At 64.0% G+C, this 57025-nt stretch carries 53 protein-coding genes and 1 tRNA gene (1 of these 54 cut by a window edge); 39 read left to right on the top strand and 15 right to left on the bottom strand.

Features of this window, described 5'->3' with window-relative positions; all coding sequences use genetic code 11:
- A protein-coding gene (locus HWY30_RS30000; protein WP_090801983.1) for a molybdopterin-containing oxidoreductase family protein crosses the window boundary here: on the top strand, positions 1-48 show its 3' end. It extends 2031 nt beyond the left edge of the window; 48 of the gene's 2079 nt are visible here — the last part of the coding sequence; its start codon lies beyond the left edge, outside the window; it ends in the stop codon at positions 46-48.
- A 147-nt stretch (positions 49-195) separates the two neighbouring features.
- Entirely contained in the window at positions 196-1869 is a 1674-nt protein-coding gene (locus tag HWY30_RS29995) for a long-chain fatty acid--CoA ligase (protein ID WP_090801981.1), read from the top strand.
- Between the two features lie 126 nt (positions 1870-1995).
- On the opposite strand, the gene HWY30_RS29990 is transcribed toward HWY30_RS29995, so the two are convergent.
- The gene (locus HWY30_RS29990; RefSeq protein WP_090801980.1) at positions 1996-3192 is read right to left on the bottom strand and encodes a porin; all 1197 of its coding nucleotides are present in this window, start codon (positions 3190-3192) and stop codon (positions 1996-1998) included.
- 303 nt (positions 3193-3495) lie between these two features.
- On the opposite strand from HWY30_RS29990, the gene coq7 reads away from it, so the two are divergent.
- The 18 genes from coq7 to lpxC all read left to right on the top strand — a co-directional run bounded on the left by coq7 (position 3496) and on the right by lpxC (position 23972).
- Positions 3496-4134, top strand: a complete 639-nt coding sequence (gene coq7 / locus HWY30_RS29985) for a 2-polyprenyl-3-methyl-6-methoxy-1,4-benzoquinone monooxygenase (protein ID WP_090801978.1) — start codon at positions 3496-3498, stop codon at positions 4132-4134.
- Positions 4135-4592: 458 nt separating this feature from the next.
- On the top strand, positions 4593-5021 hold the full coding sequence (gene mraZ, locus HWY30_RS29980; protein WP_013090620.1) for a division/cell wall cluster transcriptional repressor MraZ: 429 nt from the start codon (positions 4593-4595) through the stop codon (positions 5019-5021).
- Positions 5022-5036: 15 nt separating this feature from the next.
- Positions 5037-5990, top strand: a complete 954-nt coding sequence (gene rsmH / locus HWY30_RS29975; protein ID WP_090801977.1) for a 16S rRNA (cytosine(1402)-N(4))-methyltransferase RsmH — start codon at positions 5037-5039, stop codon at positions 5988-5990.
- Positions 5987-6337, top strand: coding sequence for a cell division protein FtsL (gene ftsL, locus HWY30_RS29970; protein ID WP_090801975.1), 351 nt, complete (start codon positions 5987-5989; stop codon positions 6335-6337). Before rsmH ends, ftsL begins: the two co-directional genes overlap by 4 nt.
- Positions 6334-8199, top strand: coding sequence for a peptidoglycan D,D-transpeptidase FtsI family protein (locus HWY30_RS29965; protein ID WP_090801973.1), 1866 nt, complete (start codon positions 6334-6336; stop codon positions 8197-8199). Before ftsL ends, HWY30_RS29965 begins: the two co-directional genes overlap by 4 nt.
- Complete coding sequence (locus HWY30_RS29960; RefSeq protein ID WP_090801972.1) at positions 8196-9758, top strand: UDP-N-acetylmuramoyl-L-alanyl-D-glutamate--2,6-diaminopimelate ligase; 1563 nt, start codon at positions 8196-8198, stop codon at positions 9756-9758. The genes HWY30_RS29965 and HWY30_RS29960 overlap by 4 nt, the downstream gene beginning before the upstream one ends.
- A complete protein-coding gene (locus tag HWY30_RS29955) occupies positions 9755-11167 on the top strand; it encodes a UDP-N-acetylmuramoyl-tripeptide--D-alanyl-D-alanine ligase (RefSeq protein WP_090801970.1) in 1413 nt (470 codons plus the stop codon). Before HWY30_RS29960 ends, HWY30_RS29955 begins: the two co-directional genes overlap by 4 nt.
- A 17-nt stretch (positions 11168-11184) precedes the next feature.
- Entirely contained in the window at positions 11185-12354 is a 1170-nt protein-coding gene (mraY, locus tag HWY30_RS29950; protein WP_090801969.1) for a phospho-N-acetylmuramoyl-pentapeptide-transferase, read from the top strand.
- Between the two features lie 25 nt (positions 12355-12379).
- The gene (gene murD / locus HWY30_RS29945) at positions 12380-13918 is read left to right on the top strand and encodes a UDP-N-acetylmuramoyl-L-alanine--D-glutamate ligase (RefSeq protein ID WP_090801968.1); all 1539 of its coding nucleotides are present in this window, start codon (positions 12380-12382) and stop codon (positions 13916-13918) included.
- On the top strand, positions 13915-15180 hold the full coding sequence (gene ftsW / locus HWY30_RS29940) for a putative lipid II flippase FtsW (RefSeq protein ID WP_090801966.1): 1266 nt from the start codon (positions 13915-13917) through the stop codon (positions 15178-15180). Before murD ends, ftsW begins: the two co-directional genes overlap by 4 nt.
- Positions 15177-16301, top strand: a complete 1125-nt coding sequence (murG, locus tag HWY30_RS29935) for an undecaprenyldiphospho-muramoylpentapeptide beta-N-acetylglucosaminyltransferase (protein ID WP_090801965.1) — start codon at positions 15177-15179, stop codon at positions 16299-16301. The genes ftsW and murG overlap by 4 nt, the downstream gene beginning before the upstream one ends.
- The gene (gene murC / locus HWY30_RS29930) at positions 16298-17701 is read left to right on the top strand and encodes a UDP-N-acetylmuramate--L-alanine ligase (protein WP_090801963.1); all 1404 of its coding nucleotides are present in this window, start codon (positions 16298-16300) and stop codon (positions 17699-17701) included. Before murG ends, murC begins: the two co-directional genes overlap by 4 nt.
- 1 nt (position 17702) lies before the next feature.
- Complete coding sequence (locus HWY30_RS29925; RefSeq protein WP_090801962.1) at positions 17703-18644, top strand: D-alanine--D-alanine ligase; 942 nt, start codon at positions 17703-17705, stop codon at positions 18642-18644.
- A gap of 23 nt (positions 18645-18667) precedes the next feature.
- Entirely contained in the window at positions 18668-19420 is a 753-nt protein-coding gene (locus HWY30_RS29920; protein ID WP_090801961.1) for a cell division protein FtsQ/DivIB, read from the top strand.
- 27 nt (positions 19421-19447) lie between these two features.
- A complete protein-coding gene (ftsA, locus tag HWY30_RS29915; protein ID WP_008921172.1) occupies positions 19448-20680 on the top strand; it encodes a cell division protein FtsA in 1233 nt (410 codons plus the stop codon).
- Positions 20681-20796: 116 nt separating this feature from the next.
- Positions 20797-21999: a cell division protein FtsZ gene (ftsZ, locus tag HWY30_RS29910; protein ID WP_090801959.1), complete on the top strand. Its 1203-nt coding sequence runs from the start codon at positions 20797-20799 to the stop codon at positions 21997-21999.
- A 265-nt stretch (positions 22000-22264) separates the two neighbouring features.
- Positions 22265-22768 (top strand): peroxiredoxin, encoded by a 504-nt coding sequence (locus HWY30_RS29905; RefSeq protein WP_090801956.1) that lies wholly within the window; start codon positions 22265-22267, stop codon positions 22766-22768.
- A gap of 286 nt (positions 22769-23054) precedes the next feature.
- Positions 23055-23972 (top strand): UDP-3-O-acyl-N-acetylglucosamine deacetylase, encoded by a 918-nt coding sequence (gene lpxC, locus HWY30_RS29900; RefSeq protein WP_090801955.1) that lies wholly within the window; start codon positions 23055-23057, stop codon positions 23970-23972.
- Positions 23973-24036: 64 nt separating this feature from the next.
- Here lpxC and HWY30_RS29895 read toward each other — a convergent pair whose 3' ends face one another.
- Complete coding sequence (locus HWY30_RS29895; protein WP_090801953.1) at positions 24037-24519, bottom strand: DciA family protein; 483 nt, start codon at positions 24517-24519, stop codon at positions 24037-24039.
- 285 nt (positions 24520-24804) lie between these two features.
- Between HWY30_RS29895 and secA the strand changes: the two genes are divergently transcribed.
- The 4 genes from secA to HWY30_RS29875 all read left to right on the top strand — a co-directional run bounded on the left by secA (position 24805) and on the right by HWY30_RS29875 (position 30402).
- Positions 24805-27621 carry a preprotein translocase subunit SecA gene (secA, locus tag HWY30_RS29890; RefSeq protein WP_090801952.1) on the top strand — a complete coding sequence of 939 codons (2817 nt, stop codon included), beginning with the start codon at positions 24805-24807 and terminating at the stop codon, positions 27619-27621.
- Positions 27622-27774: 153 nt separating this feature from the next.
- Positions 27775-29016, top strand: a complete 1242-nt coding sequence (argJ, locus tag HWY30_RS29885) for a bifunctional glutamate N-acetyltransferase/amino-acid acetyltransferase ArgJ (RefSeq protein ID WP_090801950.1) — start codon at positions 27775-27777, stop codon at positions 29014-29016.
- A 37-nt stretch (positions 29017-29053) separates the two neighbouring features.
- Positions 29054-29923 (top strand): ATP-binding protein, encoded by an 870-nt coding sequence (locus HWY30_RS29880; RefSeq protein ID WP_090801949.1) that lies wholly within the window; start codon positions 29054-29056, stop codon positions 29921-29923.
- The gene (locus tag HWY30_RS29875; RefSeq protein ID WP_244145065.1) at positions 29920-30402 is read left to right on the top strand and encodes an NUDIX domain-containing protein; all 483 of its coding nucleotides are present in this window, start codon (positions 29920-29922) and stop codon (positions 30400-30402) included. Before HWY30_RS29880 ends, HWY30_RS29875 begins: the two co-directional genes overlap by 4 nt.
- Before the next feature lie 87 nt (positions 30403-30489).
- Here HWY30_RS29875 and yacG read toward each other — a convergent pair whose 3' ends face one another.
- The 7 genes from yacG to HWY30_RS29840 all read right to left on the bottom strand — a co-directional run bounded on the left by yacG (position 30490) and on the right by HWY30_RS29840 (position 37285).
- A complete protein-coding gene (yacG, locus tag HWY30_RS29870) occupies positions 30490-30693 on the bottom strand; it encodes a DNA gyrase inhibitor YacG (protein ID WP_090801947.1) in 204 nt (67 codons plus the stop codon).
- 123 nt (positions 30694-30816) lie between these two features.
- Positions 30817-31572, bottom strand: coding sequence for a cell division protein ZapD (zapD, locus tag HWY30_RS29865; RefSeq protein WP_008921182.1), 756 nt, complete (start codon positions 31570-31572; stop codon positions 30817-30819).
- A 188-nt stretch (positions 31573-31760) separates the two neighbouring features.
- Positions 31761-32375 carry a dephospho-CoA kinase gene (coaE, locus tag HWY30_RS29860; RefSeq protein WP_090801945.1) on the bottom strand — a complete coding sequence of 205 codons (615 nt, stop codon included), beginning with the start codon at positions 32373-32375 and terminating at the stop codon, positions 31761-31763.
- 3 nt (positions 32376-32378) lie between these two features.
- Positions 32379-33320, bottom strand: coding sequence for a prepilin peptidase (locus tag HWY30_RS29855; protein WP_090801944.1), 942 nt, complete (start codon positions 33318-33320; stop codon positions 32379-32381).
- A gap of 27 nt (positions 33321-33347) precedes the next feature.
- Complete coding sequence (locus tag HWY30_RS29850; protein WP_090801942.1) at positions 33348-34586, bottom strand: type II secretion system F family protein; 1239 nt, start codon at positions 34584-34586, stop codon at positions 33348-33350.
- Positions 34583-35839, bottom strand: coding sequence for a GspE/PulE family protein (locus HWY30_RS29845; protein ID WP_090801940.1), 1257 nt, complete (start codon positions 35837-35839; stop codon positions 34583-34585). The genes HWY30_RS29850 and HWY30_RS29845 overlap by 4 nt, the downstream gene beginning before the upstream one ends.
- Before the next feature lie 147 nt (positions 35840-35986).
- Positions 35987-37285 (bottom strand): HlyC/CorC family transporter, encoded by a 1299-nt coding sequence (locus HWY30_RS29840; protein WP_090801938.1) that lies wholly within the window; start codon positions 37283-37285, stop codon positions 35987-35989.
- 112 nt (positions 37286-37397) lie between these two features.
- On the opposite strand from HWY30_RS29840, the gene HWY30_RS43110 reads away from it, so the two are divergent.
- A complete protein-coding gene (locus HWY30_RS43110) occupies positions 37398-37511 on the top strand; it encodes a hypothetical protein (protein WP_425199411.1) in 114 nt (37 codons plus the stop codon).
- A 16-nt stretch (positions 37512-37527) separates the two neighbouring features.
- Here HWY30_RS43110 and HWY30_RS29835 read toward each other — a convergent pair.
- Positions 37528-37604, bottom strand: a tRNA-Pro gene (locus HWY30_RS29835).
- Positions 37605-37653: 49 nt separating this feature from the next.
- Positions 37654-38646 (bottom strand): polyprenyl synthetase family protein, encoded by a 993-nt coding sequence (locus HWY30_RS29830; protein ID WP_090801937.1) that lies wholly within the window; start codon positions 38644-38646, stop codon positions 37654-37656.
- Between the two features lie 285 nt (positions 38647-38931).
- On the opposite strand from HWY30_RS29830, the gene rplU reads away from it, so the two are divergent.
- From rplU to proB, 4 genes are all read left to right on the top strand, one after another.
- Positions 38932-39243 (top strand): 50S ribosomal protein L21, encoded by a 312-nt coding sequence (rplU, locus tag HWY30_RS29825; protein WP_090801935.1) that lies wholly within the window; start codon positions 38932-38934, stop codon positions 39241-39243.
- A gap of 25 nt (positions 39244-39268) precedes the next feature.
- A complete protein-coding gene (gene rpmA, locus HWY30_RS29820) occupies positions 39269-39529 on the top strand; it encodes a 50S ribosomal protein L27 (RefSeq protein ID WP_008923994.1) in 261 nt (86 codons plus the stop codon).
- A gap of 237 nt (positions 39530-39766) precedes the next feature.
- Positions 39767-40888, top strand: coding sequence for an Obg family GTPase CgtA (gene cgtA / locus HWY30_RS29815; protein WP_090801933.1), 1122 nt, complete (start codon positions 39767-39769; stop codon positions 40886-40888).
- 69 nt (positions 40889-40957) lie between these two features.
- The gene (gene proB / locus HWY30_RS29810; RefSeq protein ID WP_090801931.1) at positions 40958-42076 is read left to right on the top strand and encodes a glutamate 5-kinase; all 1119 of its coding nucleotides are present in this window, start codon (positions 40958-40960) and stop codon (positions 42074-42076) included.
- 133 nt (positions 42077-42209) lie between these two features.
- On the opposite strand, the gene HWY30_RS29805 is transcribed toward proB, so the two are convergent.
- Positions 42210-42767 carry a CNP1-like family protein gene (locus HWY30_RS29805; protein ID WP_090801929.1) on the bottom strand — a complete coding sequence of 186 codons (558 nt, stop codon included), beginning with the start codon at positions 42765-42767 and terminating at the stop codon, positions 42210-42212.
- Between the two features lie 76 nt (positions 42768-42843).
- The gene (locus tag HWY30_RS29800) at positions 42844-43593 is read right to left on the bottom strand and encodes an RNA pyrophosphohydrolase (protein ID WP_090801927.1); all 750 of its coding nucleotides are present in this window, start codon (positions 43591-43593) and stop codon (positions 42844-42846) included.
- A 300-nt stretch (positions 43594-43893) separates the two neighbouring features.
- Between HWY30_RS29800 and HWY30_RS29795 the strand changes: the two genes are divergently transcribed.
- Both HWY30_RS29795 and HWY30_RS29790 read left to right on the top strand, forming a co-directional pair.
- Complete coding sequence (locus HWY30_RS29795; protein WP_090801925.1) at positions 43894-45630, top strand: proline--tRNA ligase; 1737 nt, start codon at positions 43894-43896, stop codon at positions 45628-45630.
- 12 nt (positions 45631-45642) lie between these two features.
- A complete protein-coding gene (locus HWY30_RS29790) occupies positions 45643-46242 on the top strand; it encodes a MarC family protein (RefSeq protein WP_090801923.1) in 600 nt (199 codons plus the stop codon).
- Between the two features lie 100 nt (positions 46243-46342).
- On the opposite strand, the gene HWY30_RS29785 is transcribed toward HWY30_RS29790, so the two are convergent.
- Positions 46343-46894 carry a hypoxanthine-guanine phosphoribosyltransferase gene (locus HWY30_RS29785; RefSeq protein ID WP_008923084.1) on the bottom strand — a complete coding sequence of 184 codons (552 nt, stop codon included), beginning with the start codon at positions 46892-46894 and terminating at the stop codon, positions 46343-46345.
- Positions 46895-47051: 157 nt separating this feature from the next.
- Positions 47052-48419 carry a signal recognition particle protein gene (gene ffh, locus HWY30_RS29780; RefSeq protein ID WP_090801921.1) on the bottom strand — a complete coding sequence of 456 codons (1368 nt, stop codon included), beginning with the start codon at positions 48417-48419 and terminating at the stop codon, positions 47052-47054.
- An 81-nt stretch (positions 48420-48500) separates the two neighbouring features.
- On the opposite strand from ffh, the gene HWY30_RS29775 reads away from it, so the two are divergent.
- The 8 genes from HWY30_RS29775 (at position 48501) to HWY30_RS29745 (ending at position 56796) form a co-directional block, all read left to right on the top strand.
- Positions 48501-49424, top strand: coding sequence for a cytochrome C assembly family protein (locus tag HWY30_RS29775; protein ID WP_090801919.1), 924 nt, complete (start codon positions 48501-48503; stop codon positions 49422-49424).
- An 8-nt stretch (positions 49425-49432) separates the two neighbouring features.
- Positions 49433-49744, top strand: coding sequence for a PP0621 family protein (locus HWY30_RS29770; protein ID WP_090801917.1), 312 nt, complete (start codon positions 49433-49435; stop codon positions 49742-49744).
- Positions 49741-50337, top strand: a complete 597-nt coding sequence (gene ampD / locus HWY30_RS29765; protein ID WP_090801915.1) for a 1,6-anhydro-N-acetylmuramyl-L-alanine amidase AmpD — start codon at positions 49741-49743, stop codon at positions 50335-50337. The genes HWY30_RS29770 and ampD overlap by 4 nt, the downstream gene beginning before the upstream one ends.
- A gap of 354 nt (positions 50338-50691) precedes the next feature.
- Entirely contained in the window at positions 50692-50826 is a 135-nt protein-coding gene (locus HWY30_RS42535) for a hypothetical protein (protein WP_279613311.1), read from the top strand.
- A 45-nt stretch (positions 50827-50871) separates the two neighbouring features.
- Positions 50872-53895, top strand: a complete 3024-nt coding sequence (locus HWY30_RS29760) for a ribonucleoside-diphosphate reductase subunit alpha (RefSeq protein WP_090801913.1) — start codon at positions 50872-50874, stop codon at positions 53893-53895.
- 586 nt (positions 53896-54481) lie between these two features.
- The gene (locus HWY30_RS29755; RefSeq protein ID WP_090805471.1) at positions 54482-55717 is read left to right on the top strand and encodes a ribonucleotide-diphosphate reductase subunit beta; all 1236 of its coding nucleotides are present in this window, start codon (positions 54482-54484) and stop codon (positions 55715-55717) included.
- An 87-nt stretch (positions 55718-55804) separates the two neighbouring features.
- A complete protein-coding gene (locus tag HWY30_RS29750; protein WP_084754174.1) occupies positions 55805-56122 on the top strand; it encodes a hypothetical protein in 318 nt (105 codons plus the stop codon).
- 29 nt (positions 56123-56151) lie between these two features.
- The gene (locus tag HWY30_RS29745; protein ID WP_090805469.1) at positions 56152-56796 is read left to right on the top strand and encodes a histone H1-like DNA-binding protein; all 645 of its coding nucleotides are present in this window, start codon (positions 56152-56154) and stop codon (positions 56794-56796) included.
- Positions 56797-57025 lie beyond the last annotated feature (229 nt).

The raw sequence follows: 57025 nt of genomic DNA, 5'->3' as shown, positions 1-57025 counted from the left end.
GGTTCGGCGACGTTTTACGACTGTCTCGTCGACGTCGAGCGGGCCTGAAAGCCTCGCCGCACATTGAAGCTGGCGCCCAGCCTCGCAAGTTCGAGGCTGCCGTCTAACCTCATCGCTTTGCCCATTGGCCGCAATATGGCCATGCTACGATGCGTTTTTAGCACGACCATTCGAAAATAATTCAGGAGACGCTGCATGGAGAAAATCTGGCTGAAATCTTATCCGCCCGGCGTTCCAGCAGAGATCGACCCGACACGCTATTCGTCGGTGGCCGAGTTGCTCGAGGAAGCCTTTCGCGAACACCGCGCAAAGCCGGCGTTCGTGTGCATGGGCAAGCAGATCAGCTACGGTGAACTCGACGAACTTTCGCGCAATCTTGCAGCGTGGCTGCAGTCGAAAGGGCTCACGCGCGGCTCGCGTGTCGCGATCATGATGCCGAACGTGCTGCAGTATCCAGTCGCGCTCGCCGCGATTCTGCGCGCGGGCTATGTGGTCGTGAATGTGAATCCGCTGTACACGCCGCGCGAACTCGAGCACCAACTGAAGGACAGCGGCACTGAGGCGATCATTCTGCTCGAGAATTTCGCGGGGACCTTGCAAGCAATCGTGCGCAATACGGCGGTCAAGCATGTGGTCGTCGCGGCGATGGGCGACCTGATGGGCATCAAAGGCCCGCTCGTGAACTTCGTCGTGCGCAAGGTCAAGAAGATGGTGCCGGCGTGGAGCCTGGCTGGGCACGTCAAGTTCAACGACACGCTCTCGGAGGGCGCACGTCTGACGTTCAAGCCGGTCCGGCAGGGGCCCGACGATATCGCGTTCCTGCAATACACTGGCGGCACCACCGGCGTGGCCAAGGGCGCGACGCTGCTGCACCGGAACCTGATCGCGAACGTGCTGCAGTCGGAGGTCTGGCTCAATCCGGTGCGCGCGAACCGCACGGATATCGATCAGTTCATTACGGTCGTCGCGTTGCCGCTGTATCACGTGTTCGCGCTGACCGTGTGCGGGCTGCTGACGATCCGCACCGGCGGTCTCGGCGTGCTGATTCCGAATCCGCGCGATATCCCCGGCATGATCAAGTCGCTCGAGGGGTATGCGATCACGACGATTCCCGCGGTCAATACGCTCTACAACGCGATGTTGAACAGCCCCGACTTCCATAAGCTCGACTTCTCGAAGCTGCTGACCGCGAACGGCGGCGGCATGGCGGTGCAGGAGGCGGTCGCGAAGCGCTGGTTCGAGCTGACGCGCACGCCGATCGTCGAGGGCTACGGGCTGTCGGAAACGTCGCCGTGCGTGACCTGCAATCCGGTCACCGCCACCGAATACAACGGCACGATCGGCCTGCCGCTGCCGTCGACCGAAGTCTCGATCCGCGACGACGAAGGCAACGAAGTGCCGCCCGGCCAGTCCGGCGAGATCTGCATCCGCGGCCCGCAGGTGATGGCGGGCTACTGGAACAGGCCCGACGAAACCGCCAAGGTGATGACGGCGGACGGCTTCTTTAAATCAGGCGACGTCGGCATCATGGGCGCGGACGGCTTTGTGAAGATCGTCGATCGCAAGAAGGACATGATTCTGGTGTCCGGCTTCAACGTGTATCCGAATGAAGTCGAGGACGTCGTCGCAAAGCTGCCGGGTGTGTTCGAAGTCGCGGCGGTGGGTGTACCGGATCAGCATTCCGGCGAGGCAGTGAAGCTGTTCGTCGTGAAAAAGGATCCGTCGCTGACCGACGAACAGATCTTCGCATACTGCAAAACGCAACTGACCGGCTACAAGCGGCCGAAGGTCGTCGAATTCCGCACCGAGTTGCCGAAGAGCAATGTCGGCAAGATCCTGCGCCGCGAGTTGCGCGACGGCAGGGCTTAAGCGAGCGAAAAACAAAAGCCCGGCGCACGAAAGTGCGCCGGGCTTTTTGTTGCCCGTACAAAATCCGCGCATAAAAAAAGGCGCCCGAAGGCGCCTTTGAGACAAACTGCGTTTTTTTACGACTTATTAGAACTTGTGACGGATACCGATGCGAGCCGTGAACTGGTTGCTGCTCGTCGAACCGGTCAGGCCGTTGATGCCTGCCGTTGCTGCGACCACCTGACCCGTTGCGTTGACCGTGTCGCCCAAAGCGTGCTGGTACACGCCGACCAGGTACACGTCGGTACGCTTGGACAGGAAGTAGTCCACGCCCAGCGCGCCTTGGTGGTACTGAGCACGCGAGTTGCCTTCGATCTGCTCGCCGCGCGTGTAGTCATACGCTGCGCCGACCAGCAGTGCCGGGGTCAACTGATACTTGAAGTTGATTTCGCCGTTGTTGAACGTTGCCTTCTGGCCAGCGAACGGCGACGCGAACGTCTTGCCGAGGTTGCCGAACTGGATGTTCGAATAAGTCAGGCCGATGGTTGCCGCGCCAAACGTGTATGCACCGCCCGCGCCGACGACCTGGTACGTGTTGGCCGATGCGAAGCCTGCGTAGATCGGGGTCGTGACTGCGAAGTTAGCTGCAGTAGTACCCACGGCCGGCGTATTCGTTGCGATCGTGCCGCCGTTGTTGAACAGACCGCCCGAAGCTGCCGGCGTGCGCGCGTTCAAATAACCCAAGCCCAATTGCAGCGGACCGTTGTTATAGCCAGCACCCAACGACCAGATCTGGTTGTGCGTGAAGTCACCGGCGACGCCGCCGAAGCTATACGTGCCGCCGAACGTCAGGCCGTTGTAGTTTTTGCTGGTGTACTTGACCGTGTTGTTGGTGCGATACGCGTTGTTGAAGTTATCGATATCGCCCGGGTGAGCGGCGATGTAGCCGCCCCACTGATCACCCGATTCGAACGGACCCACGTAGTCGACGACGGAGTCGTACTGACGACCCAGCGTGACCGTGCCGAACTGGCTCGACAGACCGACATATGCCTGACGACCGAACATCAGGCCGCCTTGACCGAGCTTGCCGTTGGTCACGTCAAAGCCGTTTTCCAACACGAACAGGGCCTTCAGACCGCCGCCCAGATCTTCAGTGCCACGCAGGCCGAAACGCGAGCCTTGCAGGACGCCGCTGGACATGTTGTACAGATGCTTACCGCCCGAGTTGGTGTTCATGTTGATACCAACGTCTACGATGCCGTACAGGGTCACGCTGCTCTGCGCATGAGCGACGCCTGCGAATGCGCCCAGTGCTGCGAGAGCGAGAAGCGACTTTTTCATCGAATGATCTCCAAGGAATACGAATCTTTTGTACAAGGCGAAATATTTAGTTAGTGCTGAAGGCCTTGCTGTCCAACTTCGCGAGAAGTTGCCACGTAATGTAACAAAAGGCATACATGGAACAAAGAAAAAGGAGTTGCTCCGGAAGGCCGCTGTTTCGTTTACGCAACATGGTCTAGAATCGCAAATTAACCGCCCATTGCATGCGGATTGGTGCCTGTCGGGCCACCGGTTTCGCGTCGCGAGGCCTTGTCGCACGGACCTTCCGGAACGATGCGGCGGTATCGAATCAGGGAGCGCTTTATGTTGCTGGACGAGTTGATTGGCGAGTTTGATCGGGGTTTACGCTCACTGACGGGGGGCTCGCGGATGAGCCGTCCGCTGCCGCTTCCGCAGGCTTCCGCGGCGACGGCCGAAGCTCCCGAACTCCCGCCCGCGGAGCGCGCGCATGCGGCGGGTTTGATGCGTGTGAACCACGTCGGCGAAGTGTGCGCGCAGGCGCTTTACCAGGCGCAGAAACTCGCCACCGACTCACCTTCATTGCGCGCCATGTTCGATCACGCCGCGTCGGAAGAAGAGGATCATCTGGCGTGGACCGCCAAACGCCTCCAGGCGCTCGACTCGCGTCCGAGTCTGCTCAATCCGCTGTGGTACACCGGCGCGCTCGCGATCGGTCTCGCCGCGGGGCGTCTCGGCGATCGCGTGAGTCTTGGCTTCATGGCCGAAACGGAGCGCCAGGTCGAGCAGCATCTCGACAGTCATCTCGATCAGCTCCCCGCCGCGGACCATGAATCGCGCGCGATCGTCGAGCAGATGCGCATCGATGAAGCGCAGCACGGCAAGGCCGCGATGGACGCGGGCGGCATCGAGTTGCCGTTTCCTGCACGCGCGTTGATGCGTGCGATGTCGAAGGTGATGACGCGCACCGCCTATTACATATGAGCGTTTCACCCGCTTCGCTTCGCTAACCGGAGCACCGCACGTATCGCCTCAGCCATCGCTGAACGCATTTCCGCAAGCGAGACGGCGCCGCGCGCCCCGTTCGTCGTCGGTCCGGGCGACGCCGCCTCTTTCCCTTTCAGAATCCCTTGACGATCTCTTTCAATTCGCGCTGTTTCCTCGCACTTTTCACGTATCACCTTCACAAGTTGCACTAGCCCATTCATTTATAACGGTTTTCCGTTTTTATGCGGGACGTGAAGGAGTCGCCCTAAGTCCTTGTTCTAGCAAACAAAATCCGCTCGAAAAGCGCGCCGCTCCCTTGACCCGTGTTTAGCGTTCCTCTAAAGTGGGAGACAGTGTGAGAAAGTGTATTTTTGTGTGTTCCCGGCATCACTTTCGGGTAGATTTTCACGGACCGGGCGGGCGGCGCAAACAGCGCCGCAATAGGGGAGAGCGAAGTGTTCCAAGGGGCGTCGGCGCTGACGCTCGATGCGAAAGGGCGGATGTCGATTCCCTCTCGTTATCGGGATGCGCTGCAAACACAGGCAGAGGGCCGGGTGACGATCACCAAGCACCCGGACGGCTGCCTGTTGCTCTTTCCGCGCCCCGAATGGGAAATCTTCCGTGACAAGGTCGACAAGCTGCCCATGAACGCCGCCTGGTGGAAACGCATTTTTCTCGGCAATGCAATGGATGTGGATATGGACGGCGCAGGCCGTGTGCTCGTGTCGCCGGAGTTGCGAGCGGCTGGCTCGCTGGAGAAAGAAGTGACCTTGCTCGGCATGGGCCGCCATTTCGAGCTGTGGGATGCACAGATCTACGCCGCGAAGGAACAGGCGGCGATCGCCGAGGGCATGCCCGACGCGTTGAAAGATTTCACGTTCTGATCGCGGCTTATTTATATGGCTTCTGCGATGGGAAACGAATTGCAGCATCGCACGGTGCTGTTGAACGAAGCGGTCGATGCGCTGGTCACGCGCGCCGACGGCACGTATGTGGACGGCACGTTCGGCCGTGGCGGCCATAGCCGCCTCGTGCTGGAACGGCTCGGTGAAGCAGGGCGGCTGATCGCGTTCGATAAAGATCCGCTCGCGATCGCGACGGCGCAGAAGATCGCCGATCCGCGCTTTGCCATCGTCCACGAGAGTTTTGCTTCACTGCGCGCCGCGATGGCGGAGCGCGGGGTAGGGCGTGTGTCGGGGGTGTTGCTGGATCTGGGCGTGTCGTCGCCGCAAGTCGACGATCCGGAGCGGGGCTTCAGCTTCCGCGCCGACGGCCCGCTCGACATGCGGATGGACCCGACGCGCGGCGAGTCCGCCGCTGACTGGCTCGCGCGGGCCACGGTGCAGGAATTGACGGAGGTGATACGAGATTATGGGGAAGAACGGTTTGCTTTTCAGATTGCAAAGGCGCTTGTTGCTCGCCGGGCAGAGTCCGACCGTCTTGGGCCTCTCGTCAGCACGGGCGAGCTTGCCCAAATCGTGGCTAACGTCGTCAAAACCCGTGAGAAGGGCAAGGACCCGGCAACCCGCACCTTTCAGGCTATACGGATTCACGTCAATCAAGAGCTTGCGGAGCTGCAAGTCGTTCTAGAAGCAGCGTTGTCGTTGTTGGAGCAAGGGGGGCGGCTGGTGGTCATCAGCTTTCATTCGCTCGAGGACCGGATCGTCAAGCGATTCATGCAGGCGCACGCGAGCACGCCGGCGGTGGATCGCCGTCTGCCGATCCGCGCGGTCGACCTGCCGAGCCCTCCGCTCAAGATCATCGGCCGCGTATTCGCGAGCGACGCTGAGGTCGCCGGCAACCCGCGCGCCCGTTCTGCCGTGATGCGCGTGGCGGAGCGGATCGCGCCATGAACCGCCTCAATATTTTCCTGCTGATCATCGTGATGGGCTGTGCCTTGTCGGTCGTCAACGCGACCAATCAGCAGCGTCAGATCTTTATCCAGCTGCAGCGCGCGCAGTCGCAGGAGCGTCAGCTGCAGCAGGACTATTCGCAGCTTCAATATCAGCAGAGCGCGCTGTCCAAAACGTCGCGCATCGAGCAGCTCGCCACCGCCTCGCTGAAGATGCAATCGGTCACCACGGGCCGCACCCAGTACCTGACGCTCGCCCCGGGCGCCGCGACGGCGATCGACGCACCCATTCCGACTTCCGCGCCGGCCTCGGCGCCGGTCGCGACCCGTCGCGGAGCCACGCGATGAAAAAATCGTCGGCCCACAAGAGCGTTGCGTTTTCGGCCAATCCGATTCTGTCGGTGCGCCTGCCGATGTGGCGCTCGAAGCTCGTCGTGTTCCTGCTGTTCATGGCGTTCGTCGCGCTCGCCGCGCGCGCGTTCTGGATTCAGGGCCCGGGCAACGCGTTCTATCTGAAGCAGGGCGAGATCCGCTATCAGCGCCGCATCGACATGCCGGCCACGCGCGGCAAGATTCTCGACCGCAACGGTCTCGTGCTCGCCACGAGTCTGCCGGTGCGTGCAATCTGGGCGATTCCCGAATCGGTGCCCGACGACCTCGGCGCCGACAAGCTCGACGCGCTCGGCAAACTGCTCGGCATGACCACTAGGGAATTGCGCTCGAAGCTGTCGGAAGACAAGACCTTCGTCTACGTGAAGCGCCAGGTGCCGGTCGACGTCGCAGAAAAAGTCGCGGCGCTCGACATCCCCGGCATTTACTCGCGCGACGAGTACAAGCGCTTCTATCCGGAAGGCGAGATCACCGCTCACCTGATCGGCTTCACGAACGTCGAGGACGAGGGCCAGGAAGGCGTCGAGCTCGGCGACCAGAAGCTGCTCGCGGGCATGTCGGGCAGCCGTCGCGTGATCAAGGACCGGATGGGCCACATCATCGAGGACGTCGACGAACAGGTCGTGCCGCACAACGGCAAGGACGTCGATCTGTCGATCGACAGCAAGATCCAGTACATCGCCTATACGAACCTGAAAGCGGCCGTCGAGAAATTCAAGGCGAAGGCCGGCGCGGCGATGGTGATCGACGTGCGCACCGGCGAAGTGCTCGCGCTCGTCAATTACCCGACCTACAACCCGAACGACCGCTCGCACCTGACCGGCGACCAGTTGCGCAACCGCATCCTGACCGACACGTTCGAGCCGGGTTCGATCATGAAGCCGTTCACGGTGTCGCTCGCGCTCGATCTGCACCGGGTGACGCCGACTACACTGGTAGATACGGGCAACGGCCACTTCGTACTCGACGGCGCGCCGATTACCGACGACAGCGGCTTCGGCGTGCTGACGGTCGGCGGCGTGATCCAGAAGTCGAGCAACATCGGCGCGACCAAAATCGCGATGCAGTTGCGGCCCGAAGAGATGTGGAACATGTACACCAGCATCGGTCTCGGCCAGGCACCGAAGGTCGGCTTTCCGGGCGCGGTGGCGGGCCGTCTGCGTCCGTGGAAGAGCTGGCGCCGTATCGAGCAGGCGACGATGTCGTACGGCTATGGCCTGTCGGTCTCGCTGTTCCAGCTCGGCCGCGCGTACACCGCGATCGCGCACGACGGCGAAATCATGCCGGTGACGATTTTCCACACGCCGGGCGACCCGCCGGCCACCGGTCCGCAGATCTTCTCGCCGACCACCGCGCGTGAAGTGCGCGCGATGCTCGAAACCGTGGTGTCGCCGCAAGGCACGTCGCCGGATGCGGCGGTGCCCGGCTATCGCGTCGGCGGCAAGAGCGGTACCGCGTACAAGCACGGTCCGCACGGCTACGACCACTCCAAATATCGCGCCTCGTTCGTCGGCATGGCGCCGATGCCGAATCCGCGCATCGTCGTTGCGGTGTCGGTCGACGAGCCGACGGCCGGTAGCCACTTCGGCGGCCAGGTGTCGGGCCCGGTGTTTTCGGGCATCGCCGGGGATACGCTGCGCGCGCTGAACGTGCCGCCCGACATGCCCGTCAAGCAGATGGTCGTGTCCGACGATTCGGCGCCGCCCGCGCCCGGCGCGCCGGCCACGCCCCCCGTGGTAAAGAGGCTGTCGACGAGCCCCGGCGTGAAGAAGATGACCATTTCCGCCAACCCGAAAAATCATCCAGGAGTCGAGCGATGAGCGCGCTGCGCGAGCAACATCCAGCGCACCGGCAGATCGCCGACGCCCTCGCCTGGCTGCACGCACACGTGCAGCCAGGCGCGCATCTGCACGCCGACACGCGCTCGCTCGCGGCCGGCGACGCGTTCTTCGCGTACGCGGTCGATGGCGCGGACAACCGCGCATTCATCGACGCGGCCATCGAGCGCGGTGCGGCCGCCGTGCTGGTGCAACCCGAAGGTTTCAGCGGCACGCTCGACGCGGCCGCCGCACATGCGGTGCCGGCGTTGAACGAACTCGCCGGCACGATCGCGAGCGCGTGGTATCGCGATCCGAGCGACGCGATGCTCGCGGTCGGCATCACCGGCACGAACGGCAAGACCTCGTGCAGCCAGTGGGTCGCCGCGGCGCTGTCCGCGCGCGGCACGCGCTGTGCGATCGTCGGCACGCTCGGCACTGGGCTCGTCGGCCAACTCGTGCACACCGGCTTCACGACGCCCGACGCACCGCAATTGCAACGCAGCCTCGCGCAATTGCGCGACGCGGGCGCGCAGGCGGTGGCGATGGAAGTGTCGTCGCATGCGCTGCACCAGGGGCGCGTGAACGGCACCGCTTTCGACATCGCGGTGTTCACGAACCTGACGCAGGACCATCTCGACTATCACGGCACGTTCGAGGCCTATGAAGCCGCCAAGGCGCGTCTGTTCGCCTGGCCCGAGCTGCGCGCGGCCGTGATCAATCGCGACGATGCCGCCGGCCGGCGTTTGCTCGCGAGCACGCGTAGTCACGCGCGCACGATCGGGTATGGCATCGAGGGCGAGCATGGCGACGCCAACGCTGACGGCACACCGCAAGCCGACGCGTGGCTCACTGCATCGAACGTGCATGCCACCGCGACCGGCACCGCGTTTCATCTGAGCACCTCGGACTGGGGCAACGCCGAAGTCGAAGTGCAAACGCTCGGCCTCTTCAACGTCGGCAATCTGCTCGCGGTGCTCGGCGTGCTGCTCGCCGCGGACGTGCCGTTCGACGCTGCGCTCGCCGAACTCGCGAAGCTCGAACCGGTGAACGGCCGCATGCAGCGTCTGGGCGGGCGACTGCTAAACGACGAGCCACTCGTCGTGATCGACTACGCGCACACACCCGACGCGCTCGAAAAAACGCTCGAAGCACTGCGGCCGATCGCGACCGCGCGCGGCGGCGAACTTGTCTGCATGTTCGGCTGCGGCGGCGACCGCGATGCGACCAAGCGTCCGCTGATGGGCGCGATCGCCGAGCGGCTGGCGGACGACGTCGTCGTGACGAGCGACAACCCGCGCAGCGAAGATCCGCTCGCGATCATCGAGCAAATTGCCGCGGGCATGCAGGATGCGTCGAAGGCGCGCCGCATCGAGGACCGCGCGAGTGCGATCCTGCAGGCGATCCGCGGCGCCGCGCGCGAAGACGTGATCGTGCTGGCCGGCAAGGGGCACGAAGCCACACAGGAAATCATGGGCAAGAAACGCGCTTTCTCCGATCAGGACCACGCCCGCCTCGCGCTCGCCGCGCGCGCCACACAAACACGCGGAGGTGGCGAATGAACATGTTCTCGCTACGTGCAGCCGCCGCGCAGATCCCCGGCGCGAGCGTCACCGGCGACGACAGCGTGCGCTTCGAGCGCGTGTCGACCGACAGCCGCAGCGCTGGCCCCGGCGATCTGTTCATCGCGATCAAGGGCGACCGTTTCGACGCGCACGACTTCCTGCCGCAAGTGGCCGAGCGCAACGTCGCGGCGGTGCTCGTCGCGCGCACGCCGGATAGCTGGAGCGTGCCCGCGATCCGCGTCGCCGATACGCGCGAAGCGCTCGGCGCGCTCGCGCGCGGCTGGCGTCGTCAGTTCGACCTGCCGCTCGTCGCGGTCACGGGCAGCAACGGCAAGACCACGGTCAAGGAAATGATCGCCTCGATCTTCGCGGCCGCGGTCGGCGCGGATGCGCGTCTCGCGACCGCGGGCAATTTCAACAACGACATCGGCCTTCCGCTCACGCTGTTCCGTCTGCATGCCGCGCATCGGCTCGCGGTGGTCGAACTCGGCATGAACCATCCGGGCGAAACTGAACAGCTCGCGAAGCTTGCCGAGCCGACGGTTGCCGTCGTCAACAACGCGCAGCGCGAGCACCAGGAATTCATGGCGAGCGTCGAGGCGGTCGCGCTCGAACACGCGAGCGTGATTCACGCGCTGTCGCCGGAAGGCACGGCGGTATTCCCCGCCGACGACGCATACGCGAGCATCTGGCGCGTCGCCGCGACCGGCAGTCGCATCATCGATTTCGCGTTGAACAGCGCGGAGCGCACGACCGAAGCCGCGGTGAAGGGCAGGTTCGACGGCAAGCGTTTGAGTATCGACACGCCGCAAGGCCATCTCGACGTCACGCTGCAGGTGCTCGGCAATCACAACGCGCACAACGCGCTCGCGGCGGCCTCGGCGGCGTTGGCAGCGGGCGTGTCGCTCGACGCGATCCAGCGCGGCCTCGAATCGTTCGGCGCGGTGAAGGGCCGTCTGCAGGTCAAGCAGGCCGTGCTCGGCACGCTCGCGGGCGCAACCGTGATCGACGACACCTACAACGCGAATCCCGATTCGATGCGCGCCGCGATCGACGTGCTCGCGTCACGTGAATCGCCGCGTGTGCTCGTGATGGGCGACATGGGCGAAGTCGGCGACAACGGCCCGGCGTTTCACCGCGAAATCGGCGCGTATGCGAAAGAGCGCGGTATCGACGCGCTGTATGCGATGGGCGACGCCTCGCGCGACGCCTGCACCGCATACGGCGCGGGTGCGCACCACGTCGCCGATGTCGGCGCACTGGTCGCGCAACTGCAGCAGGCCGGCTTCGGCGCTGCCGCAACGCTTCTCGTGAAAGGCTCGCGCTTCATGCAGATGGAGCGCGTGGTGGACGCCGTTACGAGTCCACAACCCAACGCCGCGGGCACGACGCCCGCTGCACATTGAAATAGAAGGATCCAGGCATGCTACTGGCGCTGGCGCAATGGCTGCAGAATGACGCAAGCTTCTTGCGCGTGTTCAGTTATCTGACGTTTCGCGCGGTGATGGCGACCATCACCGCGTTGTTGATCGGGCTCGTCTGCGGCCCGGCGGTCATTCGCAAGCTGACTGCGATGAAGGTCGGCCAGGCCGTTCGCAAGGACGGCCCCCAAACTCACCTCGTCAAATCGGGCACGCCGACGATGGGCGGCGTGCTGATCCTGCTCGGCATCGCCGTGGCCACGCTGCTGTGGGCCGATCTGACCAACCGCTTCATCTGGATCGTGATGCTCGTCACGTTCGGCTTCGGCGTGATCGGCTGGGTCGACGATTACCGCAAGGTCGTCCACAAGGACCCGCGCGGCATGTCGTCGCGCGAGAAGTATTTCTGGCAATCGGTGATCGGCTTGTTCGCGGCGGTTTATCTCGCGTTCAGCGTGTCCGAGGCGAGCAACGTGCGCGTGTTCGACCTGTTCATGGCGTGGGTGCGCAGCGGTCTGTCGATGGGCCTGCCCGCGCGCGCCGACCTGCTGCTGCCGTTCTTCAAGTCGATGACCTATCCGCTCGGCGTGTGGGGCTTCATCGTGTTGACGTACCTGGTGATCGTCGGCGCGAGCAATGCGGTGAATCTGACCGACGGCCTCGACGGCCTCGTGATCATGCCGGTCGTGCTGGTCGGCGCGTCGCTCGGCGTGTTCGCGTACGTGATGGGCAGCTCGGTCTACTCGAAATACCTGCTGTTCCCGCACATCCCCGGCGCAGGCGAATTGCTGATCTTCTGTTCGGCGATGGGCGGCGCGGGTCTTGCGTTTCTTTGGTTCAACACGCACCCGGCGCAGATGTTCATGGGCGACGTCGGCGCGCTCGCGCTCGGCGGCGCGCTCGGCACGGTCGCGGTGATCGTGCGTCAGGAAATCGTGCTGTTCATCATGGGCGGCATTTTCGTCGCGGAAACGCTGTCGGTGATGCTGCAGGTCACGTGGTTCAAATACACGAAGCGCCGTTACGGCGAAGGGCGGCGGCTCTTCAAGATGGCACCGCTGCATCACCATTTCGAATTGTCGGGCTGGAAGGAAACGCAGGTGGTCGTGCGTTTCTGGATCATCACGTTGATGTTGTGCCTGTTCGGTTTGTCCACGCTCAAATTGCGTTAAGCAGCAGTATTTAAGGAAGCAGGCGATGTTCGGCGAGAAGTTTCGGGATCGGCAAAAGCCGATGGTGCTCGTGCTGGGACTGGGTGAATCCGGTCTCGCGATGGCGCGCTGGTGCGCCAGGCACGGCTGTCGGCTGCGCGTGGCCGATACGCGCGAAGTGCCGCCGAATCTGTCCGCGCTCGAAGCGCATGGCGTCGATGCCGATTTCGTCGGCGGTCCGTTTTCGCCGGTGCTGCTCGAAGGCGTCGAGCTGGTCGCGATCAGCCCGGGACTGTCGCCGCTGGCCGCCGATCTGCTGCCGCTGGTCACGGCGGCGCGCGAGCAGGGCATCCCGGTGTGGGGCGAACTCGAACTGTTCTCGCAGGCGCTGCGCACGCTCGGCGAGTCCGGCTACGCGCCGAAGGTGATCGCGATCACCGGCACGAACGGCAAGACCACGACGACGAGTCTCGCCGGCTTGCTGTGCGAACGCGCGGGCAAGAAGGTCGCGGTGGCGGGCAACATCAGCCCGTCGCTGCTCGACAAGCTCTCCGAAGCGATCGACCAGACCGCGCTGCCCGACGTGTGGGTGCTCGAACTGTCGAGCTTTCAGCTAGAGACTTCGAATACGTTTACGCCGGACGCGGCCGCCGTGCTCAACATCACGCAGGATCATCTGGACTGGCACGGCGGACTCGATGCGTACGCAGCCGCGAAGGGCCGCATCTTCGGTACACGGACGGTGCGCGTGCTGAACCGCGACGACGCACGCGTGATGGCGCTCGCGCCCGCCAGCGGCGACGCGGAGGTCGTCACGTTCGGCGTGACCGAGCCGAAGAACGACGGTGACTATGGCCTCCTGCGCGACAGCGGCATGGTGTGGCTCGTCGAAGCGCAAGATCGCGACGCGAGCGACGAGTCCCCCAAGGGGACTTCCTTCGGGGCGCCGACGCCGAAGCGCCGTCGCAAGAACGAAGCAGCCGCAACGCCCGACATCGCGTCGAAGCGTCTGATGCCCGCCGACGCACTGCGCATCCGTGGCCTGCACAACGCCGCCAACGCGTTGGCCGCGTACGCGCTCGCACGCGCGATCGGCCTGCCCGGCGCGCCGCTTTTGCACGGCCTGCGCGAATATCGCGGCGAGCCGCATCGCGTGGAACTGATCGCGTCGATCGACGGCATCGACTATGTGGACGACAGCAAGGGCACCAACGTCGGCGCGACGGTCGCCGCGCTCGACGGTCTCGCGCAGCGCGTCGTGCTGATCGCCGGCGGCGACGGCAAGGGTCAGGAGTTCGAGCCGCTCGCCGCACCGGTGATGCGCTGGTGCCGCGCGGTGATGCTGATCGGCCGCGACGCGCCACAGATTCGCGCGGCGCTCGAACATTGCGGCGTCGCGATGACCGATCACGCGACTCTTGAAGACGCGACGCGCGCGGCCACCGCGCTTGCGCAGCCCGGCGACGCGGTGCTGCTGTCGCCCGCGTGCGCGAGCTTCGACATGTTCAAGGGTTACGCACACCGCGCGGCGGTATTCCGCAGCACGGTCGAAGATATCGCGGCCGAACGGGGGACGATGATATGAGCTGGTCGGAACGTTTCGGCTCGCGCGAACCCTCCGGCGGCAACGGCGCCGCGGCGCGCACGTCCACCCGCACGGGCGGCAGCGGTCTCGCGAGCGCGGTCAACGGCGTGCGGCCGCTGCGCTCGCGCATGCTCGACTACGACCACTCGCTGCTGTGGGTCGTCGTCGCGCTGCTCGGGCTCGGCGTCGTGATGGTGTACTCGGCGTCGATCGCGATGCCCGATTCGCCGAAGTACGCGTCGTATCGCGATTGGGCGTTCCTCGTGCGCCAGCTCATCTTCGTGCTGATGGGCGCGGCGGTCGGCGTCGCGTCGTTCCGCATTCCGATTTCGACGTGGGACAAGTACGCACCGAAGCTCTTCCTGATCTCGCTCGTCGCGCTCGTGATCGTGCTGATCCCGCACATCGGCAAGGGCGTGAACGGCGCGCGCCGCTGGATTCCGCTCGGCATCACGAACATGCAGCCGTCGGAAATCATGAAGCTCGCGGTGACGATCTACGCGGCGAACTACACGGTGCGCAAGCAGGAATACATGCACAGCTTCGCCAAGGGCTTTCTGCCGATGGCCGTCGCGGTCGGTCTCGTCGGCATGCTGCTGCTGCTCGAGCCGGACATGGGCGCGTTCATGGTGATCGCGGCGATCGCGATGGGCGTGCTGTTCCTCGGCGGTGTGAACGGCAAGCTGTTTGGCGGCCTCGTCGCGACCGCGGTGGGCACGTTCACGTTGCTGGTGTGGGCGTCGCCGTGGCGTCGTGAGCGGATCTTCGCCTACCTCGATCCGTGGGACGATCGCTACGCGCAGGGCAAGGCGTATCAGCTGACGCACTCGCTGATCGCGTTCGGGCGCGGCGAGTGGTTCGGCGTCGGTCTCGGCGGCAGCGTCGAGAAGCTCAACTATCTGCCGGAAGCGCATACCGACTTCATTCTCGCGGTGATCGGCGAGGAGCTCGGTTTCGTCGGTGTGCTCGTCGTGATCCTGATGTTCTACTGGATCGTGCGCCGTTCGTTCGAGATCGGCCGCCAGGCGCTCGCGCTCGATCGCACGTTCGCGGGTCTGGTCGCGAAGGGCGTCGGCATATGGTTCGGCGCGCAGACCTTCATCAACATGGGCGTGAACCTCGGCCTACTGCCGACCAAGGGCCTGACGTTGCCGCTCGTCAGTTACGGCGGCTCGGGCATTTTGTTGAACTGCGTGGCGATCGCGGTGCTGATGCGGGTCGACTATGAAAATCGTGTGTTGATGCGCGGGGGCAAGGTATGACGGCTCTGCCACAACGCACGCTGATGGTGATGGCCGGCGGCACCGGGGGACACGTGTTCCCGGGGCTCGCGGTCGCCCATCTGATGCAGGCGTGGGGCTGGAAAGTCGTGTGGCTCGGCAACCCCGCGGGCATGGAAGCGACGCTGGTACCGAAGCACGGCATTCCAATGGAGTACCTGCGCTTCGGCGGCGTGCGCGGCAAAGGCCTGAAGACCAAGCTGATGCTGCCGGTGAATCTGCTGCGCGCGTGCACGCAGAGTTTGAGCGTGCTGCGTCGCGTGAAGCCCGACGTCGTGCTCGGCATGGGCGGCTACATCACGTTCCCGGCCGGTCTGATGACCGCGCTGAGCGGCCGGCCGCTCGTGCTGCACGAACAGAATTCGATCGCCGGTCTCGCGAACAAGGTGCTTGCAAAACTCGCGAAGCGCGTGCTGGTCGCGTTTCCAGATGCACTGCCCCACGGCGAATGGACCGGTAATCCGATTCGCGAGGAACTTGCGCGGGCGAATCCACCCAAAGCACGCTACGCGCAGCGTAATGGTCCGCTGAACATGCTCGTCGTGGGCGGCAGTCTCGGCGCCGCGGCGTTGAACGAAGTCGTGCCGCGCGCGCTCGCGCTGCTTGGCTCCAACGAGAGACCGCGCATCGTGCATCAGGCGGGCGCGAAGCATATCGACGCTCTGCGCGAGAACTACGCGGCGGCTGGTTTGCAGGCTGGTGCGGACGTCTCGCTCGTGCCGTTCATCGACGACATGACGAGCGCTTACCAAGCAGCCGATCTGGTGATCTGCCGCTCGGGCGCGATGACCGTGTCGGAGATCTCGGCGGTCGGCGTCGCGGCGCTGTTCGTGCCGTTCCCGTACGCGGTCGACGATCACCAGACCACTAATGCAGCGTTCCTCGCCGACAACGGCGCGGCGCTGGTCGTGCAACAACGCGATCTGTCGGCGGAAAAGCTCGCCGACTGGTTGCGCAGCCAGACGCGGGAAAGTCTCGCGGAAATGGCGGAGCGTTCGCGCTCGCTCGCGAAACCGGATGCCACCGAACAGGTCGCGCAGATCTGCGCGACGGTGGCGGCTGCGGGTTCGATGGCGGGCGTGAGCCCAGAAGGAAAGCAATGAAACACATCGTCAAACACATTCATTTCGTCGGCATCGGCGGCGTGGGCATGAGCGGCATCGCCGAAGTGCTCGTCAATCTCGGCTATCAGGTGAGCGGCTCGGACCTGTCGGGCAACGCGGTCACCGAGCGCCTCGCCGGGCTCGGCGCGCGCATTTCGATCGGGCACGCGGCGGAGAACATCGAAGGCGCGAACGCGGTGGTGGTGTCGACCGCGGTGCGCAGCGACAACCCGGAAGTGCTGGCCGCGCGTCATCGCCGCATTCCGATCGTGCCGCGCGCGGTGATGCTCGCGGAGTTGATGCGTCTGAAGCAGGGCATCGCGATTGCCGGCACGCACGGCAAGACCACGACCACGTCGCTGGTCGCGAGCGTGCTCGCCGCGGGCGGGCTCGATCCGACCTTCGTGATCGGCGGCCGGCTGATCAGCGCGGGCGCGAATGCGCGCCTCGGCACGGGCGACTTCATCGTCGCCGAGGCGGACGAATCGGACGCGTCGTTCCTGAACCTGTTCCCGGTGATCGAGGTCATCACGAACATCGACGCCGATCATATGGACACCTATGGTCACGACTTCGCGCGTCTGAAGCAGGCCTTCATCGAATTCACGCACCGTTTGCCGTTCTACGGCATCGCGGTGCTGTGCGTCGACGATCCGAACGTGAAGGAGATCCTGCCGTTCGTGTCGAAGCCGATCATCCGCTACGGTTTCGCGGCCGATGCGCAGGTGCGCGCGGTCAACGTCGAAGCTCGCGAAGGCCGCATGCATTTCACCGTGATGCGCGAAGACGCGGCGCCGCTCGACGTCACGTTGAACCTGCCGGGCGAGCACAACGTGCAGAACGCGTTGGCCGCAATTGCAATTGCGACTGAACTCGAAGTGAAAGATGCCGATATCCAGCGAGCGCTCGCGGATTTCAACGGCGTCGGCCGACGCTTCCAACGCTATGGCGAAGTGCCGGTTCTCAGCGACGGCCAGGCCGCGGGCTCCTACACGCTGGTGGACGACTACGGTCACCACCCGGTCGAAATGGCCGCCACGTTGGCGGCGGCGCGCGGCGCATTTCCGGGCCGGCGTCTGGTGCTGGCGTTCCAGCCGCACCGCTTCACGCGCACGCGTGATTGCTTCGAGGATTTCGTGAAAGTGCTGTCGACCGTCGACGCGCTCGTGTTGACCGAAGTCTATGCGGCCGGCGAAGCGCCGATCGTCGCCGCCGACGGCCGCGCATTGGCGCGCGCGCTGCGCGTCGCGGGCAAGGTCGAGCCGGTGTTTGTCGATACGGTGGATGAAGTGCCGGACGCGCTGTCCGCGGTGGTGCGCGACGGCGATGTGTTGATTACGATGGGCGCGGGTTCGATCGGCGGTGTGCCGGTTCGACTCGCTCAGGAACAGAAGGTGTGAGATGAGCAGTATCGACCCTAAACAATTCGGCAAGGTGGCAGTGCTGCTCGGCGGTAATTCCGCCGAGCGCGAGGTGTCGCTCAATTCCGGGCGCCTGGTGTTGCAAGGCCTGCGTGACGCGGGCGTCGACGCGCATCCGTTCGATCCGGCCGAGCGTCCGCTGTCCGCGTTGAAGGATGAAGGCTTCGTGCGCGCGTTCAACGCGCTGCATGGCGGTTACGGCGAGAACGGCCAGATCCAGGGCGCGCTGGATTTCTATGGCATCCGTTACACCGGTAGCGGCGTGCTCGGCTCGGCGCTCGGTCTCGACAAGTTCCGCACCAAGCTCGTGTGGCAGCAGCTCGGCATTCCGACTCCGCCGTTCGAAGCGGTGCTGCGCGGTGACGACTACGAAGCGCGCGCCAAGGAGATCGTCGCGAAGCTCGGTCTGCCGCTGTTCGTGAAGCCGGCGAGCGAAGGTTCGAGTGTCGCCGTGATCAAGGTGAAGAGCGCGGATGCGCTGCCGGCCGCGTTGATCGAAGCCGTGAAGCACGACCGTATCGTCGTGGTCGAGAAGAGCATCGAAGGCGGCGGCGAATACACCGCGTGCATCGCCGGCAATCTGGACCTGCCGGTGATCCGCATCGTGCCGGCCGGCGAGTTCTACGACTACCACGCGAAGTACGTCGCCAACGACACGCAGTATCTGATTCCGTGCGGTCTCGGCGCCGAAGAGGAAGCGCGCCTGAAGGTGCTCGCGCGCCGCGCGTTCGATGTGCTCGGCTGCACCGACTGGGGCCGCGCGGACTTCATGCTCGACGGCGAAGGCAAGCCGTACTTCCTCGAAGTGAATACGGCGCCCGGCATGACCGATCACTCGCTGCCGCCGAAAGCGGCGCGCGCGGTCGGCATCAGCTATCAGGAACTGGTGGTCGGCGTGTTGGCGCTGACGCTGCAGGATTAACCAAGGCAACCGCAAGCGACACCATGTGGAACAACGTTCGCCAGCTCAATCTCGCCACCAACGCGTTGCACGCGTTGCTGGTGCTCGTGCTGCTGGCGGCGGGCGGTTACTGGCTGATCCAGCGCCCGAATTTCGCGCTGCGCGAGATCCAGATCGACGGCGATACCGAGCACATCAATTCGCCGACGGTACGCGCCGGCGTGGTGGGGCGACTGAAGGGCAACTACTTCACGGTCGATCTCGACGCCGCACGGCAGGCGTTCGAGCAGATGCCGTGGGTGCGTCACGCGAGCGTACGGCGCGTGTGGCCGAATGCACTGGCTGTCACGCTCGAGGAGTACAAGCCGCTTGGGACGTGGGGCAGCGATCAGCTGGTGAGCGTCGACGGCGAGCTGTTCACCGCGAATCAGGGCGAGCTCGACGGAGACCTGCCGGCGTTCGACGGCCCGGACGGTACGGCGAAGGAAGTCGTCGCGCGTTATCACGACTTCCAGAAGTGGTTCGCGGCGATCCACGAGACGCCCGAGGAAGTGACGCTGTCGCCGCGCTACGCGTGGACGGTGAAGCTGTCGAACGGCACGCAGGTGGAGTTGGGCCGCGAACGCAATCAGGACACGCTGGCCGATCGCAGCAAGCGCCTGACCGCGGCATGGAGCGCGGTGACGCAACGTTGGGGAAAGGATATCGAGAATGCGGACTTGCGCTATCCGAACGGTTTCGCGATTCGTGCCACTGGCATGCGCTTCATCAGCGAACCCGACAAGGGCAAGAAGTAAACGGACATCACACGCACTGAGCACGCTATGAGTAAAGACTATAAAGATCTGCTGGTCGCCCTCGACATCGGAACGTCGAAGGTAGTGGCCATCGTCGCCGAGTTGAAGGGCGAGGGTCACTACGAGGTGATCGGTCTCGGCCAGAGCGAATCGAAGGGGCTCAAGAAGGGCGTGGTGGTGAATATCGAAGCCACCGTGCAGTCGATTCAGCGCGCGCTCGAGGAAGCCGAGCTGATGGCCGACTGCAAGATCACGAACGTGTTCACCGGGATCGCCGGCAGCCATATCCGCAGCTTCAATTCGAGCGGCATGGTCGCGATCAAGGAGAAGGAAGTCACGCAGGCCGACGTCGCGCGCGTGATCGAAACCGCCAAGGCGATCAACATTCCGACCGACCAGCAGGTGCTGCATATCCTCACGCAGGAATTCATCATCGACGGTCAGGAAGACGTGCGCGAGCCGATCGGCATGAGCGGCATCCGCCTCGAAGTGAAGGTGCATATCGTGACCGGTGCCGTGAGCGCGGCGCAGAACATCGTCAAATGCGTGCGTCGCTGCGGCCTCGAAGTGAACGACCTGATTCTGCAGCCGCTCGCGTCGTCGCTCGCAGTGCTGACGGAAGACGAAAAGGAACTGGGCGTGGTGCTGGTCGACATCGGCGGCGGCACGACGGACATCGCGATCTTCAGCGAAGGCGCGATTCGCCACACGGCCGTGATTCCGATCGCCGGCGACCAGATCACGAGCGACATCGCGATGGCGCTGCGCACGCCGACGCCGGATGCCGAGGACATCAAGGTCGACTACGGCATCGCCAAGCAGGCGCTCGCCGATCCGGACGAGATGATCGAAGTGCCGGGTCTCGGCGAGCGCGGTCCGCGCACGCTGTCGCGCCAGGCATTGGCGGCCGTGATCGAGCCGCGCGTCGAAGAACTGTTTTCGCTCGTGCAGCAGGTGGTGCGCGAGTCGGGTTATGAGGAACTGCTGAGCTCGGGCGTCGTGCTGACGGGCGGCGCGTCGATGATGATCGGCATGGTCGAGCTCGGTGAGGACATTTTCCTGAAACCGGTGCGCATCGGCGTGCCGGAGTATGCGGGCGGTCTCGCCGACGTCGTGCGCAATCCGCGCTATTCGACGGCGATGGGTCTGCTCGTCGAAGGACGCTCGCAGCGCATGCGCGGGCGCAAGGTTGCGGTGCAGTCGGGGTCGATGGGACAGGTGTTCTCGCGCATGAAGGACTGGTTCCTCGGCAACTTCTGACCACGGGTTTCGAGAAATTCGCGCTGGTGCCGGCGGCCGGCGCGCGACAGGGGGTTGCCCGATCTCCTGCCGGATAACGCCGAGTGGCGGTAACTTTTTATCTTGACGGAGGCAACATGGAATTCCAGATGCTGGAAACCGAAACGAGCGGCACGATCATCAAGGTCGTCGGAGTCGGTGGCGCTGGCGGCAATGCCGTTCAGCACATGATCAACAAAGGCGTGCAAGGCGTCGACTTCATCGTGATGAACACGGACGCGCAGGCGCTGTCGCGTTCGCGCGCCACCGCGGTGATCCAGCTCGGCAACACGGGTCTGGGCGCGGGCGCCAAGCCGGAAATGGGGCACGCCGCCGCTGAAGAAGCACGCGAGCGTATCGCCGACGCACTGCGCGGCGCGCACATGGTGTTCATCACCGCCGGCATGGGTGGCGGTACCGGCACGGGCGCGGCACCGGTCGTCGCGCAGATCGCGAAGGAAATGGGTATTTTGACCGTTGGCGTCGTCAGCAAGCCGTTCGAATTCGAAGGCGGCAAGCGTATGCGCGTGGCGGAAGCCGGTTCGCAGCAACTGGAGGATCACGTCGACTCGCTGATCGTCGTGCTGAACGACAAGCTGTTCGAGGTGATGGGCGACGACGCCGAGATGGACAAGTGCTTCCAGTGCGCTGACGACGTTCTGAACAACGCGGTCGCGGGCATTGCGGAAATCATCAACGTCGACGGTCTCGTCAACGTCGACTTCGAAGACGTGAAGACCGTGATGGGCGAGCAGGGCAAGGCGATGATGGGCACGGCGACGGTTGCCGGCGTCGATCGCGCGCGTCTTGCGGCCGAACAGGCCGTCGCGAGCCCGCTGCTGGAAGGCGTCGATCTGTCGGGCGCGCGTGGCGTGCTGGTCAACATCACGTCGAGCCGTTCGCTGCGTCTGTCGGAAACGCGCGAAGTGATGAACACGATCAAGAGCTATGCCGCGGAAGATGCCACGGTGATCTTCGGCGCCGTGTACGACGACGCGATGGGCGACGCGCTGCGCGTGACGGTCGTCGCGACGGGCCTCGGCCGCGCGGCGAAGAAGCAGCAATCTGCACCGATGACGCTGCTGCGCACCGGCACCGACAACCAGCCGATCGGCGCGATGACGCATGCGGCGTACGCACCGGCGGCAGGCCACGCCAGCACGGCCGACTACGGCGCGCTCGATACGCCGGCAGTGTGGCGCACCTCGCGCGACACGGCGGCCTCGCACGTGCAGGCGCTGCAGGAAAAGGGCGTCGATACGTACGACATTCCGGCATTCCTGCGCAAGCAGGCGGACTGAGCGCACGGGCAGGCTTCGTTGCCGCGTTGCGAGTAAGGTCGCAGATGCAGCGCTGGCGGACGAACGCACGAGCGTGGCGGGTGAACGGCAAGCAGGTCGCTTATCGTCTGATTCGCGGCAGGGGCAACTGCCCTCTGCGGATTCGCGAAGCGGACGAAGTGGCTGCCGCCGAACGGCGTTGGCTTATAGTTGAATGGGCCGAACCGAAATTCACTGCGACACGAGGACGTGCGAGCGTGCTTCGCATCGATGCAAAGGACTGAGCATGATCAAGGAAGGTGAAAAGTTGCCCGACGCGACGCTCTTCGAGTACGTCGAAGACGACCGGGCGGGCTGCACGATCGGACCGAACAGTTTCGACGTGCACGAGCAGACGGCGGGCAAGCGCGTGGTGATCTTCGGATTGCCCGGCGCGTTCACGCCGACCTGTTCGGCCAAACATGTACCGGGCTATGTCGAGCATGCCGAGCAGTTGCGCGCTGCCGGCATCGACGAAATCTGGTGCGTGTCCGTCAACGACGCGTTCGTCATGGGCGCGTGGGGACGCGATCAGCACACCTCGGGCAAGGTGCGCATGATGGCGGACGGTAGTGCGGCTTTCACACGGGCGCTTGGTCTGGAGCAGGATCTGTCGGCGCGCGGCATGGGGATCCGTTCCCTGCGCTACGCGATGGTGATCGACGACGGCGTGGTCAAGACGCTGAATGTCGAGGCTGCCGGCAAATTCGAAGTCAGCGATGCAGCGAGTATTCTCGCCACGTTGAGCTAGTTGCTGACGTCGCACCTTCGCCGCGACCCTGCGCTTATGCCGCGTGGCGTTACGGCAACGGTGATTACGACGCTTTTGTGACAGGCCGTTACGCGGGCCGATGACCGGAAACGCCTCCGTTCCGGGGCATCGGCCCGTCACGCTTTCCGTCGGGGAGCCCAGTGGGTAATGCAGCGAAACAGATTGTCACGTTCCCCGCAAAGACGCTGGTCTGGGGATTGGAGTATAATTCGCGCTATGAAATAAAAAATCCTGATTGGGATTTTCAATCGAACAGAATGCCACCATGTTGAAGCAGCGCACAATTAAATCGATCGTCAAGACTGTCGGCATCGGGCTGCACTCCGGCCGTAAAGTCAATTTGACGCTCCGCCCGGCGGCGCCGGGCACTGGCATCGTTTTTTCGCGCGTGGATTTGCCCACGCCGGTGGACATTCCTGCGTCGGCGCTGGCGATTGGCGATACGCGTCTGGCTTCCGTGTTGCAGAAAGACGGCGCGCGCGTGTCGACCATTGAGCATCTGATGTCCGCCTGCGCCGGTCTTGGCATCGACAATCTTTACGTCGACGTCACCGCCGAGGAAATCCCGATCATGGATGGCAGTGCGGGTTCGTTCGTGTTCCTGATCCAGTCGGCGGGTATCGAAGAGCAGAACGCGCCGAAGAAATTCATCAAGGTCACGAAGCCGGTCGAAATCCGTGACGGCGACAAGTTCGCGCGCCTCGATCCGTACTTCGGTTTCAAGCTCAAATTCACGATCGACTTCCGTCACCCGGCCGTGGACAAAACCGGTCAGGCGTTGGAAGTGGATTTCGCCAACACGTCGTACGTGCGCGAAATCGCGCGTGCCCGCACGTTCGGCTTCGCGCACGAAGTGGAAATGATGCGTGAGCTTGGCCTCGCGCGCGGCGGCAGCATGGACAACGCGATTGTGCTCGACGAGTATCGCATCCTGAACAACGACGGCTTGCGTTACGACGACGAGTTCGTCAAGCACAAAATGCTCGACGCCATCGGCGACCTGTACGTGGTCGGCCACCCGCTGCTCGCGTCGTACACCGCGTACAAGTCGGGCCACGGTCTGAACAACGCGTTGCTGCGTGAGCTGCTCGCGCACGAAGACTCGTACGAAATCGTCACTTTCGACGACACGCAGAAGGCCCCGCGCGGCTTCGCGTACGAGACGCAGACCGCGTTCGCATAAAGCCAGCGTAACAGGCAAGCAAATGAAAAACGGCCCCTCGGGGCCGTTTTTTTTCGTCGAGCGTTCAGCGATTGCGCCGATGCCGCGCGGCCATGCGCGCGAGCGCCTCCTGCAACGGCGAAGGCTCAAGCGATTCGCTCAACGCCTGCAGTGCGGCGGCGCCCGCCGGCGTCATGCGCGCCTGTTTTACGGGCGGCGGTTCTTTCAGCGGCTGCGGCCGCACGCGAATCTTCAGCGCCTGCACGGGCCAGCCGCGCTGCTGCAAATCCGCCAGCAGCCGCGGCTCCAGATGCCGCAGACGCGCCGCGAGCGCGTTGTGCGCGGCGAACAGGGCCAGCACGCCCTCCTTGATGAAGCCAGGCTCGACGCTCGTCGCCAGATAATCGGGCAGCAGCTCGCGCAGATCCTTCTCGAGCGCGGCGATCTGCTCGACGCCTGCGCGCAGCGCAGCGAACGCGTCCGTGCGGCCGAGTACCTCGGCAAGCGGTTGCGGACGGCGCCGATCGAACTGCTTCGGCGGCCTTGAAAAGGACGAAAAACGGCTCATGTTTGGGATTGACGACGTGAGCTCGCCCCATGCGCGCTCACGCCGCGATTGTACCGCGCGGGCAGCTTGCGAAGTCGGTCCGCGCCGCGCCGGAGGTTGCCGGGCGGGCCTGGCGGAGGCCGGCGCCGTCACGCCTGCGACACGAGCGCGGCCGGAGGCGCGTGCTAAAATGCCCGATTCGAATTCACACTTGGACTAAGCCGCCGAGGACTTTCCGACCCAGGCGCGGTATGCGCATAGTGCATACCGCGAGCCAGCCGAAGCCGCGACGCAGACACCGATCCGATGACCACCGGTTTTCTACAGAAGATTTTTGGCAGCCGTAATCAGCGGCTAGTCAAGCAATATCAAAAGACCGTCGCGGCGATCAATGCGCTCGAGCCGCAGATCGAGCAATTGACGGATGACCAACTGCGCGCCAAAACGGGTGAATTCCGCCAGCGCGTCGCGAGCGGCGAATCGCTCGACAAGATCCTGCCGGAAGCGTTCGCGGTCTGCCGCGAGGCCAGCAAGCGGGTGCTGAAGATGCGCCACTTCGACGTGCAGCTGATCGGCGGTATGGCGCTGCACTACGGCAAGATCAGCGAAATGCGCACCGGCGAGGGCAAGACGCTCGTCGCGACGCTGCCGGTCTACCTGAACGCGCTGTCGGGCCGCGGCGTCCACGTGGTCACGGTCAACGACTACCTCGCGCAGCGCGACGCCGAATGGATGGCGCGTCTCTACAACTTCCTCGGTCTGTCGGTCGGTATCAACCTGTCGCAGATGGAGCACACGGCGAAGCAGCAAGCCTACGCCGCCGACATCACCTACGGCACCAACAACGAATTCGGCTTCGACTACCTGCGCGACAACATGGTCTACGAGACCGACGCGCGCGTGCAGCGTAGCCTGAACTTCGCGGTCGTCGACGAGGTGGACTCGATCCTGATCGACGAAGCGCGTACGCCGCTGATCATCTCCGGCCAGGCCGAAGATCACACCGAACTCTACGTGCGCATGAACGCGTTGCCGCCGCTGCTCGAGCGCCAGATCGGCGAAGAGAAGGCGGACGGCACCGGCGTCGAGAAGCCGGGCGACTACACGCTGGACGAAAAAGGCCGTCAGGTCTTCCTGACCGAGTCGGGCCACGAAAAGGCCGAGCGCCTGCTCTCCGAGTGGGGCCTGATCGGCGACGGCGAAAGCCTGTACGCGCCGCAGAACATCACGCTGATGCACCACGTGTACGCGGCGTTGCGCGCGCACACGCTGTTCTTCAAGGATCAGCACTACGTCGTGCAGAACGGCGAAGTGATCATCGTCGACGAATTTACCGGCCGTCTGATGGCCGGCCGCCGTTGGTCTGACGGTCTGCACCAGGCGGTCGAGGCGAAGGAACATGTGAAGATCCAGAGCGAGAACCAGACGCTCGCATCGATCACGTTCCAGAACTACTTCCGCATGTACGCGAAGCTGGCCGGCATGACCGGCACGGCCGACACCGAAGCATACGAATTCAACGAGATCTACGGTCTCGAAACGGTCGTGATCCCGACCAACCGTCCGCCGAAGCGGATCGACAAGCAGGATCAGATCTACAAGACCGCGAAGGAACGCTACGACGCGGTGATCCGCGACATTCGCGAGTGCTTCGAACGAGGTCAGCCGGTGCTGGTTGGCACGACGTCGATCGAGAACTCGGAGCTGCTGTCGCATCTGCTGAAGCAGGTCAGCTTGCCGCACGAAGTGCTGAACGCGAAGCAGCACGCGCGCGAAGCGGAGATCGTCGCCGAAGCGGGCCGTCCGCAGCGCGTCACGATCGCGACCAACATGGCCGGCCGTGGTACGGACATCGTGCTCGGCGGCAACGCGGAGAAGCAGGCGTCGTTCATCGAGCAGGACGAAACGCTCGCCGCCGACGAAAAGCAGCGCCGCATCCAGAAGCTGCACGACGAATGGCAGACGCTGCACGACCAGGTGAAGGCCGCGGGCGGTCTGCACATCATCGGCACCGAACGGCACGAGTCGCGCCGGATCGACAACCAGCTGCGCGGCCGTGCGGGCCGTCAGGGCGACCCGGGTTCGTCGCGCTTCTATCTGTCGCTGGAAGATCCGCTGCTGCGCATTTTCGCGGGCGACCGCGTGCGCGCGATCATGGACCGCCTGAAGATGCCGGAAGGCGAGGCGATCGAAGCGGGCATCGTGTCGCGCTCGATTGAATCGGCGCAACGCAAGGTCGAGGCGCGCAACTTCGATATTCGTAAGCAATTGCTCGAATACGACGACGTATCGAACGACCAGCGCAAGGTGATCTACCAGCAGCGCAACGAACTGCTCGAAGCGAACGACATCACCGAGACCATCAGCGCGATGCGTCACGGCGTGGTCGGCGACATCGTGCATCAGTTCGTGCCGGTGGGCAGCATCGAAGAGCAGTGGGACGTGCCCGAGCTCGAGGAAGTGCTGCGCAACGAATGGCAGCTCGACCTCGCGATTCAGGAAATGATCAACGAGTCGAACTCGATCAGCGCGGAAGAGATTCTCGAAGCGGTCGAGGCCGCCGCGGACGAAGGGTACGAGGCGAAGGTCCAGTTGGTCGGCCGCGAATCGTTCAGCGCGTTCGAGCGCTCGATCATGCTGCAGACGCTCGACCGCGCGTGGCGCGAGCATCTGGCCGCGCTCGATCATCTGCGTCAGGGCATCCATCTGCGCGGCTATGCGCAGAAGAACCCGAAGCAGGAATACAAGCGCGAGGCGTTCGAACTGTTCGCCGCGATGCTCGACGCCGTGAAGCTCGAAGTCACGCGCATCGTGATGAACGTGCAGATCCAGTCGCCGGAGCAGCTGGAAGCGGCCGCGGAGCAGATGGAAGAGCAGGGCGGTCATCTGGAGAACGTCGAGTTCCGTCATGCCGAGTTCGCGGAAGCCGGCGCCGCCGCGCCGGTCGCGGCCGAAGCGGCCACCGCCGCGATGATCGGCGACGCGATGAGCCACGGCCACGGCGCAGCGCCGCAGGCGGCCGTGCACATGAATGCCGACAACGTGCCGAAGGTCGGCCGCAACGACCCGTGCCCGTGCGGCAGCGGCAAGAAGTACAAGCAGTGCCACGGCAAGATCGCCTGATGGCGATGCGGCGCGCTTCCGGGCGCGCCGTGTCGTTTTTAAGCGCCGTTTGGCCGTTTTGATTTCGCGGGTGACCCGGCAACACACCCGGGTCATCAGTTCCGTTTCCCCGATGCCGGCGTCCGCCGGCATTTTCTTCGACAGGTCGCGACCATGGCTGTCAACTTTCCCTCGATCGATCCCGCTCAACTCCACCCCGTCGCCGGCGTCACGCTAGGCTGGGCGGAAGCGAATATCCGCAAACCGAACCGCAAGGACGTGCTCGTCATTTCCGTCGACGAAGGCGCGACGGTAGGCGGCGTGTTCACGCAGAACCGCTTCTGCGCGGCGCCCGTCACGGTCTGCCGCGAGAACCTGCAGCGCGTGCGCGCGGGCGGCAAGCCGATTCGCGCGCTGGTGATCAACACCGGCAACGCGAACGCGGGTACCGGTGAGCCGGGCCTCGCCGCGACGCGCGAAACCTGCGCGGAACTCGCGCGTCTAGCCGACATCGTGCCCGAGCAGGTGCTGCCGTTCTCGACGGGCGTGATTCTCGAACCGCTGCCGGTCGATCGTCTGAAGGCGGGCTTGCCGGCCGCGCTCGCGAACCGCAAGGAAGCGAACTGGTACGACGCGGCGCAGTCGATCATGACGACCGACACGCTGCCGAAGGCGAGCTCGCGCCAGGTCACGATCGACGGTCACACGGTCACGCTGACCGGCATCAGCAAGGGCGCCGGCATGATCAAGCCGAACATGGCGACCATGCTCGGCTTCCTCGCGTTCGACGCAGCCGTCGCGCAGCCGGTCCTCGACGAGCTCGTGAAGCACGTCGCGGATCGCTCGTTCAACTGCATCACGATCGATGGCGATACGTCGACCAACGATTCGTTCATCCTGATCGCGTCGGGCAAATCGAGCCTGCCCGCGATCACGTCCACCGATTCGCCCGCTTATGCAGCGCTGCGCGACGCGGTGACCGAGGTCGCGCAGAACCTCGCGCAACTGATCGTGCGCGACGGCGAGGGCGCGACCAAATTCATGACCGTGCATGTCGAAGGCGGCTCGAGCGTCGGCGAATGCCGCCAGATCGCCTACGCGATCGGCCACTCGCCGCTTGTCAAGACGGCCTTCTATGCATCGGACCCGAACCTCGGCCGTATTCTCGCGGCCATCGGCTATGCCGGCGTTGACGATCTCGACGTCGGCAAGATCGATCTGTATCTGGACGACGTGCTGGTCGCGACTGCCGGCGGACGCAACCCGGCCTACCGCGAAGAAGACGGCCAGCGCGTGATGAAAAAAAGCGAGATCGGCATTCGCGTCGTGCTCGGCCGCGGTAATGCGCAAGCCACGATCTGGACCTGCGATCTGTCGCACGACTACGTGAGCATCAACGCCGACTACCGCTCGTAATCAGCTTCAAAGCGCGGCCACGGGCCGCCTACTCACCATGGACAAACTCGAACAGTTTCTGAACCGGGCCGAAGCCGTGCTCGGCCGCCTGGAAGCGATGCTTCCGCCCGCCGCGCCGGACATCGACTGGTCGGCCGCGGTCGCTTTCCGCTGGCGCAAGCGCCAGGGTCGCGGCTACTTGCAGCCGGTGCATGCCATTTCGCCGATCACGCTCGACGACTTGCAGAACATCGATCGCCAGAAGGGGTTGATCGAACAGAACACGCGCCAGTTCGTGCGCGGTCAGCCGGCCAACAACGTGCTGCTGACGGGCGCGCGCGGTACCGGCAAGTCGTCGCTGATCAAGGCGTGCCTGAACGCGTATGCGAAAGACGGCCTGCGCCTGATCGAAGTGGACAAGGACGATCTGCACGACCTCGGCGACATCGTCGATCTGATCGCGAAGCGGCCGGAGCGCTTCGTCGTGTTCTGCGACGACCTGTCGTTCGAAGAAGGCGAGTCGGGCTACAAGGCGCTGAAGGTCGCGCTCGACGGCTCGGTGGCCGCGCAGTCCGACAACGTACTGATCTATGCGACGTCGAACCGCCGCCATCTGCTGCCCGAGTACATGAGCGACAACGAGACGTACAAGCACACTTCGGACGGCGAGATTCATCCGGGTGAACTGGTCGAAGAGAAGATTTCGCTGTCCGAGCGTTTCGGGCTGTGGGTCAGCTTCTATCCGTTCAAGCAGGACGACTACCTGACGATCATCGCGCACTGGCTGCGCCATTTCGGTTGCGACGACGCCGAGATCGAATCGGCGCGCGGCGATGCGCTCGTGTGGGCGCTCGAACGTGGCTCGCGCTCGGGACGGGTCGCATGGCAGTTCGCGCGCGACTGGTCCGGCCGTAAGACGCCGGCATGAGCGACGCTAACAAAAGCGCCGGCAATAGCGTCGGCAATAGCGTCGGCAATAGCGTCGGCAATAGCGTCGGCGCCAACGGCGCTGGCCGTCCGGTCACCGAAGTCGCGGTCGGCGTGCTGGTGCAGCCGGATGGGCGCTATCTGCTCGCGCAGCGTCCGACGGGCAAGCCGTACGAGGGCTACTGGGAGTTTCCGGGCGGCAAGCTCGAAGCGGGCGAATCGGTCGAGGCCGCGCTCGCGCGCGAGCTGCACGAGGAGCTGGGAATCGAGGTCGAGGCGAGCCATCTGTGGCATACGCTCGAACACGATTATCCGCACGCCTATGTGCGCCTCTTCTTCTGCAAGGTGACGCAGTGGTCGGGCGAGCCGCACGGGCGTGAGGGCCAGGCCTTCGTCTGGCAGAGCTTGCCTGCGGATGTCTCGCCGTTGCTGCCGGCCACGATCCCGGTGCTGGAGTGGCTCGCGGCTGAGAAGAAATGATTGATTGAAGGCAGTGATTGAAAAAGCCACGCGGTAGCGGGCGCTGTATCGGCAGCGCCGGTTCGTGTGGCTTTTTTACTGACTCGCTCAGTGCGGGTTGTAGTCGCCGCGCGGCGTTTCCTCTTCGGACGAAGATCCTTCCTGTTCGTTGCCGCCAATCCTGTATTTTTCGGCGGCCCATGCGCCCAGATCGATCTGTTTGCAGCGCTCGGAGCAGAACGGACGGAAGCGGCTCTCGGAGGTCCAGCGGACATCTTTACCGCAGGTAGGACATTTGACGACGGTAGGCATACGGTCGGACGGTCAATCGCAAACGGAACAAGTAACGAATATAGGGCTATTTCGCGCCGGTTCAAAGGCGCGTTCGGTCAAATCCGGTGTGCGCTGCTCAATGCGGCGGTGATTGACAGGCGATTACAGGCTGCAGAGCGTGAGTTGGAACGGCACGTCGACGTCGACCGCGCGCGGCCGCAGATCGCCGTCCTGCACCGTAAAGCGCACCCACAGCATGTACTTGTTGGCGCTCGCTTCGGGAATCACGCGCAATTCGGGAGCGACGCGAACCTGCATCAATTGATACGAGCGGCCCGACAGCATTTGCTGATAGCTGCCTTGCATCGCCATCACCTTCGACGCCTGGCCCGACTCACGCGCGAGCCGCAGCACGATGGTGGCCGCGTCGCGCAGCGGCAAAAGCGGTGTCACCCACTTGGCGATGTCCTGGCGACGCTGATCGGGATGCAACTGTTGCCACGCGTAATACGAGGGCAGGTCGAATTTGCAGGTACCACCGGGGATGATTGCGCGGCTGCGAATGCTCGCGAGCCACTCGTTGTCTGCAAGATGCTGGCCGGTCTTGCCTTGCATCTGCGTGAGCCCCGCAAGCGTCTGCTCGATTTCGCCGAGCACCGCTTCGAGCGCGTTCTGCTCGATGCCCGGATTGCCGCGAAATGGCGCGAGCGTTTGCCGCTGCCGCTCGAGCTCTTTCATCAGATCCGATTTCAGATCCGCGCGGCCCGCCACTTCGGAGATTTCGAACAGCGTTGTCAGTGCGACGTGATGTTCCCGCGCGTCTTCCTGAGTCAGAAAGAACGTGAAGCGCTCGAACAGATCTTCGAGCCGCAACAGCGTCCGGATTCGCTCATTGAAGGGGTACTCGTAAAGGATCAAGCGGGCTCGCCTCGGGCGTGGTCGGTGACAGGAATGCAAAACATTCTAATGCCGTGGGACTACCCAGGCAATCACGCACTTTTTCTGCGCGCTTTCGCAACTTTTTTGTGAGTTCCCGGTGTTATGAGCGCTTCGGCTGCCAGGTGCGCGCAAAGTTCAATGTGCCGGTGACGACGCGTCTGCGCGCGCTACAACTCGGCATCGCCCTTCGCCAGCGACAGATAGGCTTGATGGTGAGCGTCCACCTGCGCCTCGAGTTCTTCGAGCGGCGCATTGTCATTGACGATCACGTCGTCGGCGGCGGCGAGCCGCGCTTCGCGCGTGGCCTGGCGCGCAATGATTGCGAGCACCTGCTCACGGCTGAAGCCGTTGCGGCTCACCACACGCGCGGTCTGCGTGTCGACGCTGCAATCGACGGTGAGCACGCGATTCACGCGGTTCTTCCAGGTCCCGGACTCGACCAGCAACGGCACCACGACGATCACATACGGTCCTCTCGCTTCGCGCTCTTCGCGCTCGGTTTCCGCGCGAATCAGCGGATGCGTGATGCCTTCGAGACGTTTGCGCGCGGTCTCGTCGCTGAACACGAGCGTGCGCATGCGCGCGCGATCGAGAGAGCCGTCGGGGGCGACGAATTGCGCGCCGAATGCGGCGGCGATGTGCGGCATTGCGAGGCCATGCGGCGCGGTGATGCGATGCGCGATCACGTCCGTGTCGACGAGCGGCACGCCGCGCGCGGCGAACAGATCGGCCACCGTCGATTTGCCGCTGCCGATGCCGCCAGTGAGTCCCACAACGAACATGGTTCAGCCCCCCAGAGCCAGATAAAGCGGCGTGCCGGCAAACAGCGTCAACACGCCGCCCGCCGCGAGAAACGGCCCAAACGGCAGCGGCTCCTCGAAGCGCATTCGGCCGCGCCACGTCGCCGCGAGGCCGATCACGGCACCGGCCACCGCGGCGACCAGCACGATCTGCGGCAGCGCGGGCCAGCCGAGCCACGCGCCGAGCGCGGCGAGCAGCTTGAAGTCGCCATAGCCCATGCCTTCGATACCACGCACGAGCTTGAACGCCCAATGCACGGCCCACAACGCCAGATATCCGAAGATAGCGCCGAGCACCGCATCATGCAGATTCGTGAACATGCCGTTGAAATTGACGATCAGGCCGGCCCACAACAGCGGCAGCGTCAAGGAGTCGGGCAGCAAATGCGTGTCGACGTCGATCGCGCTCATCGCGAGCAACGTCGCGCACAGGCCGAACGCGGCGAGTGCCGTCAGCGTCGGGCCGAACGCTATCAGTGCGCCTGCCGCGAAAGCGGCGCTCGCGATTTCGAGCAGCGGATAGCGTGCGCTGATATGCGTGCCGCATGCGGAACAACGGCCGCGTAACAGCAGGTAGCTCAGCACCGGCAAGTTTTCCCACGCGCTCAGCACATGGCCGCAATGCGGGCACGCGCTGCGCGGCACCCACAGGTTGTAGCGCGCGGGCAGTCCGTGGTCGGGCGGCGGCACGTCGGTGGTCTCGCTGATTTCGGCGCGCCATGCACGCTCGAGCATGATCGGCAATCGATGCACGACCACGTTCAGGAAGCTGCCAATCACGAGGCCAAGCACGATCGCGAATGCGATCTGCACGCCGGCGGGCAGGCTCGCGAGCGCGAGGCCGATATCGCTGGCAAAGCGGCCCGGCAGTAAGCCCGCGAGCAGGCTGGAGGAAGTTTGTGACACGAGCGGAAGAGGAGCCTGCATGGTGACGAAGTGGATTCGGCTGCGATGCTACACCACGTTGCCGAGTTGAATAATGGGAAGATACATCGCGATGACGAGGCCGCCGACCAGTGTGCCGAGCACGACGATCACGAGCGGTTCACACAGGCTCGATAGCGTGCCGATCCTGTCGTCGACCTGGCGATCCGCAAGCGACGCGACATCGAGCAGCATGCTGTCGAGCGCGCCGGATTCCTCCGCGACCGCAACGGGCTGCACGACTTCGGGAGGAAAGCAGCGGGCCGCGAGCATAGCCGCGGCGAGCCGTTCGCCGCGCCGCAATCTGATGGCGATGCTTGCCGTCGCGCGATCGAAGAAGGCATTGCCGGTCGCCTGAGTGAGCGAATCGAATGCGTCGGCGAGCGGCGTGCCGGCGGACAGCAAGGTGCCAAGCGCGCGACTCCAGCGCGCCGCGCACAGCGTGCGCAGCAGCGGGCCGGCCACCGGCAGGTCGAGCGACAGGCGCGCGAAGCGGATGCGCGCGCCTACCGAACGACGCAGCACGAGCGTGAAGGCCGAGCTCATTGCGAGCATCAGTATGAACAGCGGCACACTCCAGCGCGCGGCGGCCGCCGAGAGCGCCAGCACGAACTGCGTCGGCGCGGGCAGCTTCGCGCCGAAGCCATCGAAGATCTGCTTGAACGTCGGCACGACCCACACCAGCAATGCGGCAGTTATCGCGAGCGCGAGCAGCAGGATCGCGGCTGGATAGGTGAGAGCCGCGCGCACCTTCGCGCGCTGCGCAGCGGCGCGTTCGCGATCGTCGGCGAGGCGGGCGAGCACGGTGACGAGCGCGCCCGCCGCTTCGCCCACCTCGACGAGCTGGCAATACAGCGCATTGAACTGCGCCGGGTGCCGCTGCAAGGCCGCCGAAAACCGCAGGCCGGCGGTGATGTCGCGCGCGACGGTGCCGACGATACGCGGCATGCCTTGCCGCTGACCCGACGTCGACGCCTGGGCGAGTAGTTCGAGCGCGGGCGCGAGCGCCAATCCAGCACGCAGCAGACTGGACAGTTGTCGCGTGAACAGCGTGACAGCGGCCGCGCTCGTCTTCGGGCGTGGTGCCGGCCCTTGCGTTGCGAGTTCGACGATAAAGAGGTTGTCGCGTTTGAGCATCGTGCGTGCGGCGCTCGCGTCGGGCGCGATCAGCGTGCCGCTTTGGCGCGTGCCGTCCGCGTCGACGCCGCGCCATCTGAAGCGTAGGTCGGCTGAGACGGACCGGGTTGGTGACAGCGCGGCGGTACTCATGCGACCTCCGTGGCGGCGAGCGCTTCGGCGAGACTCGTGGTGCCGTCGCGCACGCGCGCAAGCGCCGCGTCGCGTAACGTCGCGACCTGTTCCATCTGCGCGAGGCGCGCCAGCTCGTGCGCGCCCGCGCTTGCGACGATCTGCTCACGCATCGCGTCGGAGACGGGCATCACCTGATGAATGCCGACGCGCCCCCGATAGCCGATGCCATGACAAACCGCGCAGCCGGTCGCCGCATACGGTTGCCAGCCGTCGAGCTCATGTTCGCCAAAGCCCGCGGCGTGGAGTGCCGCCGGCGAATGCGGCGCGGGCGCGCGGCATGCGACGCACAGTCGCCGCACCAGCCGCTGCGCGGTCACCATGCGCAGCGCGGCGGCAAGGTTGTACGGCTCGACACCGATGTCGATGAGCCGCGCGATGGCCGCGGGCGCGTCGTTCGTATGCAGCGTGGATAGCACGAGGTGACCGGTTTGGGCGGCCTTCACGGCAACGTCGGCGGTTTCGTTGTCGCGGATTTCGCCGACCATGATCACGTCCGGGTCCTGACGCAGAAAAGCCCGCAGCGCGACCGCGAAAGTCAGTCCGGCTTTTTCGCGCACGCTGACCTGGTTGATGCCGGCCAGCTGGATCTCGGCTGGGTCTTCTACCGAGCAGAGGTTGCGTGCCTCGCCGTTCAGCAGGTTCAGGAAGCAGTACAGCGATAGTGTCTTGCCGCTGCCCGTCGGTCCGGTGACGAGCATCAGACCGTGCGGCGCGCGGATCGCGGCGTCGACGGCTTCGCGCTGCCGCGGATCGAGGCCGAGCGAATCGAGCGAAAGATCGGCGGGCAACGCGTCGAGCCGTCGTAGCACGAGCTTTTCGCCGAACAGTGTCGGCAGCGAATTGACGCGGTAATCCTCGAGCCGCCCTGGCGACGTCGCGAGGCGTAGCCGGCCGTCCTGCGGCACGCGTCGCTCGGCGATGTCCATGCGCGCGAGCACTTTCACACGCGTGACGAACGCGTCGCGCAGATGGGCGGGCGGCCGCGGGATTTCATGCAGCACGCCGTCGATACGCAGGCGCACACGCCAGCCATGCTCGGCCGGCTCGATGTGGATATCCGACGCATTGCGCCGCGTCGCTTCGTGCAACGTGTCGGTCAACAGACGCACGGCTGGGGCGTTGTCGGGATCGTTCAGACTCGTTGCGCTGGATTCGCCGTCGATAGCGAGTGGGCGCGGCAATGCCGCGGCGGTGGCAAAAGGTGTTTGCATGAGAGACCGGTGATGAGCCGCCTTTAGAACATGACGGCTTCATCTTCCGGTTGCGGGCGTCCGAATGCCATTCGGCCATTCGGCTAATGGCGCGTTTCGCGAGCCTGTGCGATGCTGACCGTAAATCAGCGTGCGGCGGCGCGAAGTTCACCCTGACCGTGCTTTACCGGCCTTCGTGCGCGACGGCGGTTTGAAAAGCTTGACGGTGCGGATCGCCTGATCGTCGCTGCGCATCACTTCGAGCTTGGTGTCTCCGATGTGGACGCAGACGTCGCCGTCGGGGATGTCTTCGAGGATTTCGAGAATCAGGCCGTTCAGCGTTTTGGGGCCATCGGTGGGTAGCCCCAGTTGCAGCCAGCGGTTCAGCTCGCGCAACGGCATGCTTCCCGCGACGATGCATTCGCCCGCCTCGTTCCAGCCGCCGCGCGAGCTGGCGCTACGCGGAATCGACGTGGTGAATTCGCCGATCAGTTCCTCGATGATGTCTTCCGGTGTGACGAGGCCTTGCAGTTCGCCGTATTCGTTGACGACGAGCGCGATGCGTTGCCGGCTCTCCTGAAAGTATTGCAGCTGCTGGAACACCGGCGTGCCGCTTGGCACGAAGTACGGCTCGGCGAGCAGCTCGCGCAAGGTATCGCGCTCGAGCTCCTGGTTGTGCAGCGCTGACAGCGTCTTGCGCACGTGCAGCACACCGAGCACGCGGTCGATGTCGCCCTGGTAGACGATCAGCTTGTTGTGATAGCAGGTCTCCAGTTGATGCAGGATCTGTTCGAACGGGGCATCGAAGTCCAGGGCCTCGATACGGCGACGCGGGATCATCACGTCATCGACGGAGATGTTTTCGAGGTCGAACAGGTTCAGCAGGATGCTGCGGTGCTTGGTGGGCATGAAGCTTCCCGACTCGAGCACGATGGTGCGCAGTTCTTCGGTGGACAGCCGCTGGTCGCGCGCGCCCTTCGTGTTGATGTGCAGCACGCGCAGGATGCCGGTCGCGAACAGGTTGACAAACCAGATCAGTGGTCTCGCGACGCGCATCAACGGCGCGATCAGCAGGCTCGCGGGTAGCGCGATTTTCTCGGGAAACGTCGCGCCGACGATCTTCGGTGTGATCTCCGCGAACACGATAATGAGGAACGCGACGATACCGGTCGCGATCGACAGCACGAGGCTATTGCGGCCGAACGTATGCAGCGCGAGCGATGTCGTCAGTACCGGAATGATCGTGTTGAACAGGTTGTTGCCGATGAGGATCACGCCGAGCAGCTGATCGGTTTTTGCGAGCAGGCCCTGAGTCGTCTTTGCGCCGAGCGTGTTCTTGCTGGCGAGATGTTTGAGGCGATGACGATTGAGCGCCATCATCGCTGTCTCGGAAATGGAAAAGAAGGCGGAGCAGACAAGCAGCAGAAGGACGGCGCCGATCTGCGCCCATAAGGGAAGTTGTTCCACGCGTCGTGAAAAATAAGGGAAAGGATGGAGAGAATATAGCAGAGGGGGCCGCGCGCTCCGGTGTGGACGACGGCTGACGCCGCTAGGACGACAACGTGGCAACGTACGCGCTGTGCCTGGCGAGCCGGAGGAAAGAAAGCGGCGAAGGGCAGCACGAGAGCAACGAAAAAAGCGCCGCGCAAAACAAAAAACCGCCCAGCAACGCTGCGGCGGTTTTGAACCTTGAGCTAACAAGGAGAATCTGGTCGGGGTGAGAGGATTCGAACCTCCGGCCTCTACGTCCCGAACGTAGCGCTCTACCAGGCTAAGCTACACCCCGATTGGGTACTGCTGACTCGATTCAGACTAATTCGGTGTTTCAGTCTCGTTCAAGACTGTCTTGCCGTCGAGTAAGAGCATAATTCTAGCAGGCTCTCTTTGAAAATGGAATGGGGAAACGACGAAATTGCTGCCGCGGCTGCCTGCGCCTCCTGTTTCGCGCACTCGAGCGTGTGATCCAGCGCGCCCGAGCGCGTGATCGCGTCGAAAATCGTATCGAAACGGTCGGTGCCACCTTGCTCGATGGCTTCGCGCGCGAGCGCCGACTGCTCGGGTGTGCCGCGTTCGATCAGATAGATGAGCGGAAGCGTCGGTTTGCCTTCGCGCAGATCGTCGCCGGCGTTCTTGCCCATCGACTCGGCCGTGCCCGTGTAGTCGAGCCAGTCGTCCATGATCTGGAACGCGGTGCCGATGCGACGACCGTACTCGGCGGCGGCGGCTTCGGTTTTCGCGTCCGCGCCGGCCAGCACCGCGCCGAGCTGGGCGGCCGCCTCGAACAACTTTGCGGTCTTGTAGCGGATCACCTGCATGTAACGGGCTTCGTCGACGTCGGCATCGTGCATGTTCAACAACTGCAGCACTTCGCCTTCGGAGATGATGTTGGTCGCCTCCGACAGAATTTCCATCACGCGCATCTTGCCCACGCCGACCATCATCTGGAACGACCGTGAGTAAAGAAAGTCACCGACCAGCACGCTCGCCGCGTTGCCGAACAGCGCATTGGCGGTCTGGCGGCCGCGCCTCAGGTCGGACTCGTCGACCACGTCGTCATGCAGCAGCGTGGCCGTGTGGATGAATTCGACGACCGCTGCCAGCTCGTGCCGGTGCCCCGTCCTATCGCCCAGCGCGCCCGCCACCAGCAACAGCAGCGCGGGCCGCAGCCGCTTGCCGCCGGCGCTGATGATGTACTCGGAAATCTGATTGATCAGCATCACGTCCGACGCAAGACGTTGCCGGATGACGCGATTGACCTGCTGCATGTCTTCGGCGATCGGAGCAAGCAGGCTGGCGACGTTGGGGGAGGTGGTGGCAGTCGACGACATGATGGCTGAATTGAGTAGTGCCGCGAATTATAAGGCGATCGGGGCGCTTCCGGGTCGTCGGCTGCGGCGTGGATGCGTTCCGCATGGCGCGCGGGGCGCCTGCCAAGGCCGTCTGCGGGGCGCTGCGCGTCGCAGGTATGCCATCTGCGAGCGCCTGCGAGGGAGGGCAAAGCCGGACGGTAGACGGTTTGGTAAGCAGGTTTTGACCGAGCAGCTAACTCTATGTATAATCGACAGTTTCCGCGCGCGGTGCGTGGGAAAAATGAATACAGAGTGAGGTTCTCAATGTACGCGGTCATAAAAACCGGTGGCAAGCAGTACAAGGTTGCCGTCGGCGAAAAACTTAAAGTAGAACAGATACCGGCAGACATTGACGCTGAAATCACGCTCGACCAGGTTCTCGCAGTGGGCGAAGGCGAATCGATTAAGTTCGGTACGCCGCTGGTCAGTGGGGCTTCCGTCAAGGCTACCGTCGTGTCGCAAGGTCGTCACGCCAAAGTGACGATCTTCAAGATGCGTCGCCGGAAGCACTACCAGAAGCATGGCGGCCACCGCCAGAACTATACCGAACTGCGCATCGACGCGATCGACGCGTAAGCGCACCGGTTAAGGAGCAAATCAAATGGCACACAAAAAGGCAGGCGGATCGTCCCGAAACGGCCGCGACTCCGAGTCGAAGCGCCTCGGCGTGAAGGTTTACGGCGGCCAGGCTATCAACGCTGGTGGCATCATCGTGCGTCAGCGCGGTACGCGCATGCACGCTGGCGAGAACGTCGGCATGGGCAAGGATCACACCCTGTTCGCGCTGAAGGACGGCCACGTCCAGTTCTCGACGAAGGGCGCGGCGAAGAAGCACACCGTTTCCGTCGTCCCGGCAGCCTGAGTTTAATCAGGCACGGGCTTCAGGACCGGAAAAAGGCCCCGCGAAGTACGCGGGGCTTTTTTTATTGCGGCGCCTCTTTAGCTTAGCGCCGAAGCCGCGCAGCCGACCGCTCCTCATCGGCGGACTACGCCGGTCGGTCGATTGATCAACGCGCGGCGCGCGCGGCAAAATAGCAGCATCCAATCAGTATCAACCCCTGCATCGAATCGGGCAGTACACCACGGGACGGAGTAACACATGAAGTTCATTGACGAAGCGAGGATTGAAGTCATCGCCGGCGACGGAGGGGATGGCAGCGCGTCGATGCGCCGCGAGAAGTTCGTCCCGTTCGGCGGCCCCGATGGCGGTGACGGCGGCCGGGGCGGCAGCGTGATCGCGGTGGCTGACCGCAACATCAACACGCTGATCGATTACCGCTACGCGAAAAAACATCTGGCGCGCAACGGCGAAAACGGCCGCGGCTCGGATTGCTACGGCAAGGGCGGTGATGACATCACGCTGCGCATGCCGGTCGGCACCACCATCACGGACATGGAAACCGGCGAGCTGATCGCCGATCTGACCGAGCACAACCAGAGCGTGCAAATCGCGCAAGGGGGAGCCGGCGGCCTCGGCAACCTCCATTTCAAGTCCAGCACGAACCGCGCGCCGCGTCAGAAGACCGACGGCAAGCCGGGCGAGCGCCGCATGGTCCGCCTCGAACTGAAAGTGCTGGCCGACGTCGGTCTGCTCGGCATGCCGAATGCCGGCAAGTCGACGTTTATCTCGTCGGTGTCGAACGCGAAGCCGAAAATCGCCGATTATCCGTTCACCACGCTCGCGCCGAACCTCGGCGTCGTGCGCGTCGGGCCGAGCCGCAGCTTCGTGATTGCCGACATTCCGGGGCTGATCGAAGGCGCGGCGGAAGGCGCCGGCCTAGGCCATCAATTCCTGCGTCACCTGCAGCGCACCGGGCTGCTGCTGCACATCGTCGACATCGCACCGTTCGATGAGTCGATCGATCCGGTCGCCGAAGCGAAGGCGATCGTCAACGAACTGCGCAAGTACGACGAAGAGCTTTATCAGAAGCCGCGCTGGCTTGTGCTGAACAAGCTGGACATGGTGCCTGAGGACGATCGCGAAGCGCGCGTGGCGGCGTTCCTCGAAGGCTTCGGCTGGGGCGGTCCGGTGTTCGAGATCTCGGCGCTGACTGGCCAGGGCTGTGAAAATCTTTGCTACGCCGTGTTCGACTACCTCGCCGAGCACTCCGACGCGCAACGCGCGGCCGAAGCCGAAGACCTGGCCTCCGACGTGCGTTTCCGCGACGGGACGCAAGTACCGGCCGCGACCCGCGAAGCCGGCACCGATCCGCAGGAATAACAACTCGAGCGCCGGCGCCAGCGGCGGGTGCCGGTATGCATCACGCGTCATCTTGGGAGACAGCGCACAATGCGTTCCGTCATCGCAGATTCACGGCGATTGGTCGTCAAAGTCGGTTCGAGTCTCGTCACGAACGACGGGCGCGGCCTCGATCATGCGGCGATCGGCCGCTGGGCCGCGCAAATTGCCGCACTGCGCGCGCAAGGCAAGGAAGTGGTGCTGGTCAGCTCGGGCGCGATCGCCGAGGGCATGCAGCGGCTCGGCTGGACGAAGCGGCCGCGTGAAATCGATGAGCTGCAGGCGGCCGCGGCGGTCGGTCAGATGGGTCTCGCGCAAGTGTACGAAAGCCGCTTCGCCGAACATTCTATCCAGACTGCGCAGATCCTGCTTACTCACGCTGACCTTGCTGACCGCGAGCGCTATCTGAACGCTCGCTCCACGCTGCTCACGCTGCTGGGGCTCGGAGTTGTACCGATCATCAACGAGAACGACACGGTCGTCACCGACGAAATCAAGTTCGGCGACAACGACACGCTCGGCGCGCTGGTTGCCAATCTGATCGAGGGCGACGCGCTGATCATTCTGACGGACCAGCAAGGCCTCTTCACCGCAGATCCGCGCAAGGACCCGACCGCGACACTAGTCCAGCAAGCCGACGCCGGCGCGCCCGAGCTCGAGGCGATGGCGGGCGGTGCGGGCTCGAGCCTCGGCCGCGGCGGCATGCTGACCAAGATTCTCGCTGCGAAGCGTGCGGCCCATAGCGGCGCCAATACGGTGATCTCGAGTGGGCGCGAGTCGGACGTGCTGGTGAGACTGGCGGCCGGCGAGGCGATCGGCACCCAACTGATCGCGCGCACCGCGCGCATGGCGGCGCGCAAGCAATGGATGGCCGATCACCTGCAGGTGCGCGGCCACGTCGTGATCGATGACGGCGCGGTCGAAAAACTGACCGCCGGCGGCAAGAGCTTGCTGCCGATCGGCATCGTCGGTGTGCAGGGTGCATTCGCGCGCGGCGAGGTGATCGCGTGTCTGAGCGCGTCAGGCCGCGAGGTCGCACGTGGTTTGACGAACTACAGCAGCGCGGAAACCAAACTGATCCAGCGGCGTCCGAGCGGCGAAATTGAGTCAGTGCTCGGCTATATGCTCGAGCCCGAACTGATTCATCGCGACAATCTCGTGGTGCTTTGATCTGCGAGGCGGCGCGCATATCGCGCGTATGAAGAGCCAACAATTAAGCCGTTCCAGCGCAGGCTGGAACGGCTTTTTAATCGTCACGGATAAGCAACGGCGCCTGAGTCGGGCGCGCGCCGCGCAACCGGCCTCAATGAATCTGCGACGTCTGCGTGCGCTTGTAACGAATGTTCTCGACGATGTGCTGCGCGCTGCCGGTCGGAATCTTGTTGGCGCACATATAGTCCTGATACAACGCGGCCTGGTACGCATTCAGCGCGCCGTTTTCTATCCGCGAAAACGGGTTTGCGACCGTCGTGTCCCAGCCGTCGTGATCGGCGTTCAGGCCCGCATACTGACGCCATTCATACGTGTCGCAACGGATGCCCTCGTAATTGACGTTGCGCGCACCGCCCGGGCTCGTGACGACCACCGTGTAACGCACCACGCCGTCGTCGCCGACGCTGACGGACTTCGGGTCGATCGCAAATTGCAGCGGCGTATTGCCGGAGACTTCGAACGGCAGCAGGTTCGCGTCGGAGGGCAGCGGCGGCAACGTGTCGACCTTGTTTTCAACCCAGTTGCTCTTGCGATCCAGCAGATAGGTGAACTCGCTGTCGCCTTTGTTGGTCGGTTTGCCGGCGCTCGAACAGCCTGCCAGCAGGGCGCCGGTGGCGACGCACGCCACGGCGAATGCAAGTGCTTTCAATCTGATTCCCTCGAGAGACAGACGCGGCTCGAAAGCCGCGCCAGAGAGAGGCGGCGCGAGCCGCCGCCTGGAATGGTTAATCGCGCACGCCTCGTCGGACTAACGGGGCGACGGCCTCGTCGGCTTCGGCCGTTTCGCGCTCATCCTCCGATCTCATGTTGGCATCCGGTGAGCCGGGACCGCAATCCGGCGCGACCAGCACGTGCGTCGAAGTTTCGACGCTGACCGAAGTTACGGTCGTGACGGTGGTGACCACCGTGCTTACCGTGGAATCCGGCGGGCTTTGCATCGACGACGCTATCCGGGGATAACGCGACCCATGATGCCCGCCAGGTTTTTCCGCACGCGGCGCAGGCCGGCGCATGAAACGGGACAGCTCCGTTAGCGCCAACTGATACACATCCCGCTTGAACTCGATCACACAGTCGAGCGGCACCCAATACTCGTTCCAACGCCACGCATCGAACTCAGGGTGGTCGGTGGCGCGCAAACAGATGTCGCAGTCGCGTCCTACCATCCGGAGCAAAAACCAGATTTGTTTCTGGCCGCGGTAATGACCGCGTACTTCGCGCTTGATGAACTTGTCAGGCACCTCATAACGCAACCAGTCGCGCGTGCGACCGATCACCTTGACGTGCTCAGGAAGCAGCCCGGTCTCTTCGTGTAACTCCCGATACATCGCTTGCACGGGGGTCTCACCATATTTGATGCCCCCTTGCGGAAACTGCCAGGAATGTTCACGGAGTCGTTTGCCCCAAAACACCTCGTTGTGCGCGTTCAAGAGGATGATGCCGACGTTCGGGCGAAAGCCTTCACGATCCAGCATACAACCACCTTCGAATCCTTTAAAATTGCTTTGATTATAAACAGATAACGGACCCTACGCACCGAATCGCATCAGAATGGAGCGATTCGCCGCAACAGGCCCGGGTTTGCGGTAGCCTGTCGGTTTTCCGTGCCTATCCCCTGTGAGAGAGGCTTTGCGCGGCGGTTTCGGCGCCGCACGGGGGCAGGGCGCCGCCAGTCGGGCGAACCCTGCCGGCTTCGCCGCGGATCTGTGTCGATTTCCCTCATTTTCCCCTTTTCTGGCGGTCCTACCGGAAGCCGCCGCTTTTGGACACCTTGAATGAAAGCTTCCCGTTTCTTTATCGGCACTCTCAAAGAAGCGCCCGCCGACGCCGAAATCATCAGCCACAAGCTCATGGTGCGCGCGGGCATGATCCGTCGCGTCGCGGGCGGTATCTATAACTACCTGCCGGTCGGCCTGCGTTCGATCCGCAAGGTGGAAGCGATCGTGCGTGAGGAAATGAACCGGGCGGGCGCCATCGAGCTGTTGATGCCGGCCGTGCAGCCGGCCGAACTGTGGCAGGAATCGGGGCGCTGGGAGAAGTACGGTCCCGAGCTGCTGCGCTTCAAAGACCGCAAGCAGGCCGATTTCGTGATGGGCCCGACGCACGAGGAAGTGGTCACCGACATCGCGCGCAACCAGATCAAGAGCTATCGCCAACTGCCGGTCAACTTCTATCAGATCCAGACGAAGTTCCGCGACGAGATCCGTCCGCGTTTCGGCGTGATGCGCGGCCGCGAGTTCATCATGAAAGACGCGTACTCGTTCGACAAGGACGCGCAGGGTCTGCGCGAGTCGTATCGCAAGATGTACGACGCGTACGTGCGCATCTTCACGCGCCTCGGTCTGGACTTCCGCGCGGTGGCGGCCGACAACGGCTCGATCGGCGGCAGCGGCTCGCATGAGTTCCATGTGATCGCCGACACTGGCGAAGACGACATCGCGTATTGCCCGACCTCCGATTTCGCCGCGAACGTCGAGGCGGCCGAAGCGCTACCGCTGATCGCAGAGCGCGCGGCGCCGGCAGAAGAGATGAAGAAGACCGCGACGCCCGGCAAGGCGAAGTGCGAGGCGGTTGCCGAACTGCTGAACATTCCGCTCGAACGCACGATCAAGTCGGTGGTGCTCGCCACCGAGAACGAAGGCGCCGAGCCGACGATCTGGCTGCTGATGCTGCGCGGCGATCATGATCTGAACGAGATCAAGGCGGCCAAGCTCCCGGGCCTCGGTAATTTCCGCATGGCGACCGAAGCCGAGATCGTCGAGACGTTCGGCACACCGCCGGGCTATCTCGGTCCGATCAACACGAAGAAGCCGGTCAAGGTGATCGCGGACCGCACGGTCGCGAACATGAGCGACTTCGTGGTCGGCTCGAACGACGTCGACTATCACACCACCGGCGTGAACTGGGGCCGCGACCTGCCGGAGCCGGTCGTCGCCGACATCCGCAATGTGAAGAAGGGCGATCCGTCGCCGGACGGCAGGGGCGTGCTCGACATCTGCCGCGGCATCGAAGTGGGCCACGTGTTCCAGCTCGGCACCAAGTATTCCGAAGCGATGAACGCGGCCTGTCTCGACGAAACCGGAAAGCCTCGGCCGATGGAAATGGGCTGCTACGGCATCGGCGTCACGCGGATTCTCGGCGCCGCGATCGAACAGAATTTCGACGACAAGGGCATCATCTGGCCGGAGTCGATTGCGCCGTTCGAAGTCGTGCTGTGCCCGATGGGCTATGACCGCAGCGACGCGGTGCGTGAGCAGGCCGACAAGCTGTACGCGGAACTCGTTGCGGCCGGTATCGACGTGATCCTCGACGATCGCGGCGAGCGGCCGGGCGTGATGTTCGCCGACTGGGAACTGATCGGCGTGCCGCATCGACTGGTGATCGGCGACCGTGGTCTGAAGGACGGCAAGATCGAGTATCAGGGCCGTCGCGAGGCCGAAGCGACGCTGCTGCCGGTCGCGGATGCCGCGCAGACCGTGATCGGCAAAGTGCGCGCGGCGCTGGCGAACTAAGCGGAGCGGGCGGTGGAGTACACCTTCCTGTCCGCGACGGTGCTGCTGATCCTGATCACCGATCCGCTCGGCAACATCCCGATCTTCGTCAGTTGCCTGCGAGGTGTGTCGCCGGAGCGTCGCACGGTCGTGATCCTGCGCGAGGTCGCGATCGCGTTTGCGATCCTGCTGGTGTTCATGATGCTCGGGCAGAGCTTTCTGCGCATGATGAGCCTCAGCGACCAGTCGTTGCGGATCGGCGGCGGCATCGTGCTGTTTCTGATTGCGCTGCGCATGGTGTTTCCGCATCCGGACGGTCCGTTCGGCGGCGACGCGCGCGGCGGCGAGCCGCTGATCGTGCCGCTCGCGATTCCTGCGCTAGCGGGTCCGTCGGCGTTGGCGACGGTCATGCTGCTGACCTCGCAGGCGCCGGGCAAAACGGTCGAGTGGGTCGGCGCGCTGACCGTCACGATGATCATCTGTGCGATCGTGCTGATGCTCGCCGAGCGCATTCAGGCGTGGCTCGGTGAACGTGTGATGGCGGCGTTCGAGCGACTGATGGGGCTCGTGCTCGTCGCGATTTCAGTCGAGATGATGCTCGGTGGAATACGCTCTTTCGTGCACAAGCTGTGAAACGCGAGCCGGTGCGCGCATTGCCACCGTCGCAGCATAAAAAAAGCAGCCAGGCAGGCTGCTTTTTTTTTTCGCCGGTGGGGCGGGGCGGATGCCCCGCTCACGCTCCCTCGGTCAACGCCCGAATGGTCGGCAGGTTGCGCCAGTAGCCCTTCGCATCCATCCCGCAGCCGAACACGTACCGGTCCGGCACTTCGAAGCCGCAGTAATCGGGGCGCAGCGGTTTCGCCTTCGGAATGATCTTCTCGCACAGCACCGCGGACAGGAAGCGCTTCGCGCCCATCGCGAGGATGCGGTCGCGGATTGCGGCCATCGTCTCGCCTTCGTCGAGGATGTCGTCGAGCACGAGCACCACGCGATCCTTGACCGACTCGGCCGGCGCGACGCGCCATTGCATCTCGTTGCTGCCCTTCGTCGTATTGCGGTAGCGCGTCAGGTGGATGTAGTCGAACTCGAGCGGGAAATCGAGGTGCGGCAGCAGCATGCCGGTGAATACCGCGGCGCCGCCCATCACCGACAGCACGAGCGGGAAGTCCTCGCTCATCTCGTCGCGGATGGCAGCCGCCATGCGGGCGATCGACGCAGTGACGTCCGAGGCCGAAACTATCTCTTCGGAGTGTTGAAAAATATGGAGGGCTTCTTCGCGGTTCATGACGTCTGACGGACGGTAACTGTATACATAGTGTGAGTGGCAACGTCCCGAGGGACGTTCCCGCGAGGGACGGCGCGATGCGCTACAGAATAAACCCGCACGATGCCGAAGTCAGCCGCGCCGCCCTCGGCGCGAGCGCGCGCCGGTCCCATCAAGCTTAGCGCATGCCGGGCATCATGCCCTTCATGCCGCGCATCATCTTCTGCAGGTTGCCGCCCTTGAGCTTCTTCATCATCGTGCGCATCTGTTCGTACTGGTTCAGCATGCGGTTGACTTCCTGCACCTGCACGCCCGCGCCCGCGGCGATGCGGCGCTTGCGGGTCGCCTTGATCAGTTCGGGCTTGGCGCGCTCGGCCGGCGTCATCGAGTTGATGATGCCTTCCATGCGGCGCATCTGCTTCTCGGCCTGACTCATGTCGGCGCCGGCCGCGGCTTGCTGAAACTGCGCGGGCAGCTTGTCCATCAGCGACGACAGGCCGCCCATGCCCTTCATTTGCGTGAGCTGAGCGCGGAAATCGTTGAGGTCGAAGTCGCCGCCTTTCTTGACCTTGTCGGCGAGCTTCTGCGCCGCCTGCACGTCGACGCCGCGCTGCGCTTCCTCCACCAGCGCGAGAATGTCGCCCATGCCGAGAATCCGGCTCGCCATGCGGTCCGGGTGGAACACTTCGAGGCCGTCGAGTTTTTCGGCGACACCCACGAACTTGACCGGCTTGCCCGTCACGTGACGCACCGAGAGCGCCGCGCCACCGCGCGAATCACCGTCGAGCTTGGTGAGCACAACGCCGGTGAGCGGCAGCGCGTCGCTGAACGCCTTCGCGGTGTTGACCGCGTCCTGGCCGAGCATCGCGTCGACGACGAACAGCGTTTCCGCCGGCTTCAGCTCGGCGTGCAGCGCGGTGATTTCGTTCATCATCACCTCGTCGATACCGAGACGGCCGGCCGTGTCGACGAGCAGCACGTCGTGATAGTGGCGCTTGGCCCAGTCGAGCGCGGCGCGGGCAATGTCGACCGGCTTCTGGTTCAGCTCCGACGGGAAGAAGTCCGCGCCGACCTGCTCGGTCACCGTTTTCAGCTGCGCGATGGCGGCCGGACGATAGACGTCGCACGAAACGGTCAGCACCTTCTTCTTGTACTTCTCGCGCAGCAGCTTGGCGAGCTTGCCGACCGTGGTCGTTTTGCCGGCGCCCTGCAGACCCGCCATCAGGATGATCGCGGGCGGCGCGACGGCGAGATTGAGCTCGGAGGCCTTGCCTTCGTAATCGCCGCCGATCACCGCGGTCAGTTCGCGCTGCACGACGCCGACGAGCGCCTGACCCGGCGACAGGCTGGAGATCACTTCCTCGCCGAGCGCCTTCTCCTTGACCTTCGCGATGAACTCGCGCACGACCGGCAGCGCCACGTCGGCCTCGAGCAGTGCGAGACGCACCTCGCGCAGCATTTCCTGGGTGTTCGCCTCGGTGAGCCGGGCTTCGCCGCGCAGCGTCTTGACGACGCGCGCCATCCGTTGAGTCAGATTGTCGAGCATGGGGAGCGATGAACGGTGGGGCCCGCGCAGCGCGCGAAGCGCAAGACGTCGCGGAGTAGGGCCCTAGTGTAAACTTCGAATATGGATATTGTACTGTATGCCCTCACCGCGCTTCTCTATGGCGGTCTTGCCGTGGCCGGCTGGCGCTCGCACCGGCACGCGGCCGTGCGGCCGCTGCTCGAGAGCGTGCCGCCGCTGCCCGGTCATGCCGCCAACGCGGGCGCTCTGGTGGCCTCCGGCATGAGCGCGCCCGGGCGCGCGCTGCTGTTCGTCGCGCTGCTCGCTCACGGCGTGCTGCTGCATAGCACGATCTTCCCGCAGAACGCGATGGTGTTCGGCTTCGCGTTCGCGCTGTCGGCGATGTTCTGGCTCGGCGCCGGCATCTACTGGATCGAGAGTTTCTTTTTCCCGCTCGACGGACTGCGCCTGCTGGTGTTGCCACTCGCGTGCGTCGCGTCGCTGCTGCCGCTCGCGTTCGGCGGCGTGCGCGTGCTGCCGTATGCGGCCGCGCCGATGTTCAAGCTGCACTTCCTGATTGCGAATATCGCGTACGGTCTGTTCGCGATCGCGGCGCTGCACGCGGTGCTGATGCTGGCGGTCGAGCGGCGTCTGCATTCGATGCGCGGTGGTCTCGCGCAAAGGCACGCGGCGGCGGACAATGGCTGGTGGTCGAGTTGGCTCGACGCGCTGCCGCCGCTGCTCACGCTCGAGAAGCTGCTGTTCCGTCTGATCGGCGCCGGCTTCGTGCTGCTCACGCTGACGCTGCTGTCGGGCATCCTGTTCAGCGAGCAGCTGATCGACCGCGCGTTGCGGCTCGATCACAAGACCGTGTTCGCGATTCTTTCGTGGGTGATGTTCGGCGCGCTGCTGACCGCGCGCAAGGTGTCCGGCTGGCGCGGCCGTGCGGCATTGCGCTGGGTGCTGGCCTCGTTCGTCGCGCTGTTGCTCGCGTACGTCGGCAGCCGTTTTGTTTTCGAGGTGCTGTTGCACCGGCCCGTGGTGTGAGTGTCCCCATGCGACAAATCTTTTTGCTGATTCTGCTGTTCATCGTCGGTCAATGGCTCGTGAAGGCGCTGCGCCGCCACGACGCGCAATCCGCGCAACGCACCGGTGCCGGCGGAGCCAACGCTGCCGGCACCGCAAATGGCGGCGCGCGTTCTTCGAATGGGCAACAGCCGCAGCTTGCCGAGCCGATGATCCGCTGCGTCGAGTGCGGCGTGCACGCACCGAAGAGCGACTCGGTCAGCGTCGCGGGGCAGGCGTTCTGCTGCGCCGCGCACGCGCAGCGCCACGGCGCGCGTCCGAGCGGCCGCGACGCCCGATGAGCGGCGCGTACACCGTCGATGCCGACGGTTGGGTTCCTGCCGCACGCAAGCTTGCCTCGCCAAACTTCGAAGCGCGGCCGCAAGGCGCGCTGCCGACGCTGATCGTCGTTCACAACATCAGCCTGCCGCCGAACCAGTTCGGCGGCACCGCGATTGCCGAGCTGTTCCAGAACGCGCTCGACTGCGACACTCACCCGTACTACGACACGCATCTGCGCGGCGTGCGCGTGTCCGCGCATTTCGTGATTCATCGCGATGGCGCACTCGAGCAGTTCGTGTCGTGCAACGAGCGCGCGTGGCACGCGGGGCCGTCGAATTTTTTCGGCCGCGAGCGCTGCAATGATTTCTCGATCGGCATCGAGCTCGAAGGCAGCGACACCACCGCCTTCGAAGCGGCGCAATACCGCACGCTCGCCGCGCTCGTCAGAGCACTGAAGGCACGCTATCCGATCGACGCGCTTGCCGGCCACTCCGACATCGCACCCGGTCGCAAGACCGATCCCGGTCCGTATTTCGAGTGGCCGCGACTGCAGCGCGACACCTTGCTCGACGGTCGGTATTTCCCCTATCGCAAGTTTTCCGAAACGCGGTAACCCCTTCGCACGATCTTGCGTGATCCACGCAGAACGAGGCGCAGCCTGCTTCTCCGGGGAGCTTCTGCGCGCCGCGTGAAGCAAAAGTCAAGACTGCAAGCGCAAATAAAAACCTTTTGACCTGTCTCGAAACTCCACTATACTTGGTGCCGACAACTGAGTTTCGCACTATATCTTGTGTTGTGCTGTGAATAACCATGTGCATAACCGAGTGAATAAGAGTGGATAAGTCTGCGGCGTCCCGCTCCCCGAGCCTGGCACCGCAAGCATTCCAGACAGCGAAAAAAATTCCTGGGGAGCAGCCGGTAGGGGATCTCCGGCCGCATCCAGAAGCATTCAGGAAAGGACCAGCCAGTGATCGCGACCGACCCGATGAAGACCGTCATCAAATCGAACCAGGCTTCCTCGCAGTTGCATGCCGCCAACCGGCGTAGCCGGCCTTCCTGCACCTCATCGCACGCGCACGCGGCGGCGCGGCGTTTGATTTAATCCGCGGCACTCGCCGCAATATTTCCAAGACCAGGAGCTTTGCACATGCAAACCACCGACAACGTGACGACCCGTTACGAGGGCTCACCGACTGGCCAGGCCTTCGGCCAGACCCAAGGCGCGCAGGCGCTCGCGCCGCAAGCGAATTACGCCGACTACAAGGTGATCCGCCGCAACGGCAGCGTGGTGTCGTTCGAGCCGTCGAAAATCGCGATCGCCGTGACGAAGGCGTTCCTCGCCGTCAACGGTGGTCAGGGCGCGGCGTCGGCACGGGTGCGCGAACTGGTCGAGCAACTCACGCAGAACGTGGTGCGCGCGCTGGTGCGCAGCCGTCCGAATGGCGGCACGTTCCATATCGAAGACATTCAGGATCAGGTCGAACTCGCGCTGATGCGCGGCGGCGAACACAACGTCGCGCGCGCTTACGTGCTGTATCGCGAGAAGCGCAACCAGGCGCGCGCGCATGACGCTCATGAAGGTCAGGCAGCGGAAGGCGCCAGCACCCCGGGCCTGAACGTGACCGACAACGGCATCACGCGTGCGCTGGACATGGATGCGCTGCGCGGCATCATCGAGTCCGCGTGCGCGAACCTCGGCGAGGCCGTAAGCGCCGAGCCGATCGTCGCGGAAACGGTGAAGAACCTGTACGACGGCGTGCCGATGAGCCAGGTGTATGACTCGGCGATCCTCGCTGCCCGTACGATGATCGAAAAGGACCCGGCCTACAGCCAGGTCACCGCGCGCATCCTGCTGCATACGATCCGCCGCGAGATTCTCGAAGAGGAAGTCACGCAAGCCGAGATGGGCGAGCGCTACGCCGAGTACTTCCCGCAGTTCATCAAGCGCGGCGTGCAAGCCGAGCTGCTCGACGACAAGCTGCTGCAGTTCGACCTGAAGCGCCTCGGGGCCGCGCTCGACGCGAACCGCGACCTGCAGTTCGGCTACCTCGGTCTGCAGACGCTGTACGACCGCTACTTCCTGCATCACGACAACGTGCGTATCGAAATGCCCCAGGCATTCTTTATGCGTGTCGCGATGGGTCTGTCGCTGAACGAGATCGACCGCGAAGCGCGCGCGATCGAGTTCTACAACGTGCTGTCGAGCTTCGACTTCATGAGTTCGACGCCGACGCTGTTCAACTCCGGCACGCGCCGCTCGCAGCTGTCGTCTTGCTACCTGACCACGGTCGACGACGACCTCGACGGCATCTACGAAGCGCTGAAGGAAAACGCGCTGCTGTCGAAGTTCGCCGGCGGCCTCGGCAACGACTGGACGCGTGTGCGCGCGCTCGGCTCGCACATCAAGGGCACCAACGGCAAGTCGCAGGGCGTGGTGCCGTTCCTGAAGGTCGTCAACGACACGGCGGTCGCCGTGAACCAGGGCGGCAAGCGCAAGGGCGCGGTGTGCGCGTACCTCGAATCGTGGCACCTCGACATCGAGGAATTCCTCGAGCTGCGCAAGAACACCGGCGACGACCGTCGTCGCACGCACGACATGAACACCGCGAACTGGATTCCCGACCTGTTCATGAAGCGCGTGATGGAAGGCGGCGACTGGACGCTGTTCTCGCCGTCCACCTGCCCGGACCTGCACGACAAGTTCGGCGCCGAGTTCGAAACGGCTTACACGGCTTACGAAGACAAGGTCGCCCGCGGCGAGATCAAGCTGTTCAAGAAGATCCCGGCGGCGCAACTGTGGCGCAAGATGCTGGGCATGCTGTTCGAAACCGGCCATCCGTGGATCACGTTCAAGGATCCGTGCAACGTGCGCTCGCCGCAGCAGCACGTCGGCGTCGTCCATTCGTCGAACCTATGCACGGAAATCACGCTGAACACGAGCGACGCCGAAATCGCCGTCTGCAACCTCGGCTCGGTGAACCTCGTCGCGCACCTGAAGGAGCAGGCCGACGGCACGCTCGCGCTCGACCACGACAAGCTGAAGCGCACGGTCAGCGTCGCGATGCGCATGCTCGACAACGTGATCGACATCAACTACTACGCGGTCGCCAAGGCGCGCAACTCGAACCTCAAGCACCGTCCGGTCGGCCTCGGCATCATGGGCTTCCAGGACTGCCTGCACGTGCTGCGCACGCCGTACGCGTCGCAGGAAGCGGTCGAGTTCGCCGATCGCTCGATGGAAGCGGTTTGCTACTACGCGTACTACGCGTCGACCGAGCTTGCCGAACAGCGCGGCCGCTACTCGAGCTACCGCGGTTCGCTGTGGGATCGCGGCATCCTCCCGCAGGATTCGGTGGCGCTGCTCGCCGAGGCGCGCGGCGGTTATGTCGAGGTCGATTCGAGCGAGTCGATGGACTGGCCCGCGCTGCGCTCGCGTATCTCGACCTACGGCATGCGCAACTCGAACTGCGTCGCGATCGCGCCGACCGCGACGATCTCGAACATCATCGGCGTGTCGGCGTGCATCGAGCCGACCTATCAGAACCTGTACGTGAAGTCGAACCTGTCGGGCGAGTTCACGGTGGTCAACGACTACCTGGTGCGCGACCTGAAGGCGCGCGGCCTGTGGGACGAAGTGATGGTCGCCGACCTGAAGTACTTCGACGGCACGCTGTCGCGCATCGACCGCATCCCGGCCGACCTGCGCGCGATCTACGCGACCGCGTTCGAAGTCGATCCGGTGTGGCTCGTCGAGTCGGCTTCGCGTCGTCAGAAGTGGATCGACCAGGCGCAGTCGCTGAACATCTACATGGCGGGCGCATCGGGCAAGAAGCTCGACGAGATCTACAAGCTCGCATGGCTGCGCGGACTGAAGACCACCTACTACCTGCGCACGATGGCGGCGACGCACGTCGAGAAGTCGACGGTTGCGCACGGCGCGCTGAACGCGGTGAGCTCGGGTCATGACGGCTCGGGTGGCGCGGGCGGCGCGGCAGGCGGCTTCGGCGTGGGCGGCGGCGCGGCGGGTGGTGTGGGCGGCGGCTTCCAGGCTGCTGCAGCGGTCGCAGCGACTGCCGCGGTCGCGCTCGACGCGGCACCCGAAGCGGATGGTCCGGTCTGCATGATGCGTCCGGGCGATCCTGGCTTCGACGAGTGCGAGGCTTGCCAGTAAAGATTGGCAAGCAGCGGGAGCGATGCTTGCTGACTGCACGCGAGGGTCGTAGGTGGTGATCCGCAGGCGGTGAGCGACGCGCCCCGTCGATGAAGTAGAAAGCAGGTCGACGAGCGGTGAGCAGTATCGAAGTCTCACCGCTCGTCGATGCAGTGAAGCAATCCAGCCGTTGGCAACACCAGACGATCGCTCGACATGGCATCGCACCTCGACCGCCAACGCTGACGCAACACGCTCGACACGGCTCACCGCCGACTCTCGCGATGCGCGGCTCGTGCGGCATCGATCAGTCCATCGATCAGTCGGCGGATGCCGCGAACGCACTGCGCAATACATATAGATAGAGCAACGAAACGTCGTGTCGAAACGTTGCTCTTCGAGTTCGCGAAGGACCTCGGCAACACATGTTCAACACGCGTTCATCACGCGTCACTCGATGCGTCACTGGATGGGTCACACGCAGCATGTCGAACAAAGTGTTGTATGAACGTAGCAACGCGAATCGAAAACAGGAATTTTCGCGAGTGAACTCTTTTATCGCTCGTGAAAAGATGGTACAAACCGTTCTAAATTGATGGTGACATTTATGCTCAACTGGGATGACGAGATCACTGCCGTAACTCCCTCGAGCGCGACGCAACCGAACGTGTTGCGCAACGCTGCGGGGTCGGCTGTTGATTCGCAAATCGGAACGCGTTCCGCTCCGCATGCTCCCTCCGCTCAAGAAGTCTTCGCGAACGACGTCGCTGTCGCTCCCGTCGCTCATATTGGCAACGCGGTTGCCAACGCGGCGGCCGCTTCCGAAGCGCGCGTCAATGTCGCCGACAAGCGCATCATCAACGGCCAGACTGACGTCAATCAGTTGGTGCCGTTCAAGTACAAGTGGGCTTGGGAAAAGTATCTGGCGGGTTGCGCCAACCACTGGATGCCGCAGGAAGTGAACATGTCGCGCGACATCGCCCTGTGGAAAGACCCGAACGGGCTGACCGAAGACGAGCGCCGCGTCGTCAAGCGCAACCTCGGCTTCTTCGTGACGGCAGATTCCCTCGCCGCCAACAACATCGTGCTGGGCACCTACCGCCACATCACGGCGCCCGAATGCCGCCAGTTCCTGCTGCGCCAGGCGTTCGAAGAGGCGATCCACACGCACGCTTACCAGTACATCGTCGAGTCGCTCGGTCTGGACGAGGGCGAAATCTTCAACGCGTATCACGAGGTTCCATCGATCCGCGCGAAAGACGAATTCCTGATTCCGTACATCCACGTGCTGACCGACCCGGCCTTCAAGACCGGTACGCTCGAAGCAGACCAGACGCTGCTGCGCTCGCTGATCGTGTTCGCCTGTGTGATGGAAGGCCTGTTCTTCTACGTCGGCTTTACGCAAATCCTGGCGCTCGGCCGCCAGAACAAGATGACCGGCGCGGCGGAGCAGTACCAGTACATCCTGCGTGACGAGTCGATGCACTGCAACTTCGGCATCGACCTGATCAACCAGATCAAACTCGAAAACCCGCACCTGTGGACGGCCGAATTCCGCGCCGAAATTCGCGCGATCTTCCAGCAGGCGGTCGAGCTCGAATACCGCTACGCCGAAGATACGATGCCGCGCGGCGTGCTCGGCCTCAACGCGTCGATGTTCAAGAGCTATCTGCGCTTCATCTGCAACCGCCGTTGCCAGCAGATCGGTCTCGATCCGCTGTACCCGAACGAGGAAAACCCGTTCCCGTGGATGAGCGAGATGATCGACCTGAAGAAGGAACGCAATTTCTTCGAGACGCGAGTGATCGAATATCAGACTGGCGGTGCGCTTTCCTGGGAGTAAGCCGGGATTCGTATCGCGGATGTATTCATTGATGGGGATGCCGCCGCCTGTGGCCGCGGCGCCCCGGGTTAGGAGCAGAACGGCCTGATGCAAAGCGTGCCCGGTGCCTTGACGGCCCACAAACATGACAGGCACTTTGCGGACCCTTCAGTGGGATGGGCAAACTTCCCCCCGGAAAAAGCCGCTGGCGTCGTTGCCGGCGGCCCGATCAAGCAATTGCCGGCGTCGCCTTGCGACGCCGACCAGATTTGGCGCGCGGTGCCTTCGGGCACGGCGCGCCTTACCGCATTCATTAGCGTAAGCGCGCCGCACCTGCGTACGCCGATGAATAGCCCGCTTCGTAGCGCGCGCCCTGAGAAGCGTCCGCGGGAAGCGGGTTTTGACGAAGGGTGTAGTTTGAACTGACCTCATCTGAAAACCTGAAGGAGAAAATGATGGCAACTGCAAAGAAGGCCGCGGCCAAGAAGCCCGCAGCAAAGAAGACCGCAGCAAAGAAGGCTGCTCCGGCTAAGAAGGCTGCTCCGGCTAAGAAGGCTGCTCCGGCCAAGAAGGTCGCCGCGAAGAAGGTCGCAGTGAAGAAGGTCGCCGCGAAGAAGGTTGCAGCGAAGAAGGTCGCGGCGAAGAAGGCAGCACCGGCGAAGAAAGCCGCAGTGAAGAAGGTCGCGGCGAAGAAGGTTGCAGCGAAGAAGGTCGCGGCGAAGAAGGCAGCACCGGCGAAGAAAGCCGCGGTGAAGAAGGTCGCAGCGAAGAAGGTCGCAGCGAAGAAGGCAGCACCGGCGAAGAAGGCCGCAGCGAAGAAGGCAGCACCGGCGAAGAAGGTCGCGGCGAAGAAGGCCGCTGCCAAGAAGGCGGCGCCTGCCAAAAAGGCTGCAGCCAAGAAAGCTGCACCTGCCAAGAAGGCTGCCGCGAAGAAGGCCGCTGCGCCTGCGAAGAAGGCTGCCCCTGCGAAGAAGGCTGTCGCCAAGAAGGCCGCGCCTGCTCCCGCTGCGCCTGCTGTCTCGAGCGCACCGGCGGCGACGGTGAAGACCGCGCTGAACCCGGCAGCGGCATGGCCGTTCCCGACGGGCAGCCGTCCGTAAGCAGTAGCAGTGAGTCGACACATCGTACGATGTATCGGATGACCGGGTCGTGCTCGATTTCTTGCGAGCGCCACCCGGTCAATGACCCGTTACCGGTGTGCCGGTGGCGGGTTTTTTTTGGTGCGCCAGGCATGGCGCGTAGCGCCGTGACTGGCGCTGTCCGACCCGCTGTGGTGGCGAGCCGGATGACTTGGGGGTGAAAGTCCTCTGCACACCCGGCAAGGGGAAG

Source organism: Paraburkholderia tuberum STM678 (genome assembly GCF_902833905.1).
Taxonomy (GTDB): domain Bacteria; phylum Pseudomonadota; class Gammaproteobacteria; order Burkholderiales; family Burkholderiaceae; genus Paraburkholderia; species Paraburkholderia tuberum.
Note: the sequence above shows the minus strand (reverse complement) of the source record. Positions and strands in the feature narration are given on the sequence as shown.

Excerpts from the sequence above, each read along its gene's own strand:
- HWY30_RS29995 (WP_090801981.1), top strand. The coding sequence starts at position 196 with ATGGAGAAAATCTGGCTGAAATCTTATCCGCCCGGCGTTCCAGCAGAG.
- HWY30_RS29990 (WP_090801980.1), bottom strand. The coding sequence starts at position 3,192 with ATGAAAAAGTCGCTTCTCGCTCTCGCAGCACTGGGCGCATTCGCAGGC.
- coq7 (WP_090801978.1), top strand. The coding sequence starts at position 3,496 with ATGTTGCTGGACGAGTTGATTGGCGAGTTTGATCGGGGTTTACGCTCA.
- rsmH (WP_090801977.1), top strand. The coding sequence starts at position 5,037 with ATGGCTTCTGCGATGGGAAACGAATTGCAGCATCGCACGGTGCTGTTG.
- ftsL (WP_090801975.1), top strand. The coding sequence starts at position 5,987 with ATGAACCGCCTCAATATTTTCCTGCTGATCATCGTGATGGGCTGTGCC.
- HWY30_RS29965 (WP_090801973.1), top strand. The coding sequence starts at position 6,334 with ATGAAAAAATCGTCGGCCCACAAGAGCGTTGCGTTTTCGGCCAATCCG.
- HWY30_RS29960 (WP_090801972.1), top strand. The coding sequence starts at position 8,196 with ATGAGCGCGCTGCGCGAGCAACATCCAGCGCACCGGCAGATCGCCGAC.
- HWY30_RS29955 (WP_090801970.1), top strand. The coding sequence starts at position 9,755 with ATGAACATGTTCTCGCTACGTGCAGCCGCCGCGCAGATCCCCGGCGCG.
- mraY (WP_090801969.1), top strand. The coding sequence starts at position 11,185 with ATGCTACTGGCGCTGGCGCAATGGCTGCAGAATGACGCAAGCTTCTTG.
- murD (WP_090801968.1), top strand. The coding sequence starts at position 12,380 with ATGTTCGGCGAGAAGTTTCGGGATCGGCAAAAGCCGATGGTGCTCGTG.
- ftsW (WP_090801966.1), top strand. The coding sequence starts at position 13,915 with ATGAGCTGGTCGGAACGTTTCGGCTCGCGCGAACCCTCCGGCGGCAAC.
- murG (WP_090801965.1), top strand. The coding sequence starts at position 15,177 with ATGACGGCTCTGCCACAACGCACGCTGATGGTGATGGCCGGCGGCACC.
- murC (WP_090801963.1), top strand. The coding sequence starts at position 16,298 with ATGAAACACATCGTCAAACACATTCATTTCGTCGGCATCGGCGGCGTG.
- HWY30_RS29925 (WP_090801962.1), top strand. The coding sequence starts at position 17,703 with ATGAGCAGTATCGACCCTAAACAATTCGGCAAGGTGGCAGTGCTGCTC.
- HWY30_RS29920 (WP_090801961.1), top strand. The coding sequence starts at position 18,668 with ATGTGGAACAACGTTCGCCAGCTCAATCTCGCCACCAACGCGTTGCAC.
- ftsA (WP_008921172.1), top strand. The coding sequence starts at position 19,448 with ATGAGTAAAGACTATAAAGATCTGCTGGTCGCCCTCGACATCGGAACG.
- ftsZ (WP_090801959.1), top strand. The coding sequence starts at position 20,797 with ATGGAATTCCAGATGCTGGAAACCGAAACGAGCGGCACGATCATCAAG.
- HWY30_RS29905 (WP_090801956.1), top strand. The coding sequence starts at position 22,265 with ATGATCAAGGAAGGTGAAAAGTTGCCCGACGCGACGCTCTTCGAGTAC.
- lpxC (WP_090801955.1), top strand. The coding sequence starts at position 23,055 with ATGTTGAAGCAGCGCACAATTAAATCGATCGTCAAGACTGTCGGCATC.
- HWY30_RS29895 (WP_090801953.1), bottom strand. The coding sequence starts at position 24,519 with ATGAGCCGTTTTTCGTCCTTTTCAAGGCCGCCGAAGCAGTTCGATCGG.
- secA (WP_090801952.1), top strand. The coding sequence starts at position 24,805 with ATGACCACCGGTTTTCTACAGAAGATTTTTGGCAGCCGTAATCAGCGG.
- argJ (WP_090801950.1), top strand. The coding sequence starts at position 27,775 with ATGGCTGTCAACTTTCCCTCGATCGATCCCGCTCAACTCCACCCCGTC.
- HWY30_RS29880 (WP_090801949.1), top strand. The coding sequence starts at position 29,054 with ATGGACAAACTCGAACAGTTTCTGAACCGGGCCGAAGCCGTGCTCGGC.
- HWY30_RS29875 (WP_244145065.1), top strand. The coding sequence starts at position 29,920 with ATGAGCGACGCTAACAAAAGCGCCGGCAATAGCGTCGGCAATAGCGTC.
- yacG (WP_090801947.1), bottom strand. The coding sequence starts at position 30,693 with ATGCCTACCGTCGTCAAATGTCCTACCTGCGGTAAAGATGTCCGCTGG.
- coaE (WP_090801945.1), bottom strand. The coding sequence starts at position 32,375 with ATGTTCGTTGTGGGACTCACTGGCGGCATCGGCAGCGGCAAATCGACG.
- HWY30_RS29855 (WP_090801944.1), bottom strand. The coding sequence starts at position 33,320 with ATGCAGGCTCCTCTTCCGCTCGTGTCACAAACTTCCTCCAGCCTGCTC.
- HWY30_RS29850 (WP_090801942.1), bottom strand. The coding sequence starts at position 34,586 with ATGAGTACCGCCGCGCTGTCACCAACCCGGTCCGTCTCAGCCGACCTA.
- HWY30_RS29845 (WP_090801940.1), bottom strand. The coding sequence starts at position 35,839 with ATGCAAACACCTTTTGCCACCGCCGCGGCATTGCCGCGCCCACTCGCT.
- HWY30_RS29830 (WP_090801937.1), bottom strand. The coding sequence starts at position 38,646 with ATGTCGTCGACTGCCACCACCTCCCCCAACGTCGCCAGCCTGCTTGCT.
- rplU (WP_090801935.1), top strand. The coding sequence starts at position 38,932 with ATGTACGCGGTCATAAAAACCGGTGGCAAGCAGTACAAGGTTGCCGTC.
- rpmA (WP_008923994.1), top strand. The coding sequence starts at position 39,269 with ATGGCACACAAAAAGGCAGGCGGATCGTCCCGAAACGGCCGCGACTCC.
- cgtA (WP_090801933.1), top strand. The coding sequence starts at position 39,767 with ATGAAGTTCATTGACGAAGCGAGGATTGAAGTCATCGCCGGCGACGGA.
- proB (WP_090801931.1), top strand. The coding sequence starts at position 40,958 with ATGCGTTCCGTCATCGCAGATTCACGGCGATTGGTCGTCAAAGTCGGT.
- HWY30_RS29800 (WP_090801927.1), bottom strand. The coding sequence starts at position 43,593 with ATGCTGGATCGTGAAGGCTTTCGCCCGAACGTCGGCATCATCCTCTTG.
- HWY30_RS29795 (WP_090801925.1), top strand. The coding sequence starts at position 43,894 with ATGAAAGCTTCCCGTTTCTTTATCGGCACTCTCAAAGAAGCGCCCGCC.
- HWY30_RS29785 (WP_008923084.1), bottom strand. The coding sequence starts at position 46,894 with ATGAACCGCGAAGAAGCCCTCCATATTTTTCAACACTCCGAAGAGATA.
- ffh (WP_090801921.1), bottom strand. The coding sequence starts at position 48,419 with ATGCTCGACAATCTGACTCAACGGATGGCGCGCGTCGTCAAGACGCTG.
- HWY30_RS29775 (WP_090801919.1), top strand. The coding sequence starts at position 48,501 with ATGGATATTGTACTGTATGCCCTCACCGCGCTTCTCTATGGCGGTCTT.
- HWY30_RS29770 (WP_090801917.1), top strand. The coding sequence starts at position 49,433 with ATGCGACAAATCTTTTTGCTGATTCTGCTGTTCATCGTCGGTCAATGG.
- ampD (WP_090801915.1), top strand. The coding sequence starts at position 49,741 with ATGAGCGGCGCGTACACCGTCGATGCCGACGGTTGGGTTCCTGCCGCA.
- HWY30_RS29760 (WP_090801913.1), top strand. The coding sequence starts at position 50,872 with ATGCAAACCACCGACAACGTGACGACCCGTTACGAGGGCTCACCGACT.
- HWY30_RS29755 (WP_090805471.1), top strand. The coding sequence starts at position 54,482 with ATGCTCAACTGGGATGACGAGATCACTGCCGTAACTCCCTCGAGCGCG.
- HWY30_RS29750 (WP_084754174.1), top strand. The coding sequence starts at position 55,805 with ATGCAAAGCGTGCCCGGTGCCTTGACGGCCCACAAACATGACAGGCAC.
- HWY30_RS29745 (WP_090805469.1), top strand. The coding sequence starts at position 56,152 with ATGGCAACTGCAAAGAAGGCCGCGGCCAAGAAGCCCGCAGCAAAGAAG.